We start from the raw sequence: 57,671 nt of genomic DNA, 5'->3' as shown, positions 1-57,671 counted from the left end.
AAGCGACGGTCGGGCTCGAGCTCGGCGTCGGCTCGACCACGGGCTCGCCGCCGTCGCCGCGGGTCAGCGCGTACGCCGTGCCGGCCACGACCGCGAGGGCCAGCACGACCACCGCGGCAACGACCCCCAGCCGCCGTCCGTGCCGGGGCGCCGCGACGGGAGCGGGCGCGTCCGGCAGGCGGGCGGCGGCCAGCAGGTCCTCGCGCATCGCGGCCGCCGTCGGGTAGCGGTCCTCGGGCCGCTTGGCCATCGCCGTGCGCAGCACCCGGTTGACCGCGGCGACCTGCGGGCTCGCCCCGTCCAGCTGCGGCACCGGCTGCTCGAGGTGGGCGCGCACGACCTCGTAGTCCGAGCTGCCGGCGTACGGCGTCCGCCCGCTCAGCGTCGCCCACAGCAGGCAGCCCAGCGAGTACACGTCGGAGGCGACCCCGGCGGTGCCGCCCGTGTGCAGCTCGGGCGCCATGTACGACGGGGTGCCGATCGTGCCGGTGCTCGTCGCGCCGCTCCCCAGCGGGCGGGCGATGCCGAAGTCGCAGAGATGGACGCGGAGCCGGGGGACGCGGCGGATCAGCACGTTCGCGGGCTTGATGTCGCGGTGCACCAGCCCGGCGGCGTGGGCGTCCGCGAGCCCGGACGCCACCTGCCCGATCAGGTCGAGCGCGACGGGGATCGGCGGGGCACCGTGCTCGCGCAGCAGCCGGCCGAGGTCGCCGTCCGGCACGAGCTGGGTGGCGATCCAGAGCTGGCCGGCGTCCTCGCCGTGCGCGTAGACGTGCACGACGTGCTCGGACGTCAGGGCGGCCTGGGCGCGCGCCTCCCGCGTGAACCGCTCACGGAAGACCGGGTCGTCGGCGAGCTGCGGCGAGATCACCTTGAGCGCGACCGGGCGCTCGAGGCCGGTGTCCCAGGCTTCGTGCACCACGCCCATGCCGCCGCTGCCGAGGCGGCGGACGATGCGGTACGGCCCGAGCGTGTCCACGCGCCCCTCCTACCCGGAGCACGCGCGCTTCACGCCGCCGCTCCGTAGGGTGGGGGTATGTCCTCGCTGCGCGTGGCCCTGGCGCTCGGCTCCGGCGGCGCCCGCGGCTACGCCCACATCGGCGCGGTCGAGGAGATCCGTGCCCGCGGCCACGAGATCGTCGCGGTCGCCGGCTCGTCGATGGGCGCGCTCGTGGGTGGCCTCATGTGCGCCGGCCACCTCGACGAGTACACGCAGTGGGCACGGTCCCTCAGCCAGCGCGACGTGATCCGGCTCCTCGACCCGAAGTGGTCGGCCCCGGGCGCCATCGGCGCGGGGCGGATCTTCGACGAGGTCGAGCGCCTCGTCGGCGGGCTGCAGATCGAGGACCTGCCGGTCGCGTTCACCGCGGTCGCGACCGACCTCCACGCGCGCCGCGAGGTGTGGTTCCAGCGGGGACCGCTCACCTCGGCGCTCCGGGCCTCGATCGCCATCCCGGGCGTGATCACCCCGGTCGTCATGAACGGCCGCCTGCTGGCCGACGGCGGGCTGATGAACCCGGTGCCGATCGAGCCGACGGCCGCCTCGGCCGCCGACCTCACCGTCGCGATCTCGCTGCAGGGCGCCCGCACCGCCCGCGAGCCGGCCACGCCGGCCCGTGAGCCCGCGCCCTCGACCTGGCGCGAGGAGCTCGTCGAGCGGGTACGCCGCACCGTCGGTCGCCCCGCCGAGCCCGACTCCGAGCCCACCCTCCTCGACCAGCTGCGCATCTCGGACGTCGTCGGCATGTCGATGGACGCGATGCAGGGCCTGATCACCCGCTACCGGATGGCCGGGCTGCCGCCGGACGTGCTGGTGACCGTGCCGGTCGGCGCGGCCCGCTCCCTCGACTTCCACCGCGCCGCCGAGATGATCGAGCTCGGCCGCACGCTCACGGCCGCGGCGCTCGACGCCGCGGGCCGCTGACCGGACCATTCGCGCCGATTTCCCGACGCCGCGAGGCGTCCGGGTCCTACCGTGTGCACGCGCCCGCTTCACCCGAGAGGATGGCTCGTGTCCCACCGTGACCTCACCGACGTCGAGCTGCGCGCGCTCGCGTTCGTCGACGAGCGCGAGCTGGTGCGCGACCTCGTCGACCTGATCGCCGTGCCCTCGGTGAGCGGCACCGACGCCGAGTGCGACGTGCAGCACCGGCTGTCCAAGCAGCTGCGCGAGCTGGACCTCGACGTCGACCTCTGGTCGCTGGACCTCCCGGCGCTCACCTCCGACCCCGCCTTCCCCGGCTGGGAGGCTCCCCGCGAGGAGGCCTGGGGCCTGGTCGCGACGAGCGGTCCGGGCGAGCCCGAGCTGGTGCTGCAGGGTCACGTCGACGTCGTCCCGGCGGGCGACCCGACGACCTGGCGCACGGACCCGTTCACGGCGACGCTCGAGGGCCGCCGCGTGCACGGACGCGGGAACAGTGCCGGACCTGCTGGTCGCCGAGGGTCGGCTGGGCGTCGCGCTCGGCGAGGACCCGGCCGACGCCCGCGCCGAGCTCGAGGAGGCGGTCGCGGAGGCCGCCACCGCAGATGCCTGGCTGCGGGAGCACCCGCCGGTCGTGGCGTGGACCGGCGGCCAGTTCGCCAGCGGGACCTACGTCGAGGACGACCGCACCCTCTTCGACCTCGTCTCCGCCGCGCACGCCGACGTGACGCGCGGGCCGCGGCCGCGCGAGCGCGGGGCGCCGTACGGGAGCGACCTGCGGCTGTACGCCGAGGCCGGCATCCCGACGCTGCACTACGGGCCCGGCGACGTCCGGCTCGCCCACGGACCGCACGAGGCGGTCGACGTGGACGAGCTGGTCGCCGTCACCGAGAGCCTGGTGCTGGCGCTGGTGCGCGCCTGCTCCTGACCCCCCTCAGTAGAGAAGTGCGGACGCGGGGTCCTCGAGCATCCCGGCCACGTCGGACAGGAAGCGCGAGCCCTTCTCGCCGTCGATGTGCCGGTGGTCGAACGACAGCGCCAACGTGGTGACCTGACGCACGGCGATCTCGTCGTCGACCACCCAGGGCGCCTTCTTGATCGCGCCGAAGCACAAGATCGCCGACTCCCCCGGGTTGATGATCGGGGTGCCGCCGTCGACGCCGAACGGACCGACGTTCGTGATGGTGAACGTGCCGCCGCTCATCTCCGCCGGCTGCGTCCTGCCCTCGCGCGCGGTGGCGGTCAGCGCGTTGAGCGCCTGCGCCAGCTCGAGCAGCGAGAGGTCCTGGGCGTCCTTGACGTTCGGGACGACCAGGCCGCGCGGGGTGGCCGCGGCGATGCCGAGGTTCACGTAGCTCTTGAACACGACCTCGCCGGCCGGCTCGTCCCAGACCGAGTTGATCTCCGGCGTGCGGCGCATCGCGAGCATCACGGCCCGCGACAGGACGAGCAGTGGCGAGACCTTCACGTCGCGGAACTCGCGACGGCCCTTGAGCCGCTCGACGAACTCCATCGTGCGGGTCACGTCGATGCTCACCCACTCGGTGACGTGCGGGATGGTGAACGCGGAGCTCACCATCGCCTGGCCCATCATCTTGCGGACGCCCTTGATCGGCTCGCGCGTCTCCCTCGCCTCGGTGGTTGAGGTGCGCGGCGCGCCAGCGCCGAGCCTCGAAACCTCCGAGGTGCCGACCGCGGCGTGCACGTCCTCGCGCGAGACGGTGCCGTCCTTGCCGGTCGGCGTCAGCGTCGACAGGTCGACCCCGAGGTCCTTCGCCAGCTTGCGCACCGGCGGCTTGGCCAGCGTGCGCAGGGCAGCGGGCGTCTCCGGCACCGCCGCGACCGCAGGTACCGCGGGCTCGAGCTCCTCGGCCTCCACCATCGGTGCCGCACCGGACTCGAAGGCCGCCTGCGCCTGCATGTGGGCGGCGGCCGCACCGGACGCGACCTTGCGGGCGCGTCGTACGGGACCGCGGTCGGCCTTGTTGCGGCCGACCAGGCTCTCGCCCTCGCCGCCGCCGGAGGCGGCCGGATTGGACAGGTCGATCTCCGCCGGCTGCTGGGCCGGGGCCTCGTCGGCGTCACCGATCGCGATGATCGGGGTGCCGACCGGCACCATCTCGCCCTCGGCGGCCATCAGGGCGGTGACCGTGCCGGCGAACGGCGACGGCAGCTCGACGACCGACTTCGCGGTCTCGATGTCGACGATGATGTCGTTGATCGCGACGACGTCGCCGACCTTGACCTTCCAGCTGACGATCTCGGCCTCGGTCAGGCCCTCGCCCACGTCGGGCAGCTTGAACTCAGACATCAGAACTCCTCGCCCTAGAACTCAAGGGAACGGTCGACGGCGTCCAGGACCCGGTCGAGGTCGGGGAGGTAGTCCTCCTCGATCCGCGACGGCGGGTAGGGCGTGTCGAACGCGCCGACCCGCAGCACCGGCGCCTCCAGCGAGTAGAAGCACTGCTCCATGATCCGTGCGGAGATCTCCGCCCCCATGCCGAGGTTGACGTGCGCCTCGTGGGTGATCACGGCGCGGCCGGTGCGGCGCACGGACTCGTAGACCGGGCCCATGTCGAGCGGCGAGAGCGTGCGCAGGTCGATGACCTCGAGCGACTTGCCCTCACCGGCAGCGGCCTCGGCGGCCTTCATCGCGGTCTTCACGGTGGGGCCGTAGGCGAGCACGGTGACGTCGGTGCCGCGGCGTACGACGCGCGAGGTGAAGAGCGGCTCGGGCGTCGCGGTGTCGTCGAGGTCGGCCTTGTCGGCGTGGTACTGCCGCTTCGGCTCGAGGAAGATCACCGGGTCGTCGCAGGCGATCGCCTGCTGGATCATCCAGTAGCCGTCCACCGGGTTGGAGCAGGCCACCACCTTGAGGCCGGGCGTGTGCGCGAACTGCGCCTCCGGCGACTCGCTGTGGTGCTCGACCGCACCGATGCCGCCACCGAACGGGATCCGGATGACCATCGGCATCTTGGACTTGCCCTGGCTGCGGAAGGTCATCTTCGCGACCTGGCAGACGATCTGGTCGTACGCCGGGTAGACGAACCCGTCGAACTGGATCTCCACGACCGGCCGGTAGCCGCGCAGCGCCAGGCCGACCGCCGTACCGACGATGCCGGACTCCGCGAGCGGGCTGTCGATGACGCGGTCCTCGCCGAAGTCCTTCTGCAGGCCGTCGGTGATCCGGAAGACGCCGCCGAGCTTGCCGACGTCCTCGCCCATGAGGAGGACCTTCGAGTCGTCCTCCATCGCCTTGCGCAGACCCATGTTGAGGCCCTTGGCGAGGGTGATCTTCTGCGTCTCGCTCATGCGCGGGCCCCCTCGAACGACGCGAGGTAGGCCTCGAAGCCGGCCCGCTGCTCCTCGAGCTCGTCGGTCAGCTCGGTGTAGACGTGGTCGAAGATGCTCAGCGGCGCCGGGTCGGGCAGCGCCTTGCACCCCTCGCGGAGCCGGACGCCGAGCTCGTCGGCCTCCTGCTGGACGGCGGCGATGAACTCGTCGTCGGCCAGGCCGTTGCGCCGCAGGTAGACCTCGATCCGGGCGATCGGGTCCTTGAGCTTCCAGCGCTCGAGGTCATCGGAGAGCCGGTAGCGGGTCGGGTCGTCGGTCGTGGTGTGGGCACCCATCCGGTAGGTGTAGGCCTCCACGAACGTCGGGCCCTGGCCGTCGCGGGCCCGCTGCAGGGCGGCCTGCGTGACGGCGTACGTCGCGAGGACGTCGTTGCCGTCGACACGGACGCCGGGGAAGCCGAAGCCGAGAGCCCTCTGGTAGAGCGGGATCCGCGTCTGGCGCTCGATCGGCTCGGAGATGGCCCACTGGTTGTTCTGGCAGAAGAACACGACCGGTGCGTTGTAGGACGCGGCGAAGATGAAGGCCTCGTTGACGTCGCCCTGGGAGGACGCGCCGTCGCCGAAGTGGGCGATCACCGCGGCGTCGCGGTCGGGGTCGCCGGTGCCGACGTCACCGTCGCGCTGGATGCCCATCGCGTAGCCGGTGGCGTGCAGCGTCTGGGCGCCGATCACGATCGTGTAGAGGCCGAAGTTGTTCTCGGCCGGGTCCCACGAGCCCTGGTCGACGCCACGGAAGAGCCCGAGCAGGTCGAGCGGGTCGACGCCCTTGCACCAGGCGACGCCGTGCTCGCGGTAGGTCGGGAAGACGTAGTCCTGGGGGCGCAGCGCGCGGCCGGCACCGATCTGCGCGGCCTCCTGGCCGAGCAGCTGGGCCCAGATGCCGAGCTCGCCGTGCCGCTGGAGGGCGGTGGCCTCGGTGTCGATCCGCCGGGTGAGCACCATGTCGCGGTAGAAGCCGCGGACCTGCTCGGCGGGGAAGTCGAGGTCGAACTCCGGGTGGTGGACCCGCTCACCCTCGGGGGTCAGGAGCTGGATCAGCTCCGGACCACCGTCCTGCTGCGAGGGTCCGAAGACCTCCGCGAGGTCCGGGCCGAAGCCTGGCTGCTGCGTCACGAGCACTCCTTCGAGTTCACCGGCGTCGGCGGGGTCTCCGCGTGCCGAGGTCATATCGGTCCGGGTCGTCGGGGCGCGGGGATGGTGCGCCCTGTGACCCGGAACACAATCGTGCCCCGCCAACCTACCTGCGTCATCCTCGGCGTCGCCAATCGTGCGGGCCCTCCGTAGGGTCGTGGCATGAGTGCCTCCGACGTCTCCGCCAGCACGACCGTCTCCGCTCCGCCGGACGTCGTGTTCGCGATCCTGGCCGATCCCCGCCAGCACGCCCGGATCGACGGCTCCGGGACCGTCCGCGACGCGGTCGACGGGCCCGAGCGGCTCGAGCTCGGGTCGACCTTCGGGATGAACATGAAGATCGGGGCGCCGTACCGCACCAAGAACCGGGTCGTGGAGTACGACGCCAACCGGCTGATCGCCTGGCGCCACTTCGGGACGCACCGCTGGCGCTACGAGCTGGAGCCGGTCGACGGCGGCACCCGCGTCACCGAGACGTGGGACCTGAGCCACTGCAACGCGCCGACCAAGCTGGTCTACGGCCTCCTCGGCTACCCGAAGCGGCACCAGAAGGGCATCGAGCAGACGCTGGTGAAGCTCAAGGCCGCGGCCGAGCAGGACGCGGCGAAGGCCTAGGTGCCGCAGAAGGTCCGGTAGTCGCCGAAGCTCTCGGGCGCCGGGGCCGCGTACTCCTCGAGACCCGGGCGCGCGTCGTACGGCGCGCCGACGGCCGCCACCAACCGCTCGAGCGGGGCGAGGTCTCCCCCGGTCGCCGCGGTGAGCGCGGCCTCGACCAGGTGGTTGCGCGGGATGTAGACCGGGTTGACCCGGTCCATCGCGTCGCCGTCCGGCCCGAGCGCGCGCCAGCGCTCGGCCCACGCGTCGAAGGCCGCGAGGTCGAGGAAGTGCCCGCGGGCCGGCTCGGCGTCGCCGCGGGCGGCCGACCCGAGCGCGCGGAAGAACGACGTGAGGTCGACGCGGCTCGCCTGCAGCAGCGGGAACAGCTCGTCGACCAGCGCCTTCTCGACGGCCTCGTCGAGGCCGTCGGGCAGCCCGAGCTTCGCCCGCATCCCGGTCGCCCAGGCGGCGCTGTAGTGCGGCCGGAACGTGCCGAGCGACTCGACGGCGACGGCGACCGCCTGGTCCTGGTCGTCGTGGATCAGCGGCAGCAGCGCCTCGGCGAGCCGGGCGAGGTTCCACTCCGCGATGACGGGCTGGTTGCCGTAGGCGTAGCGGCCCGTCTCGTCGATCGAGCTGAAGACGGTCGCCGGGTCGAAGGCCTCCATGAACGCGCACGGGCCGTAGTCGATCGTCTCGCCCGAGATCGTCATGTTGTCGGTGTTCATCACCCCGTGCACGAACCCGACGAGCATCCACCGGGCCACCAGCGACGCCTGGGCGCCGACGACGGCCTCGAACAGCGCGACGTACGGGTTCTCGGCCGAGGACGCCTCGGGGTGGTGGCGCGCGATCGCGTGGTCGGCGAGCCGGCGCGAGAGCTCGACGTCGCCCTGCGCCGCGGCGTACTGGAAGCTGCCGACGCGCAGGTGGCTGCTCGCCACCCGGGCCAGGACGGCGCCGGGCAGCACGGTCTCACGACGGACCGGGCGTCCGGTCGCGACCACGGCCAGCGCGCGGGTGGTGGGGATGCCGAGGGCGTGCATCGCCTCGCTGACGACGTACTCGCGCAGCATCGGGCCGACGGCGGCCAGCCCGTCGCCGCCGCGGGCGAAGGGTGTCCGGCCCGAGCCCTTCAGGTGCAGGTCGCGCAGGCGCCCGTCGGCGTCCGTGAGCTCGCCGAGCAGCAGGGCGCGACCGTCGCCCAGCCGGGGGCTGAACCCGCCGAACTGGTGCCCGGCGTAGACCTGGGCGACCGGGTTGGCGCCGGGCGGGACGAGGTTGCCGACCAGCATCCGGGAGCCGTCCGGGCTCCGCAGGGAGCCCGGGTCGAGCCCGAGCCCGGCCGCCAGCGGCTCGTTGAGCACGAGCAGCTGCGGGTCGGGTGCCTCGTCGGCCTGCCAGGGCAGGGCCAGCTCGGGCAGCTCCCGTGCGAAGCGGTCGTCGAGGCTGATGGTCGAGGGGAGAGCGAGACTCACGCTGTCGAGGCTACGTGGCGGGCGTGGCGAGCGCGTCCGCGAACTCGCAGAACGCGTCGTACGCGCGGGGCCCGTGGATGGTGGCGGGGCCGCCCTTCATCAGGAACGTGACGCCGATGGCCTCTGCGGCCTCCTGCTTGGTGGCACCGGCCCGGGCGGCCGCCTGGGCGTGGGAGGCGATGCAGCCGTCGCAGCCCTCGACGACGCCGATCGCGAGGGCGATCAGCTCCTTGGTGCGCTGGTCGAGCGCGCCCGGCGCGAAGGCGGCCTGGTGCAGCTCCCCGAACCCCTTGTAGACGTCGGGGACCGCGCGGCGCAGCTCGCGGTGGAGCGGGTTGAGCGCGTCGAGCACGTCCTTGCCGTGCGCGTGCTCGGTGGTCGTGGTCATGACCGGCCCCCGAACAGCCGTCCGAGGAGGCCGGACCCCTCGCCCTTCGGGTGGTCGCGGGGGCAGCGCGCGGCGCGCGGGACTCCGGCCAGGGCACGCTCGACGTGGCGACCGCACCCCGCCCAGCTCGGCTTGCCGCAGGTCCTGCAGGTGACTGCGTGACACATGGTGGTGGCTCCTTCTCGTCGTGGTGCTGGTCAGCTGTGGGAGAAGCGGATGGTGGGCAGGAGACGGGTGAGCCAGGCCGGTGCCCACCAGGCGGCGTGGCCGGTCAGGCGGAGCAGCACGGGCAGCAGGACCAGCCGGACCAGGAACGCGTCGAGCAGGACGGCGACGCCGAGCACGATCCCCATCTCCTTGGGCGGCAGCGGCCCGGAGAGCGCGAAGGTGAAGAACACCGCGACCATGACGGCTCCGGCCGCGAAGATGACGCGCCCCGAGTGGGCGAGGGAGCCGACCATGGCGTCCTTCGGGTCTCCCGAGTGCTCGTAGTGCTCCTTGGCCGAAGCCAGCAGGAACACGGTGTAGTCCATGGCGATCGCGAAGATCATCGCGAAGAAGAACACCGGCGCCCACGCGTCGAGGAAGCCCTGGTGCTCGAAGCCCAGGGAGCCCGAGCCCCACCCCTCCTGGAAGACCAGCCGCGCGACGCCGAAGGCCGCCGCCGTCGAGAGCAGGCTGGCGAGCGTGCCGAGCACCGCGATGAGCGGCGCCTGGAGCGCGATGAGGAGCAGCAGGAAACCGAGCACCAGGATCACGCCGATCACCAGCGGCGTGGAGTCGTCGAGCTGGGTCTTGAGGTCGAGGTTCTCGACCGCCGCTCCCCCCACGACCGCGGAGTCGGGCAGGTCGGCGCGGAGCCGGTCCACGGTCGCGGACAGCTCGGGGTCGGACGGGTCGACGGTGGGCACCGCCTGGATCAGCACGTACGACGAGCCGTCGGGCGCGGGGATGCCGGGCATCGTCCCAGCGATCCCCGGGTCGCTGCCGAGGACCTCGGAGGCGGCCTCGGCGTCTCCCTGGCGCACGACGACCTGCAGGGCCCCGGGCGCACCGGGCCCGAAGGACTCCTGCACCAGGTCGTAGCCGATGCGGGCGGACGCGCTCTCGGGGAGCACCTTGATCGACGGCATGGCCGTCTTGAGTCCCACGATCGGGGCTGCCAGCGCGAGGAGCACGACCAGCGAGGCGAGGCCCCACACGACCGGGCGCTTCCAGAGCCGCTCGCCCCAGGCGGCGAACTTCGGCGAGCGGTGCTCACCGGTGTGCACCCACGGCAGTGCGAACCGGTTGATCCGGTGGTCGAGCTTGGCGAGCACCACCGGGAGCAGGGTCAGGGTCGCCGCGAGCACGAAGAGGACCGCGAGCATGATCCCGCCCGCCATCGAGCGGAAGGACGGCGACGGCACCAGCATCACGGCCGACAGCGAGATCAGGACGGTCGCGCCGGAGAGCAGCACCGCCTTGCCCGCCGTGTCCATGGTCTCGGCGATCGCCTGCCGTGGGCTCTCGTGGTGGCCCAGGCGAGCGGCCCGGAAGCGCACCACGAGGAACAGCGCGTAGTCGATACCGAGAGCGAGCGCGAACATCATCGCGAAGTTCATCGCCCAGATGGAGACGGGCACGACGTGGCTGATCAGGACCAGGGAGCCCGCCGACGCGACCAGGCCGGCGAGCGTGAGGATCAGCGGCAGGCCCGCAGCGACCAGGGCACCGAAGGCCAGCACCAGGATGGCGAGGGTGACCGGCCAGGAGACCATCTCCGACTTCAGCATCGCGGACAGGTTGGCCTCGTTGAAGTCCGACCACAGCAGGGAGGCGCCGGTCGGGTTGACCTCGACACCCCCGCTCGAGAGGTCCTGCAGCGGGCCCTTGAGGTCGTCGGCGACGCGGACCATCTCATGGGGGTCCGCGGCGGCTCCGGCCAGCAGCACGGCGGTCGTGCCGTCCTCGCTCAGGGTCGCGCCGGGCTGCGGCTGGACCACATCAGCGATCCGCGGGTCCGCCTCGAGCATCGAGGTGGCCCGGGCCAGGACCTGCCGGCCGGCCCCGGCCGTGACCGGACCGTCGGTGGAGTGCACGACGACCTGGATCGCGGTGGAGGCGTTGCCGCCGAAGTGCTCCTGCGCGAGCTCGCGGGCCGCGACGGAGTCGGATCCGTCGGCCTGCCAGCCGGCGCCCGAGAGCTCCGACTCGACCCGTGGCGCGAAGATGCCGAGGCCGACGATCAGCAGGAGCCAGACGACGACCGTGAACCGGGAGTGGTCGACCACCCAGACACCGAGGCGGCCGAGAGGACCCGGGCGATAGCCGATCTCGGGATCGATCCCGGCGGAGTGACGATGGGCGTCCGTGGCGGTCATGTGAAATACCCTAGGCGGTATCCGTTACGATTTCCAAATACCCCCTGGGGTACCCGACGATCCGGAGAGATGATGACCACCTACACCCTGAGCACCACCGTGCCCCTGCCCTACGACGACGCCGTCGCGGCTACCCGGGCCGCCCTGGCCGAGCAGGGCTTCGGCGTCCTCACCGAGATCGACATCGCGGCCACGTTGAAGGCCAAGCTCGACGTCGACGTGCCCCCGCAGGTCATCCTCGGCGCCTGCCGGCCGCCGCTGGCGCACGCGGCGCTCCAGGTCGACCCGTCGGTCGCGGCGATGCTGCCGTGCAACGTCGTCGTACGATCCGTGGGCGCGGACACCTGTGTCGTCGAGGCGTTCGACCCGGCCGTGATGACGCAGATCGTCCCCGACCTGGCGCCGATCGCGGCCGAGGCCGGGCAGCGCCTGACCGCGGCCCTGGCCGCTCTCACCGAGGAGCACTGATGGAGCTGGACCCCACCGAGATGACCCCGGTCATCAACCGGATCAAGCGCGCTCGAGGCCAGCTGGACGGCGTCCTGCGCATGCTCGAGGCGGGGCAGGACTGCGAGGACGTCGTCACCCAGCTGGCCGCGGTCTCGAAGGCACTGGACCGGGCGGGCTTCGCCATCGTCGCGAGCGGCCTCCAGCAGTGCCTCACGAACGGCGACGGCCTCGACAGCGTCGACGTGAAGAAGATGGAGAAGCTCTTCCTCTCGCTGGCCTGACCGCCGCGGCAGACTCGGTCGACCGGGGCAGCCCGCAGCTCAGTGCACCTCTCCGAGGTCCTCGTGGTCCTGGTGGGAGACGGGCTCGACCTGGAAGGTCGAGTGGCGCAGGTCGAAGTGCTCGGCGGTGCACGCGCAGAGCCGGTCGAGGATGCCGCCGACACCCGCCTCGTCGAGCGCCTCCTGGGTGACGGTGACATGCGCGGAGAGGCTGGACATGCCGCTGGTGATGGTCCAGGCGTGCAGGTCGTGGACGTCGACGACGCCGGGCATCTCGAGGAGGTGCCGCCGCACGTCGTCGAGGTCGAGGCCGGTCGGCGCGACCTCGAGCAGCACCAGCGCCGAGTCCCGGATCAGGACGATCGACCGCGGCAGGATCAACGCGGCGATGAGCAGGGACGCGATCGAGTCGGCGCGGTGTGAGCCCCCCAGCAGGATCACGACACCGGCGGCCACGGCGAGGAGCGAGCCGAGCAGGTCGGCGAGGACCTCGTTGAAGGCGCCGCGCATGTTCAGCGAGCCCGTGTCGGAGCGGTGGAGGACCGCCAGCGAGACCGCGTTGGCGATCAGCCCGACGGCGGCGAACGCGATCATCGGTCCGGCGTCGACCTCGGCAGGATCGACGAGCCGGGAGATGCCGGCCCACGCGAGGTAGCCGCAGACCACCAGCAGCACGACGGCGTTGACGAGCGCGGCGAGGATCTCCAGGCGGTGCAGGCCGAACGTCGAGCGCGGGCCGCCGCCGCGCGAGGCGACGTACGACGCCCCGAGCGCCAGCACCACGGCCGCCGCGTCGGTCAGCATGTGGCCCGCGTCGGCGAGCAGCGCGAGCGAGCCGGTCAGCAGCGCGCCGACGACCTCGACGACCATCACGACCGCCGTCACGGCGAGCACGATCCTCAGCCGGGCGCGGTCCTCCGCGCGGCCGGTGGCGTGATCGTGGTCGTGACCCATGCGGTCATCATGGCAAGTCCCGGGTCAGCCGAGGTGCTCCCGCCCGTGCGGCGTCAGCCAGACCTCGGGCTCCGGGCCCTGCGGCACGATGCCGGACGGGTTGATGTCGCGGTGGACGACGTAGTAGTGCTTCTTGATCTGGTCGAAGTCGATCGTGTCGCCGAAGCCCGGTGTCTGGAAGAGGTCGCGCGCGTAGCCCCACAGCGCCGGCATCTCGGTCAGCTTGTTGCGGTTGCACTTGAAGTGGCCGTGGTAGACGGCGTCGAAGCGCACCAGCGTGGTGAAGAGGCGGACATCGGCCTCGGTGACCGCGTCGCCCATCAGGTAGCGGCGGTCGGTGAGCCGCTCCTCGAGCCAGTCCATCGCGGTCCACAACCGGTCGTAGGCACCGTCGTACGCCTCCTGCGAGCCGGCGAAGCCGCAGCGGTAGACGCCGTTGTTGACCTCGGTGAAGACCCGCTCCATGACCTCCTCCATCTCGTCGCGGAGGTCGTCGGGCCAGAGGTTCGGGGCGCCGTCCTTGTGGAAGTCGCGCCACTCGAAGAAGAGGTCGTGGGTGATCCACGGGAAGTCGTTGGTGACGACCTTGCCGCTGCTCTCCTCGACGATCGCCGGGACGGTGATCCCGCGCGGGTAGTCGGGGAACCGCGCGAAGTAGGCCTGCTGCAGCCGCTCGATGCCGAGCACCGGGTCGACGCCACCCGGGTCGAGGTCGAAGGTCCAGCTGCGCTGGTCGTGCGTCGGACCGGCCAGACCGAGCGAGATGACGTCCTCGAGGCCGAGCAGCTCGCGCACGATGATCGCGCGGTTCGCCCACGGACAGGCCGCCGCGGCGACCAGCCGGTAGCGGCCCGGCTCGACCGGCCACAGCTCACCCCCGACGGGGCCGTGCTCGGGGGTGCGGGCGTCCTGGGTGATCCGGTCCGGAATGTAGTTCATGTCCCGGTCGAAGCCCTTCCCCTTCTCGACGTACGACGTGTCCTGGCCCTCACCCGAGTCGCTCATGCCGCCAGCCTAGATGAGGGTTCAACGACGTCGTCGATCGAGCAGGTGCTGCTCACGAGGGCTCGGCGAGGGACGCGACGAACGCGAGCTTGTCGAGGACCGGCGGCGGGATGACGAACGGGTAGAGGTCCTCCTTGCCCATCGAGCGGTTGACCATGTTGAGCGCGATCGAGAGCGGCACCCACACCCCGTTGACCAGGTCGCGGAAGTCGGAGAAGACCGACACCGACGCGACCGAGGTCAGGCCGAACTCGGAAGCGGTCTCGACGGTGTCACAGATGTGCAGGTAGTGCGCCCAGGTCTCGGCGAAGTCCTCGAACGGGTGCATGGTGGCGTACGTCGAGATGTACGCCTCCTCCCACCCGGCCGGCGGACCCTCGGCGTAGTGCCGGTCGATCTCGGCCTGGTAGTCCTTCGACTCGTCACCGAAGAGCTCACGGCAGCGCGCGAAGCGCTCGTCGCCCCGCACCAGCTGCCACTCGTAGTAGTGGCCGACCTCGTGGCGGAAGTGGCCGAGCATCGTGCGGTACGGCTCGGCGAGCTGGGCGCGGACCTTCTCGCGGTACGCCGCGTCGCTCTCGGCCAGGTCGATGGTGATCAGGCCGTCCTCGTGCCCGATCACGACGTTCTCGTCGACGCTGGAGAGCAGGTCGAACGCCAGCCCGTTGTCCGGGTCGGTGTCCTTGCCGACGACCGGGAAGCCGAGCACGTCGAGCTCGCGGATCAGGTGCCGCTTCGCCTGCTCGGCGGCCGGGTAGTTCTCGAGACCGACCGGGTCGTCGTCCGCCGGGCGGGTGCGGGTCAGCTGGCAGGAGAAGCACCGGCCGCCCTCGACCGACGCCAGCCAGGTGCAGCCCGAGAGGTTGAGGTTGACGCAGATGTGCCAGATCAGCCCGGCCGCGTCGACGTACCTCCCGGTCTCGTCGACGGGCACGATCGCGCCCTCGGAGCGGGAGAACGCCAGCGCGGTCCCGCAGGAGACGCAGACGGAGTTCTCGAAGTAGAGCGGGTTGTCGCACACCCGGCAGCGGTAGGACTTCACGAGCCCGCCGTACCCACCGCGCCGGCGTCCGACTCGCCCAGCGCATCCACGTCGACGGAGACCAGGAGCGTGGACCGCTTGGCCTCGCTGAAGATGACGCCCTTCACGGGCGGTACGTCGCCGTAGTCGCGGCCCCACGCCACGGTGACGTAGCGGTCGCCGACCCACTGGTCGTTGGTCGGGTCGACCGCGAGCCACTGGTCGTCGCCGGCCCACACCGCGACCCAGGCGTGCGACGCGTCGGCGCCGACCACCCGCTCGCGGCCGGGCGGAGGCTCCGTGGCGAGGTAGCCGCTGACGTAGCGCGCGGCGAGGCCGTGCGAGCGCAGGCAGGCCAGGGTCAGGTGGGCGAAGTCCTGGCAGACGCCGGCCCGCTCGGCGAAGATCTCCGGCACCGTGGAGGTCACCGTCGTGGCGGCCTCGTCGTAACGGAACTCCGTGTGGATGCGGTGGACGAGGTCGGTGACGGCCTCGCCGAGAGGACGCCCGCGGGTGAGCGATCCGGCGCCGTACGCCCGCGCCTCGTCGGTGTGCTCGACGAGGGCGGACGCCAGCGCGAAGTCGGTCGCCAGCCACGCGCCGGGCTGCTCGGGCCGCACCAGCGGGCGCGCGTACTCCCACGGCCGGTACACCAGCGCCGCGTCGACGTACGGCGCCTCGACGCTCACCTCGCTGACGCCCTCCACCACGAGCGAGCGGTGCGGGGTGGTCACCTGGAAGTACGTCGCGGTGTTGCCGTAGAAGTCGATGTCGTGCGAGACGTCGCCGGGCGCGGGGTCGACATGCAGGGCGTACGACGAGACGGCCTGCCACGGCAGCTCGCGCGGCACCAGGTGGGCGACGCCGAGGCTGTCGGTGACGTCGTCGTCGTAGGAGTAGGTCGTGGTGTGCGAGACGCGGTACCTCACGACGGCCCCAGCTGCCGGGGAGCGGGCCCGCTCGCGAAGTGGACGTGCGCCATCGCGTCGGCCAGCCGGCCGAGCTGGAGCACGAAGCCGTCGAGGAACGCCGCGAGGTTGGGTCGGCCCACGCCGCCGATGGTGACCAGCGCGGCGACCTCGGTGCGGTCGAGGTCGGCGAGCAGGTCCTCGACCAGCCGCTCCGGCCGGCTCGACCCGGTCGACCCCGGCAGGCGGGTCAGGTGGTCGCGGGTCGCCTCGAGCGAGAACCGCACCGAGCGCGGGTTGTCGGCGTCCATCAGCAGGAGGTCGAGCACGCCGGCCGGGCGGACGTAGCCGCGGTAGCGCCGACGGTGGGTGACCGCGCTCTCGGTCGCCGCGAGCACGGCGTTGAGCACCTCGCGGTCGACGTCGATGCCGCGCCGGACCGTGGTCGTGGCGCGCAGCAGGTGAGCGACCTGCGCGGCCCGCTCCAGGGCGCGCCCGGCACCCAGGACGTGCCAGCCGGGGTCGCGGATCATGCTCGCGGTGACACCCTGCAGCGAGAGGATGCCGGTCAGCATCCGGCCCGCGCTCTCGGCGATCTGGTGGCTGTGGGGCGACGACCGGAGCGCCTCGGCGGCCCGGTCCGTGGCGCCGAACGCACGCCAGGTGTCGGGGGAGAGCTGGTCGCGGACACCCAGCAGCGAGTCGCGCAGCGCGGCCAGCCCGTGGGCGACCGAGCCGGTCCGGCCGGCGTCGAGCAGCAGCGATCGGAACTCCTCGTCGAGGTCGTCGTGCTGCCGCCCGGCGAGGCGGTGCAGGCCGTCCATCACCACGGCCAGGCTCTCGCCGCCGGTCGAGCGCGGGCGGGTGCGGTAGTCGTCGGCGAGCGCGTGCGCGGTGATCACCAGGCGGAGCAGGTCCTCGACCCGCTCGGCGTAGCGGCCGGACCAGAACATGTCCTCGAGCACGCGCGGCACCAGCACCGCCGTCGACCGCGCGGCCGTCATCGGCAGCACGCCGGACAGTCCCTGGTCGGGGTCGCCGGGCGCGGCCTTGAGCACCCACACGTCCTTGGCGCAGACCGGGCGGCCGCCGTCGGCGCCGTGCACGGTGGCGAGGCCGCCGACGAGCGGGCGGTACGCCGAGCCGTAGCGCAGCGTGAAGGTGCGCAGCGTCAGCGGGCGCGGCACCGGGCCGGCCGGCGTCCAGGTCGGCGACTGCGAGAGCGGCAGCCGCTCCTGCCCGACGTAGCGGTGCGGCTCGTCGAGCAGGCGCTCGCGGAGCCGGTCGGCGCCCAGCCCGTCGAGCGCGTCGGCGGCCCCGTCGATGGGGCGTACGGCGAGCCGGTCGAGGTGGTCGAGCACGTGGCCGAGGCCGTCGGGCTCGCCGCACCACCAGGTCGGCACGGACGCCAGCCGGAGCGGCTCGCCGAGCAGCGCCTCGCAGGCGGCGGGCAGGTAGGGCAGCAGGCCGGGGTTCTCGAGGACGCCGGCGCCGAGACCGTTGACGACCCGCACCCGGCCGCGGCGCACCGCCTCGACCAGCCCGGCCACGCCGAGCTGGGAGTCGCCGCGCAGCTCGAGCGGGTCGCTCCAGGCCGCGTCGACCCGGCGCAGGATCACGTCGACGCGCTCGAGCCGGCCGGCGCCGCCGGGCACCTTGAGGTCGACCCAGCCGTCGCGGACGACCAGGTCGCTGCCCTGGACCAGCGGGAAGCCGAGCGCCGAGGCCACGAAGGCCTGGTCGTAGGCCGTCTCCGAGTGCGTGCCGGGCGAGAGCACGACCACCCGCGGGTCCGCCAGGTCGCCCTGCGCGGACTGGATCAGCGCGGAGCGCAGCGCCCAGAAGTACGGCTCCATCCGGTGCAGGCCGGCCTCGCGGTAGAGCTCGGGCAGCACCCGCGAGATGACCCGCCGGTTCTCCATCGCGTAGCCGATGCCGGACGGCGCCTCGGCCCGGTCGCCCAGCACCCGCCACTCGCCGGTCGCGTCCCGGCCCAGGTCGGTGGCCGCGAGCACGAGGGGCCGCGGGTCGATCGCGGCGGGACGGGCGACGACCCGGGTGAAGCCGGCGTGCGCGAAGACCACCGCGGCCGGGATGACGCCGTCGGCGAGCAGCCGCTGCTCGCCGTACAGGTCGACGAGCAGCGCGTTGAGCAGCTCGGCACGCTGCGCGAGCCCGGTCTCCAGCGGCGTCCACGACGGGGCGTCGATGACCAGCGGCACCGGGTCGAGCCGCCACGCACCCTGGCCCTGGCCGGGCCGCGCATAGGTGACGCCGTCGTCGGCGAGGAAGCGCGCGATGTCGCCGTCGACGCGGTGCAGGTCGCCGGCCGTGATGCCGACGGCGACCTCGGCCAGGCCCTTCCACGCCGCCCGGAGGGAGCCGTCGGGACCGACGACCTCGTCGTAGCGGCCGCGCTCGCCCTCGTCGCCGAGCGTCGGCTGGGACAGCGCGACCGCGTAGTCCCGCAGTGCGCTCATCGGGGTCCCCGCGGCGTTGTCGGACGGAGGAGCGAAGCGGGGGAGGCCGAGAACGGCGTGGGGTGATTCATCGGCCCGGGACCCGGCGCAGGTCGAGCGTGTGCGGGTACTCCTCGCTGGCGGCGCGGCGGCCGGCCTCGCGCACGGCACCGACGTCGATCCGGCCGGCGGTGTGGCCGCGCGGCTCGAAGCGGCTGCGCCGGCGCGACTCCGCCTCGTGGGCGTTGACCGGCGGGTGGTCGTAGGAGCGGCCGCCCGGGTGGACGACGTGGTACGTCGCGCCGCCCATCGATGCCTCGGCGGAGACGTCGACGACGTCGACGTGGAGCGGCGCGTGCACCTCGATGGACGGGTGCAGCGCCGACCACGGCTGCCAGGCGCGGAAGCGGACGCCGGCGTAGTAGCTGCCGGGCACACCCGTCGACGTCAGCGGCACGGGGACACCCTGACAGGTCACGAGGTGCCGCGTCGGGTCGATCCCGCGGACGAGGACCTGCAGCCGCTCGACGGAGGAGTCGACGTAGCGAGCGGTGCCGCCGGCGGTCGTCTCCTCGCCGAGCACGTGCCACGGCTCGATGGCCTGCCTGAGCTCCAGCTCGACGTCACCGATCGTCGTCATCCCGATCCGCGGGAAGCGGAACTCCGTGAAGGGGTCCAGCCACGAGTCCTCGAAGGGGATCTGGGCCGCGCGCAGGTCGGCGGTCACCTCGGCCAGGTCGCGGGTCGCGCCCTGGGGCAGCAGGAAGTCCTCGTGCAGGGCGGTGCCCCACCGCACCAGCGGCGCGGTCAGCGGGCGCTCCCAGAACATCGCGACCAGGCTGCGCACCAGCAGCGCCTGGAGCAGCGCCATCTGCGGGTGCGGCGGCATCTCGAAGCCGCGCAGCTCGAGCAGGCCGAGTCGGCCGCGCGAGGAGTCCGGGCTGTAGAGCTTGTCGACGCAGAACTCGGCCCGGTGCGTGTTGCCGGTCAGGTCGGTGAGCAGGTGCCGCAGCGCGCGGTCGACCAGCCACGGTCGCGGCTCACCCCCGCCGCTGGCCTGCTCCGCGGTCAGCCGGGCGATCTCGGCGAACGCGATCTCCATCTCGTAGACCGCCTCCGGGCGGCCCTCGTCGAAGCGCGGCGCCTGGCTGGTCGGGCCGATGAAGCGGCCGGAGAAGAGGTACGACAGCGCCGGGTGCCGCTGCCAGTAGGTGATCAGGCTGACCAGCAGGTCCGGCCGGCGCAGCAACGGGGAGTCGGCCGGCTGGGTGCCACCGAGGGTGAGGTGGTTGCCGCCGCCGGTTCCGGTGTGCAGCCCGTCGAGGTCGAACTTCTCCGTGGTCAGCGCGCTGTGCCGCGCGGCGTCGTACAACGTCGTGGTGAGCTCGCGCTGCTCCGCCCAGCTGGCCGTCGGCTGGACGTTGACCTCGATGACGCCGGGGTCGGGCGTGACCACGAGCTGGGTCAGCCGCGGGTCCGGCGGCGGGCCGTAGCCCTCGAGCACGACCGGGCCGCCGACGCGGCGGACGGTCACCTCGACGAGGCGGAGCAGGTCGGCGTAGTCCTCGAGCCGCTCGGTCGGCGGCAGGAAGACGAAGACGTGACCGTCGCGCGCCTCGAACGTCAGCGCGGTGGTCGGGGCGCCCTCGGCGTCGGCGACCCGCACCGGCGGGACGATCGGGTGCAGCGGCGGGCCCGCCTCGAGGTAGGACGGCTCGCCGGTGAACTCCGGGTCCTCCCACGCGACCGCGTCGAGCGGCAGGCGCAGGCCGACCGGCGACGTGCCGGGCGTGAGCACCAGGCGGCCGCGGCGGAAGCGCCACGCGGGGCTGGTCCACCCGTCCTCGCCGGTGACGATCGGCAGCACCCAGCCGACGGGCGACTCCCGGCCGTCGAGGACGTCGAGGGCGTCCCGGTCGAGCCCGTCCGGGTCGCCCTGCAGGGGCTCTCCCTGCGGACGGCGCAGGTCGGCGGCCAGCGCCGCGAGCGGGTCGTCGTACGCCGCGAGCAGGTGGTCGCCCGGCAGGCCGAGGGTCTCGGTCACCCGGCGCGCGAGCGCCTCGGCGCGAGCCGGGGCATCCGGGTCGGGCTCGCCGTCCCACGGGTCGGCGAAGAGGCTCGGGTCCTCCCACAGCGAGACGCCGTCGGTGCGCCACTGGAGCGCGATGTTCCAGCGCGGCAGCGGCTCCCCGGGGTACCACTTGCCCTGGCCGCGGTGCACGACGCCGCCCGCGGCGTAGATCTCCTGGAGCCGCCCGGCGAGCTGGTTGGCGAGCGCCCGCTTCTCCGGGCCGTCGGCCTCGGTGCTCCACTGCGCGGTGGTCGCGTCGTCGCGCGAGACGAAGGTCGGCTCGCCGCCCATGGTCAGGCGCACGTCGCCGGCCCGCAGCCGCTCGTCGACGGCCTCGCCGAGCGCGTCGATGCGCGCCCACTGGTCCTCGGTGTACGGCTGGGTGACCCGTGGGTCCTCGTGGATCCGACGGACCTCGTTGTGGAAGGAGAAGGCCGTGTCGGCCGCGCCGGTGACGCCGCCCTCGATCGGCGCGGCCGCGCTCGGGTGCGGCGTGGCGGAGAGCGGGATGTGGCCCTCACCGGCGAAGAGCGCCGACGTCGGGTCCAGGCCGATCCAGCCGGCGCCGGGGACGAACACCTCCGCCCACGCGTGCAGGTCGGTGAAGTCGACGGCGGTCCCGGTCGGGCCGTCCAGGCCGATCATGCTGTCCTGGTCGGGGGCGAGCTGGACGAGGTAGCCGGAGACGAACCGGGCGGCCAGGCCGTACTGACGCAGCAGGCTGACCAGCAGCCAGGCGCTGTCGCGGCAGGAGCCGATCGCGAGCTGCAGGGTCTCGTCGGGCGACTGGACACCGGCCTCCATCCGCACGGAGTAGGCGACGTCGCGGTTGACCGCGGCGTTGAGGCCGGCCAGGAACAGCACCGTCGGCATGCCCTCGTCCGGGAGCTCGGGCCGCGCCTCGCGCCAGGCCTCGGCACCGTCGCTGCCGTCGACCGGGCGCAGGTACGGCGCGAGGTCGGCGGCCAGCGCCGGGGCGTAGGTGAAGGGGAACGTCTCGGCGTACTCCTCGACGAAGAAGTCGAGGGGGTTGATCACCATCAGGTCGGCGACCACGCCGACCGTGATCTCGAGCTTCGTCGCCTTCTCCGGGAAGACGATGCGGGCCAGCCAGTTGCCGAACGGGTCCTGCTGCCAGTTGAGGAAGTGGTTCTTCGGCGTGACGTCGAAGGAGTAGGCCTCGATCGGGGTCCGGCAGTGCGGCGCGGGCCGTAGCCGGACGACGTGGGGTCCGAGCTCGACCGGCTCGGAGTACTCGTACGTCGTCCGGTGTTCGAGCGCGACCTTGACCGACATGCGGCACAGCCTGCCCGGTTTCGTTGCCGGCACGTAACCGGACCGGATACCGGCCCACCCGAAGCGCTGACCCGTCGCGAGTGCACCGTCCCGGAACGCCGACCCGTCGCGAGTGCACCGTCCCGGAACGCCGACCCGTCGCGAGTGCACCGTCCCGGAACGCCGACCCGTCGCGAGCCCCCGACATGTTCCGGCCCCTCGGCGTGCCGAAGCGACGGGTGAGCGCCCCCACCACGTGCCGAAGCGACGGGTGAGCGCCCCCACCGCGTGCCGAAGCGACGGGTCAGCGCCCCCACCGCGTGCCCCGGCGATCAGAGCAGGTGGCGGTGCTGCTTGGCCGTGAGGACCCGCAGCGCGGCGGCGTCCACCTTCGCCCGGAAGGCCTCGTCGTGGCGCGCCCGGGCGAGCACCGCGGCGTACATCGCGGGGACCGGGTCGGGGTCGACGGTCAGGACGATGTCGCCGCCGGCGCCGATGAAGCGCAGCGCCCGGCCCGCGGGCGTGAACCGGGCGACCTGGGCCGCGCGGGCCAGGTCGTCGGAGACCACAACACCCTGGAAGCCGAGGTCGCCGCGGAGCATGGTGTCGACCACGAACGGCGAGAAGGCGGCCGGCCGGTCGGCGTCGAGGCGGGCGTAGTACGCCGTCGACATCATCACGAACGGCGCCCCGGCCTCGACGGCCGCCCGGAACGGCTTCAGGTAGGCGTCGTGGCGGGTGGTGACCCGGTCGGTGACGCCGGCCTTCGTGTCGGTGTTGGCGTTGACCCGGCCCAGGCCGGGGAAGTGCTTGACCGTGGGGACGACGCCGCCGTCCGTCATCCCGCGCAGGAACGCGAGGCCGTGCCGGGTCACGACGCGCGGCGTGTAGCCGAACTCGCGGTGGTACCTGCCGATCGGCGGGTTGTGCTTGGCGGCCTTCCGGCCCGGCACCGTGTCGAGGACCGGCGCGAGGTCGAGGTCGACCCCCGCCTTGCGCAGCTGGCGGGCCCAGGTCTTCGCGGCGGCGCGCAGCCGGGCCGGCGCCCAGGTGCCCTGCTCGAGGGCGGACGGCATCGCGGCGAAGCCCGGGCCCTGCAGCACCTGCACCTGCCCACCCTCCTGGTCGGTCGCGACGAGGAGACCCACGCCGTCCGTCGAGGCGGCGGACACCTGCGACCGCATCGCCCGGGAGACCCGGGCCGGCTTCTCGACGCCGTCGTAGCTGCGGCCGGTGAGGATCACGTTGCCGACGTGGAAGCGACTGATCTGTCGCTTCGTCGCGCGGTCCACCTCGTCGGCCGGCGTGCCGACCATGAAGAGCTGGCCGACCCGCTGCGCCAGCGTCATGTCGGTCAGCACCTGGTCGGCGGTGCGGACCTTCGGCGCGTGCGCCTGCGCCCGATCGGGAGCGTGCGCCGAGCCGGCCGACGGCACCAGCAGCGACACCCCGAGCGCTGCGGCGGAGACGGTCAGGACAACGCGGCGGGTCGGGAGCACGCGGGGACCGTACCGGGTCGAGGTGACGACAGAGAAGTGTTTGCAAATGAATCTTTGCAGTCTTACGGTGGCGCCCATGGACCTCACGTCGATCACCCCGTCGCCGCAGCAGATGAAGGCGCTCACCCATCCGGTCCGGGTGCGGATGCTCGGGATGCTGCGCATCGACGGGCCGGCGACGGCGACCACGCTCGCCGGCCGGCTCGGGCTCAACACCGGCGCGACGTCCTACCACCTGCGCCAGCTCGCCCAGGCCGGCTTCGTCGCCGAGGACACCGCGCTCGGCAACGCCCGTGACCGTTGGTGGAAGGCGGCTCACCAGTCGACCACCACCGACACCGCGGGCCCGGCCGACCCCGAGTCCCGCGACACCCTGGACGCCTACCTGCAGTCGGTCGTCGTCGTGATGACGGAGCGGCTGCAGCGCTCCGTCGAGGAGCTGCCGATGCTGCCCGAGGAGTGGCGCGACGCCACGACGTACAGCGACTGGGTCGTCACGCTCACCCCGCGCCGGGCGCGCGCCCTGATCGAGCAGCTGATGACGAGCATGCAGGAGATCGACGAGGAGGACGACGACGACGCCGCCCCGTTCGTCTTCCAGCTCAACGCCTACCCCTACCCGGGCAAGGTCGCCCCGGAGGACTCGTGATGGGCGCCCGGAGACCGCTCTACGGCTGGTTGACGGCCGAGGCGATCTCGCTGACCGGCACCCGGGTGTCGATGATCGCGCTGCCGTGGTTCGTGCTGACGACGACGGGCAGCGCCACGAAGACCGGCCTGGTCGCGCTCGCCGAGATGCTTCCGCTGGTGGTCCTCAAGGTGCTCGGCGGCCCGGTCATCGACCGGGTCGGCGCCCGGCGGGTGGCGATCACCTGCGACCTGCTGTCGGTGCTCGCGGTCGGCGCGATCCCGTTGCTCCACGAGTCCGGCTGGCTGCCGTTCCCGCTGTTCCTGCTGCTGGTCGCGCTCGCGGGCGCCCTGCGCGGCCCGGGCGACGCCGCCAAGGCCGCGCTGACCCCGGCGGTCGTGGCCGAGGCCGGGGTGCCCATGGAGCGGGCGACCGGCCTGCACTCCACGATCGAGCGGACCTCCGGGCTGCTCGGTGCGGCGATCGCCGGCGGGCTGGTCGCGGTCGTCGGCGCGGCCGACGCCCTGGTCGTCGACGCGGTCAGCTTCGGACTGTCCGCGGCCGTGCTCGCCTGGGCGACCACCTCTCTCCGGCGCCCGGTCGCCTCGGTGGGCGAGGAGCCCGAGGTGCCCTACCGGGCCCGGCTCCGTGAAGGCTGGACCTTCCTGCGCGGCGACCGGGTCCTCCTGGGGATCGCGGTCATGGTCGCCCTCACCAACCTGCTCGACCTGGCGTACGCCACGGTCCTCGTGCCGGTCTGGGCCGCGGAGACGACCGGCAGCGCCGCGACGGTGGGCCTGGTCTTCGCGACCTTCGGCGGCGCCGCGGCGATCGGCGCGATGTGCGCGGCAGCCTGGGCCGCCCGGCTGCCGCGCTACCAGACCTACCTCGTCGCGTTCCTGGTCTGCGGCGCGCCGCGCTTCGTGGTCTTCGCGGTCGACGCGCCGATGTGGGCGGTCCTCGCCGTCTGCGTCGCGGGCGGCTTCGCCTCCGGCTTCCTCAACCCGATCCTCGGCGCGGTCATCTACGAGCGGATCCCCGACCGGCTGATGGGCCGGGTCACCTCCCTCAACACGGCCCTGTGCTTCGCGCTGATGCCGTTCGGCGGCATCCTCGGCGGACTGCTCGTCGCCGGCTTCGGCCTATCGGCCGCGCTGCTGGTCGTCGGCGCGGCGTACTTCCTCGTCACGATGCTGCCCGCTGTCGACCCCCGCTGGCGCGAGCTCGACCGCCGCCCGGCCCCCGAGCCGGTCAGCGCCTGAACGCGGCCGCGACCGCGATCAGCCGGTCGTTCGCCTCGGTCTCGCCGATGGAGACCCGGGCACCCTCGCCGGCGAACGGCCGGACCACGATGCCGGCCTCGTCGGCGGCGAGCGCGAACTCGGCCGTCCGCTCGCCGAGCTCGAACCACACGAAGTTGCCCTGCGCGTCGGGGACGACCCACCCGACGTCCCGCAGCCCGGCGACCACGCGGGCCCGCTCGGCGACGAGAGCCTCCACGCGCTCCAAGAGCTCGTCCTGCCGCTCGAGCGACGCGATCGCCGCGGCCTGGGCGACCGTCGAGACGCCGAAGGGCAGCGACACCGCCCGCAGCGCGGCGGCGATCTCCGGCGGCGCCACGGCGTACCCGACCCGGAAGCCGGCCAGCCCGTAGGCCTTGGAGAAGGTGCGGGTGAGCACGACGTTGTCGTGGCGGCGGTACGTCGCGACACCGTCGACCGCGTCGTCCATCCGCACGAACTCGACGTACGCCTCGTCGACCACGACCACGACGTGCGACGGCACCTTCGCGAGGAAGGCGTCGAGCTCGGTCTGCGTCACGGCCGGGCCGGTCGGGTTGTTGGGCGTGCAGACCAGCACCACCTTGGTGCGGTCCGTGACCGCGGCGGCCATCGCGTCGAGGTCGTGCCGGCCGTCGGCGAGCACCGGCACCTTCACCGTGAACGCGCCGGCGGCGGTGACCGCGATCGGGTAGGCCTCGAAGGAGCGCCACGCGCAGACGACCTCGTCGCCGGGGTCGCAGAACGCCTGCACCAGCTGGTAGATCAGCCCCACCGAGCCGGTGGCGACCGACAGGTCGTCGACCGGTACGCCGAACTTCTCCGACAGCGCGGCGTAGAGCGCGCTGCTCCCCATGTCGGGGTAGCGGTTCATCGTCGCCACCCCCGCCTGCACGGCCTCGACCACGCCCGGCAGCGGCGGGTAGGGGTTCTCGTTCGAGGACAGCTTGTAGGACGTCATCCCGGGCCGGACGGTCGGCGGCTTCCCCGCGACGTACGGCGGGATGTCCGCGATGGTGGCGCGCGGCCGGGGCTTCGACATGCCCGTCAGGCTAACCGCCGCGGTCGGCGGTACCTCCACGGGCGGAGCAGCACCGCCAGCACGATCCCGATGCCGACCCCGAAGACCGCGCCGGTCACGTTGTCGATCACGTCGGTGACGTCGCAGGCCCGGTCGAGCCGGGCGAGCTCGAGCTGGGTCGCCTCGATCGCGACCGAGTACGCCGCGAGCAGCGCCAGCCCGGCCGGCACCAGCACCCGGGCCGCCCGCCAGCGGGCCACGGCGACGACCAGGAGCGCACCCGACGGGATGAACACCACGACGTTGAGCAGCCGCTGACCGCCGGGGACGATCCAGAACCCCTCCGGCGCCGGACCGCCGATGTCCCAGGAGCAGGTGGTCTGGCGGCCCTCGGCCGCCACGATGCCGGGGGCGCCGTCCGCCGGGAGCAGGGTGATGGTCCCGAGCACCGCCAGCGACCAGACGAAGCCGGCGATCGCGATCGCCGACACCCAGCCGAGGCGTGGCCGCAGCGCGGCGGCGAGCAGGCCGCAGAGCAGGCCCGAGGCCGCGACGAGCAGCAGCATCACCCCCACGCCGCCGACTGGAAACACGCCGCCGACGGTAGCGGGCGCACCGAGGGGCCCGAGGAATCGGACCTCGGGGCTCGCCACGGTCGGCCCGGGCGACCTCGGCCCGGTGACCGGCGGCCGCCCACTCCACGATCACACCGGCGGGAGGACGACCTCACCACCAGGGACGGACGGGAGGTCCCGGCCGATCCGGACGTCGACGGGGTTGGTGAGGCAGCGGATCGAGCCGCCGCCCTTGTGGAACTCCGACACGTCCACGATCACCACGGTGAAGCCCCACTCCTCGAGCTGGGCACGGACCCGGTCGGGGCAGGCCGGCATCACGACGGTGCGGCCGATGACGATCGAGTTGGCGCAGAACGTCGTCAGCGCCTCCTCCTCGGTCAGCACCAGCGGCTCGGGCACCAGCGCGAGCACCGCGGCGGCCGAGGCCTCGTCGAGGGCCGCGGGACAGACGATCGCGCGCCGGTCGTCGAGCGGGCAGAAGGCCAGGTCGAGGTGGTACATCCCCGGGTGCGTGATCCGCAGGCCGCGGACCCGGATGCCCAGGTCGCTCGCGAGGTGCTTGAGCGCCAGCTCCTCGGTGCGCGGGCCGTAGCCGACGACCAGGGCGTCGCCGAACGCGAAGGCGTCGCCCGCCTCGAGGTGGGCGCCGACGCCGTCGCGACCGACGTACGACGTGGCGAAGCCGCGCTCGGCGAACCAGGGGTGGGCCGAGCCGGTCTCCATCCGGCGCTCGGCGTAGCGCATGTGTGACAGCACGACGTGCTCGGCGCCGTCCGCGCGGACCAGGCCGAGGCCGAGGTTCATCGCGTAGACCATGTCGGGCGCGTCCGGGCGCTGCGGCAGCGCCTCGACGGTGCCGCCGAGCCGCTCGATGGTGGCGACCAGGTCGCGCCACTGCGCCAGCGCGAGCTGGGGATCGGGCTGGTCGGCGGGGTCCATGAAGGGGTTGATGACGTACTCGACGCGGAAGTGCGTCGGCTCGACCATGACGTACCGGCGACCCCAGCTGAGCTCCACGAACCCTCCTCATTTCTCGGAATGCCAGATTGTCGGACAATCTGACAGTTCGCCCAGTGTGGCGCACGGAGGGGTCCGGGGGCAAACTCCGGCAGACTGTGGCCATGACCGAGTCGCCGGGGCAGTTCGCGTCCCTGCACCTGGAGCTCTCCTCCACCGTCGACCGGGTGGCGGCGGAGCTGCGGCGGGCGATCTTCGACGGCGAGCTCGAGTCCGGCACCCCGTTGCGCGAGGTCGCGCTGGCCGCCTCGCTCGGCGTCTCGCGCCCGACCGTCCGCGAGGCCCTCACCGTCCTGGTCGCCGAGGGGCTGGCCACCCGCGAGCCCAACCGCGGCGTCGCGGTCTCCACCCCCGACCCCGGCTCGGTGCGCGACATCTGCCGGGCCCGGCTGGTGCTCGAGGGCGCCGGCGTACGCCGGTGGCGCGACGCCGACGAGCAGCACAAGGACGCGGTCCGGAGCGCATTGGTCCGCTACACGACCGCGGTCCGGTCGGGCGGGTCCTACCAGGAGCTCAACGAGCGGCACCTCGCGTTCCACGTCTCGCTGGTCGGGCTCAACGACTCCCCGCGCCTGACCGCCATGACCGAGAGCCTGATGGTCGAGCTGAAGCTCGCGCTCGCGCAGGTCGACCGGCTCCGCCGCAACGCCCACGACCAGGCCGACAGCCACACCGCGCTGGTGATGCTGCTCGAGCGTGGCGACATCGACGGCGCCTCGGAGTTCCTGCGTCGCCACCTCGAGGACGCGGAGAACTCGATCATCCAGGCCCTGGGACTGGGCTGAGCCGGGCCCCTAGGGTGGGGCCGTGGGATTCCTCAGGTTCATCGGGTGGCTGCTGACCAACGCCGTGGCGCTCGCCGTGGCCGCTCAGCTCTTCGACGGGATCGGCTTCGGCGGGTCCGACGACTGGCAGGACAAGATCTGGCCGCTGCTCTTCGTGGCGCTGATCCTGGGCATCGTGAACTCGTTCGTCAGCCCGATCCTGAAGTTCCTCTCCATCCCGTTCATCATCATCACGCTGGGGCTCTTCCTGCTCCTGATCAACGCGCTGATGCTGCTGTTCACCGAGTGGCTCGCGGGCCTGTTCGACATCGACTTCTACGTCAACGGGTTCTGGACCGCGGTGGGCGGCGCGATCGTGATCACCGTCGTCACCTGGATCGTGGGCCTGATCGTCGGCGACACCCAGGAGGCGTAGTGCCGCCCGCGCTGCCCCCGGCGCGGGTCCCCGGTCGCTACCGGATCGAGCTCGTCTGCCTCGGCAACATCTGCCGCTCCCCGATGGCGCACGTCGCCCTGGAGGCGCGACTGGACGACGCCGGCCTCGGGGACCGGGTCGGCGTCACGAGTTCGGGCACCGGGGACTGGCACGTCGGCAACCCCATGGACCGGCGCGCGGCCGCGACCCTGACCGCCGCCGGGTACGACGCGACCCGCCACCGCGCCCACCAGTGGGCAGGAAATGACGCCGACCTGGTGCTGACCATGGACACCCAGAACCTCGCCGACGTCGGTGGCCCGAGCGACCGCGTGCTGCTCTTCCGCGACTTCGACCCGCTCGAACCCGGGAGCGACGTACCGGACCCGTACTACGGTGGTGACTCCGGATTCGAGGAGGTGCTCGCGATGGTCGAGCGCACTGCCACGGCGATCGCCACCAGGCTCGCCGAGCAGCGACCCTGGGGCAACCACTCGTGACCCGCCAGCCGCTGGTCGCGCGCCGTGCCGAGGAGCTCCTCGGCTCGGCGGTGGTGGCCACGGCACCGGTCGCGGGGGGTGACGTCGCGACCGCCACCCGGCTGCGCCTCAGCGACGGGACCACCGCGCTGATGAAGACGCTGCCGCACGCCCCCGAGGACTTCTTCACCGACGAGGCGGCGGGCCTGCGCTGGCTGGCCGAGGTCACGCCCGACGGCGGCGCGCACGTGCCCGAGGTGCTCGGCGTCGACCACGAGTGCCTGATCATCCGCTGGGTCGAGCCCGGCAAGAACTCCGTCGACGTCGCCGCCGCGCTGGGCCGCGAGTTGGCCGCCACGCATGCGGCCGGCGCACCGTCGTACGGGCTCGACCGGGACGGCTTCATCGGCCGGCTGCCGCTGCCCAACCGCCCGGCCGACACGTGGGCCGAGTTCTACGCCGTCCGGCGGGTGCTGCCCTACCTCAAGCTGGCCCGCGACCGCGGCGCCGTGACCGACTCCCAGGCCGCGACCATCGAGGCGATCGTGCCCCGGCTCGCCGACCTGGTGCCCGAGGAGCCGCCGGCCCGCCTGCACGGCGACCTCTGGAACGGCAACGTCCTGTGGGGTCTCGACGGACACGCGTGGCTGATCGACCCGGCGGCGTACGGCGGCCACCGCGAGGCCGACCTGGCGATGCTCGCGCTCTTCGGGCTGCCGCACCTGCCGCGCGTGCTCGACGCCTACGACGAGGCCGCGCCGCTGGCCGACGGCTGGCAGGACCGGGTGTCGGTGCACCAGATCTTCCCGCTGCTCGTGCACGCCTGCCACTTCGGCGGCGGGTACGGCGAACGCGCCGCCGACGCGGCCGCGAAGTACGTCTGATGGCTCTCAGTTCGGGCTCAGGCTCGGCTGGCACAGTAGGAGCGTGACCACGACCCCCGTGCCGAAGCCGCGCGTCCTCGTCGTCGACGACGACCGGGCCGTGCGCGAGTCCCTGCGGCGGTCGCTGGAGTTCAACGGCTACGACGTGTCGCTGGCCGCCGACGGCGCCGAGGCCCTGGCCGGCATCGCCGTGGCCGCCCCCGACGTGGTCGTGATGGACGTGATGATGCCGCGTCTCGACGGGCTCGAGACGACCCGGGCGCTGCGCACCGCCGGCAACGACCTGCCGATCCTCGTGCTCACCGCCCGCGATGCCGTGGGCGACCGGGTCGAGGGACTCGACGCCGGCGCCGACGACTACCTCACCAAGCCGTTCGCCCTGCAGGAGCTGCTCGCCCGGCTCCGCGCGTTGCTGCGCCGCGTGGTCCCGCGCGAGGACACGCCCGACGAGACGCTGACCTTCTCCGACCTGTCGATGGACATCGCGACCCGCGAGGTCCGTCGCGGCGACCGCAGGATCGAGCTGACCCGCACCGAGTTCACCCTCCTCGAGATGTTCCTGCGCCGGCCGCGCCGGGTGCTGGAGCGGTCGTTCATCCTGGAGGAGGTCTGGGGCTACGACTTCCCGACCACCGCCAACTCGCTCGAGGTCTACGTCGGCTACCTGCGCCGCAAGACCGAGGCCGAGGGCGAGACGCGCCTGATCCACACCGTGCGCGGGGTCGGCTACGTGCTGAAGGAATCGTGACCGCGACCGAGCCCGATGCATCCCCCGATCTGGCCCCGGAGATGATCGAGGGTCGCTGGCACTACCGCCGATCCCTGGCGAGTCGGGTCACCCTGCTCACGACGATCGCGGTCGGGCTGGCGGTCGCCTTCGTGGCTGCCGGCGCCTACTTCACCGTCCGGATGCAGCTCCAGACCACGCTCGACGACTCGCTGGTCGACCGGGCCCGGGCGGCCCAGGCCGACGAGATCTGCAACTCCCGGTCCGCGCCCGTCGCGCTCCTCGAGGCCGCCAACGTCTGGGTCGCCTGCTTCGAAGGCAGCCCTCTCGGCGTCGCGTCGGACCCCAACGTCCCGTTCAAGCTCGGCGAGCCGGAGGCCGACGTGGTCCGCGGCGTGGACAGCAAGTCCCTCCGGACCGTCGTCGGCACCGACCACACCCGCTGGCGCGTGGTCGCCGTCCACCGCAGCGGCGGCCAGACCCTGGTGCTCGCGGAGTCGCTGGACTCCGAGGAGACCGTGCTGCGCAAGCTCGGCATCGTGATGTTCCTCTTCGGCCTGGCCGGCGTGATCGCCGCCGGGATGGCCGGCTGGGGTGTGGCCCGCAACGGCCTGCGCCCGGTGCGCCGGCTGACCGCCGACGTGGAGCGGATCGCCCGCACCGAGGACCTGCGCCCGCTGCCGGTCGAGGGCGACGACGAGATCGCCCGGCTCGCGACCGCGTTCAACCAGATGCTCGCCGCGCTGGCGGCCTCGCGCGACCGGCAGCGCCAGCTGGTCGCCGACGCCGGCCACGAGCTGCGCACCCCGCTCACCTCGCTGCGCACCAACCTCGACCTGCTCAGCCAGGCCGACGGCCAGGCCGGCGCCGGCCTCCCCCCGGAGGCGCGCGCCGAGCTGCTCGACGACGTCCGCGCCCAGATCGAGGAGCTGACCACGCTGATCGGCGACCTGATCGAGCTGGCCCGCGACGAGCCGCTGACCCACGTCGTCGAGTCGGTCGACGTGCCCGAGCTGGTCGACCGGGCCGTGGCGCGGGTACGACGACGGGTGCCCGGCATCACCTTCGACGTCGAGACCGGCCCGTGGTTCTGCATCGGCGAGCACGCCGGCCTCGAGCGCGCGGTCACCAACCTGCTCGACAACGCCGCCAAGTGGAGCCCGCCGGGCGGCACCGTGACCGTCCGCCTCGCGGACGGCACCCTCACCGTGGACGACGAGGGGCCCGGCATCGCGGCGGAGGACCTCCCCCACGTCTTCGACCGGTTCTACCGCTCCCAGGAGTCGCGCACGATGTCGGGCTCGGGCCTCGGCCTCTCGATCGTGCGCCAGGTCGCCGAGCGGCACTCCGGCACCGTCGAGGCGGGCAGGTCGCCGGCCGGAGGCGCCCGGCTGACCCTGGCGCTGCCCGGCTCCACGCTCCCCGTGCCCGACTGGATCCCGACCACGTGAGGGCCCACGCGATCGTCGTCGCCGTGCTCGCGGCGGTGGCGCTGGCCGGCTGCTCGTCGTCCGACGACATCCCCGCCGCGGACCCGTCGCAGGCCGCGTCCCCGGCGGACGTCGGCTGGAGTCCCTGCGACGGGCTCGACGCCGCGACCGTCAGCAGGTTCATCGGCGAGGAGATGAACGAGGACACCGGCACCGCCGACCAGCCGCGGTGCACCTTCACGCCGGTCGTCGAGGGCGGGCCGGCGTTCGACGTCAACTACCTGTGGTTCGACGGCGGGCTCACCGAGGCCCTGGACTCGATGGGCACGGTGCCCGGCACGGTCACCGACATCGACGTCCGCGGCGCCGACGCCGCGCGGCTCGTCGTGCACGCCCGGCGCCCGGCGATCTTGGTCACCGGCTTCGTGCAGTCCGGCGGGCTGGTGCAGAGCGTCAACACCGTGCAGCTACGGCCGTACGACGAGCGGACGGTCGTCGCGGCCACGAGGAGGCTGCTCGAGACCCTGGTTCGCGAGGCGCCGGCGGACTCCTCGGCACCCTGAACCACAATGGCGCCGTGACCGACCAGATCTCCTTCTTCACCCACGACGGCGACGACCTCGTGCCCACCGCGCTGGCCTGCAGCATGTGGAGCGACGACCAGATGCACGGCGTCGCCCTCAGCGGCGCGCTGGCCCGGGCGGCCGAGGCCACCGTCGTGGCGGCCGGTCGCGACGACCTGCGACCGGCCCGCTTCGTCGTCGACCTGTTCAAGCCCGCCCGGATGGTGCCGTGCACCTTCGCCACCGAGGTCGTGCGTGAAGGGTCTCGGATCTGCCTGGTCGACGTGACCATGTCGCAGGAGGGTCAGCGGGTCGCGCGCGCGTCGGCGACGTTCCTCAAGCCCACCGCCGCCGCGCCGGGCGAGGTGTGGAGCCCCGAGACCCACCCGGAGCCGCCGCCGCTCGACGTCGCCCCGGTGACGACCGAGCCACGGGTGCCGTTCTTCCACTCGTCGGTCGGCTGGTCGCAGAACTTCACCGAGCACCAGAACGCCGACCGCAAGGCGTCGTGGAGCAGCGCCATCCCGGTCGTCCCCGACGAGCCGCTCACCGGCTTCCAGGCCGCGGCGGCCACCGCCGACGGCGCCAGCATGGTCACCAACTGGGGGAGCAACGGCGTCGAGTACATCAACACCGACATCGCGATGACCCTGGCCCGCGCGCCCGAGGGCACCGAGATCGGCCTGCTCGCCACCGACCGGGTCGAGGTCGACGGCATCGCGGTCGGCACCGCCGCGATGTTCGACCGCTGCGGCCCGCTCGGCACGGTGATGGTGGCCGCGCTCGCGAACGCCCGGCGGACCGTGGACTTCGCGCAGGTCGAGTACACCGACGACGGCCGGCGGCGTACGACGTCGGCCTGATTGGGCGGGCCCGGCGCGGGGCAGCATCCCGCCCATGAAGCCCGCCCTCGCCGCCCTGGTCGCCGTCCTGCTGCTCGGCGCCGGGTGCAGCGGAAGCGACGACGGGCCGGAGGCGTCCAAGGACCCCACGGATGCGGCGATGTCGGCACTCGAGTCGTCGATGGCGTCGGCGGAGGCGCCGATCGAGACCGACCTCCCCCACCCCTGCGACCAGGTCACGAAGGCCGACGCGGAGGACCTGGTCGGCGGCCAGGTCACGGTCAGCCGGATCCCCGAGAGCGGCGCGGCGACGGTGATGACGTGCAGCTACACGTCCGTCGACCTCGACCACCCGTCGGTGACGCTGCAGACCACGGTCGACGGCGGCTCCCTGAAGCTCTTCGTGCAGCTGACCACGGCGACCGGCGGCAAGGCCTACGCCCTCGACGTGCCGGGCACCGACGAGGCCGCCCTGATCCGCGACGAGGACCCCGACTTCCCCACCACCACCGCGGTCACCGAGCTCGACGGCACCATCCACACGGTGATCGTCATCGACGGCACCGAGGAGCAGCAGGCCGACCTCGCCCGGAGCGCGCTGATCGCCCTGATCAGCTAGGGCGCGTAGGGGTTCGACTCGCGCCAGGAGCGCTCGAACGGCAGTCGCCAGGCGTGCGGGGCGATCAGCTGGTGGATGGCGTTCGGGCCCCAGCTGCCCGGCGCGTAGACCCGCACCGGGGGCGGGTTGGTGATCAGCGGGGTGGACTTCTCCCACAGCGTCTCGATGCCCTCGGCCGTCGTGAAGAGCGTGTGGTCGCCGCGGATCGCGTCGTGGATCAGTCGCTCGTAGGCCTCGAGCACGCCCCCGGACGACGAGGTCTCGTGGGTCGCGAACTGCATCGACAGCTTCTCGAGCTTCATGCCCGGGCCGGGGCGCTTGCCGTAGAAGGACAGGGACATCTTCGACTGGTCGGCGAGGTCGAAGGTCAGGTGGTCCGGGCCCTGCGTGCCGGCGTTGGAGCCCGCCGGGAACATCGTGAGCGGCGGCTCCTTGAACGCGATCGAGATGATCCGCGCGCCCTCGGCGAGCTTCTTGCCGGTGCGCAGGAAGAACGGGACGCCGGCCCACCGCCAGTTGTCGATCTCGACCTTGAGCGCCACGAACGTCTCGGTGTCGGAGTCGTCGGCGGTGTCGCGGTGCTCGCGGTAGCCGGCGTACTGGCCGCGGACCACGTGGTGCGGCTCGATGGGCCGCATCGAGCGGAAGACCTTGAGCTTCTCGTCGCTGATCGGCCCGGGTGCCAGCGAGGTCGGCGGCTCCATCGCCATGAACGCCAGCACCTGCATCAGGTGGGTGACGACCATGTCGCGGTAGGCGCCGGTCGACTCGTAGAACTTCGTGCGCCCCTCGAGGCCGAGGGTCTCCGGCACGTCGATCTGCACGTGGTCGATGAAGTTGCGGTTCCAGATCGGCTCGAAGAGCCCGTTGGCGAAGCGGAACGCCAGGATGTTCTGGGCCGCCTCCTTGCCGAGGAAGTGGTCGATCCGGAAGATCTGGCTCTCGTCGAAGACCTCGTGCAGGCGGGCGTTGAGCTTCTTCGCGGACTCGAGGTCGGTGCCGAACGGCTTCTCCATGATGATGCGCGACCGCGCGACCAGCCCGGCCTCGTCGAGCTGGCGCACGACGTCGAGCGCGGCCTTCGGCGGCACGCTCAGGTAGTGGAGGAAGTGCACGTCGCGGTCGTCGGCGCCGAGCAGGCCCTCGGTCCGGCGTACCTCCTCGGCGAGCGCAGCCGGCCCGGCGGACTGGGGCACGTAGCTCAGCAGCTCGGCGAACGGCTCCCACCGGGCTTCGTCGACAGGCCCGTGACCGAACTCGTCGCAGGACGTGCGGGCGATCTTCACGAACGTCTCGGTGTCGATGTCCTCGAGCGAGGTGCCGACGATGCGGGAGTCCTCGAGCAGACCCGCCTCCCAGAGGCGCAGCATGCCCGGCAGCAGCTTGCGGCGAGCCAGGTCGCCCGTCGCACCGAAGAGCACGACGACATGCGGGTGTTCCATGCCTTCCACGGTAGCCACCCTGTGTTGCCGGGTCATGACGTCATGATGCCGACACCGGTCCGGCCACACCCAGGGCCTGCAGCACCCGGGCGGCCTTCACCTCGGACTCGGCGTACTCGTCGGCGAGGTCGGAGCGCACCGTGATGCCGCCGCCGGTGCCGATCAGGTAGCGGCCGTCGCCGGCGGTCATCAGGCTCCGGATGACCACGCCCAGGTCGGCGCGGCCGTCGGCGGAGATCCAGCCGAAGGCACCGGCGTACGGGCCGCGGGGCGTGTCCTCGACGTCCTCGACGATCTCCATGGTCCGCAGCTTCGGCGCTCCGGTCATCGAGCCGGCCGGGAAGAGCGCGCGCAACGCCTGCACCGTGGTGACGTCGGCGCGAAGGTGGCCGCGGACCGTGCTCACCAGCTGGTGCACGGTCTCGTAGGACTCGACGTCCATCAGCACCGGGACCGTGACCGTGCCGGGCTCGCAGACCATCGACAGGTCGTTGCGGAGCAGGTCGACGATCATCAGGTTCTCGGCCCGGGTCTTAGGATCGGTCGCGAGCGTCGTGCGGAGCTCGTCGTCCTCCGCCGGCGTGCGCCCGCGCCTGGTGGTGCCCTTGATCGGCTTGGTCTCCAGGGTGCGGTCGGCGGTCACCAGCGCGTAGCGCTCCGGGCTCGAGCTCAGCAGCCACGCCGCGGCGCCGGGCACGTCGTGCTGGAGGAACCCGGCGTACGGCGCGGGGTTGAGCTCGCGCAACCGCAGGTACGCCGACACCGGGTCGACGTCGCTCTCCGCCACCATCCGGTACGTCAGGTTCACCTCGTAGGAGTTGCCCGCGTGCAGCTGCTCCTGGACCCGGGTGAAGGCGGTGGCGTAGCTGGCGGGGACGGAGTCCCCGCTCGGCCCGGGAACCCGGACGTCGCCGAGGGAGACGTCCCCCGCCGGCGTCCGGTGCTGCCCGTCGACCGCGTGGTCGAAGAAGCGCACGTTCCGCGACCGCATCCACACCGCGTCCGGCAGGCCGCCACCGACGAGGGCCGGGAGGTCGGGCCGGCACGCGTAGCCGAAGTAGCCGAACCACTGGTCGCCCGGGTCGCCGGCCGCGAGCTCTGCTTCCAGGACGACGAACACGTCGTCGCCGACGACCTCCGCCGCGCCGCCGACGTGCCGGGTGACGCTGCGGGCGGCGGCGTCGTAGGTCAGCGAGACCTCGTCGTCCTCCAGCCAGCCGACCAGCGAGCGGCGGCCCGACCACGCGCGGGCCCCGCCGCCGTCGAGCCAGAAGCAGCGCGCGTGGCGGGCGGCGACGTCGCGGAAGAACCGGACCGGATCCGTCATGCCCGGCCCAGGAAGTTGGCGACCAGGACAGCGCCGTGCTCCGAGAGGATCGACTCCGGGTGGAACTGCACGCCCTCCAGCGGGAGCGACCGGTGCCGCACCCCCATCACGACGCCGTCGGACGTGGCCGAGACCTCGAGAGCCGCAGGCACGTCGGTCGCCGCGAGCGAGTGGTAGCGCACCGCCGCGAACGACGCCGGCAGCCCGGTGAACACGCCCCGACCGTCGTGCTCGATCATCGCGACCTCGCCGTGGGCGGGCGGCACCCGCTCGACGGACCCGCCGTACGCCGTCACCAGGCCCTGCATGCCCAGGCAGACGCCGAGGACCGGGCGGGTGGCCCGGCGCAGCACCTCGCGACCGACCGCGAAGTCGCGCTCGTCGTCGGGTCGACCCGGCCCGGGCGACAGCACGACGTGGCTGTGCGCGAGGACCGTGTCGGCGTCGACCTCGTCGTGCTGGACGACGGTGGGCAGCACCCCCGTGACCTCGGCCAGGAGGTGCACGAGGTTCCAGGTGTAGGAGTCGTGGTGGTCGACCACGACCACGTCCGGCACGGCCACGGGCTCAACCTACTGAGATCTCGACACAGGTCGCAGGTCCCGCGCTGACGCGCGACCCCCGCCGACCCACTCGATCTCCTCGCAGCATCGAGGTGACCTGGCTTCGCCAGGGCGCCACGGCTCGGGAGACAGCGGAGGGCCCGATGAAGCTGGGGGGCAGTCTTCACCGGGCCCACGAGGGTTCCGCTGTCGTACGAGCAAAGCGTAGCCGGGTCAGGGCCCGGTTGTCGCCGGATCGACGAGAAGCTCGGTCACGAATTGGTGGAGCAGGTCGTAGCCGTTCTCGGTGAGGATCGACTCCGCGTGGAACTGGATGCCGCGGTAGTGCGGACCGCGCACGACGTGGATGTCACCGGTCCGGACGTCGGCCTCGACCTCGACGCCCTCCGGGACCGTCCCGGCGGCACCGACCCGGCCCACGAACGTGTTGTAGAAACCGACCCGCTCGGTCCGCCCGGCGATGGACACCGGGGACTGGGTGCCCTGGAAGACGATGTCCTTGTAGGTCAGGTCGAGACCGAGGTGGTGGCACAGCGCCTGGTGCCCGAGGCAGACCGCGAGGAAGGGCCGCCCGGCCGCCATCAGCTCGGCGACCGCGGCCCGCAGCTGCGCCATCTTCGGGTCGTCGCCGTCGCGCGGGTCGCCCGGCCCCGGCCCGACGATCACCAGGTCGAAGCCGTCGAGCACGCCCGGGGCGTAGTCCTCGTGGCGGACCACCGTGCTGCTCATGCCGAGCACGCCGAGGACGTGGCGCAGCATGTTCACGAAGTCGTCCTCGCCGTCGAGGATCACCACGCTCTTGCCGGCCAGCTGCGGGTTCGGCGTCGCGCCGCCCTGGTCGGTGAGCCAGAACCGCGAGAGCCGCTGGTTGCGCACGTTGAGCGCGAGCAGGACGTCCTCGTCGCTGACCAGCTCGGCGACGTTCGTGTCCGGCGCCGGCGCCGCGGGCACCAGCCCGAAGGCACTGAGGATCCCGCCCGCCTTCGCGTGCGTCTCGGCGACCTCGTACGCCGGCTCCGAGTCGCGCACGAGCGTCGCACCGGCGGTGACCTTGAGCCGGCCCTCGAGGTCGACGTCGGCCGAACGGATCACGATCGGGCTGTCGACCACCGGCCCACCGCCCTCGTCGCGGCCGAGGATCGCCAGCGCGGCGCCGTAGTAGCCACGACCCTCGGGCTCGTACTGCTTGATCAGCCGGCACGCGTTCTCGACCGGCGAGCCGGTGACGGTCGCGGCGTACATCGTGTCGCGCAGCACCTCGCGCGGGTCGCGGCTGGTGCGGCCGGCGAGGAGGTACTCGGTGTGCACGAGATGGCTCATCGGCTTGAGGAACGGGCCGAGCACCTGGCCGCCCTCGTTGCAGATGTCGCACATCATCTTCAGCTCCTCGTCCACGACCATGAAGAGCTCGTAGATCTCCTTCTCGTCGCGGAGGAAGTCGAGGAGCCTGCCCTTGACGTCGCCCTCGCGCGGGATCCGGAAGGTGCCGCTGATCGGGTTCATCCGCACGTCGCCACCGTGGATGGTGACGTGTCGCTCCGGGCTGGCGCCGATCAGGTAGCGGTCGCCGGTGAAGAAGACGTAGGTCCAGTACGCCCCGCGCTCGCGCTGGAGCAGCCGGCGGAAGACCGTCAGCGCCTTGTCGGCGCCCCAGTCGGCGACCTGGGCGCGGTAGTGGCGCCCGATGACGAGGTTGGCGCCTTCGCCCTGGCCGATCTCGTCGGTGATGATCGCCTCGACGAGCTTGGCGTACTCCTCGTCGTCGGTCTCGAAGCCGCCCCGGTCGTCGAACTCGATGCCGGTGTCGTCGATCGCCTCGACGACCTCGGCGACCGAGAACTCCAGCTCGGTCTCGACGTCGACCACGACCAGGGGCGTGCCGTCGTCGTGGGCCTCGAAGCCGCGCTCGGCCACCTGGCGGAACGGGATCGCGAGCAGCCGGTCGGCGATGTGGCCGTCGGCGGGCGTGCCCTCCTCGAGCGGTACGTCGAGGAGCGACTCGACCACGCGCCGGGTGCCGCCCACGAGGCCGACCGTGTCGCGGTCGCCGGCCCGCGTCGAGCGCCGGATGATCGCCCACGCCTCGTGCCCCTGGAGCGCGTCGATCGCGGCCCGGGCATCAGGTGTGGCAGTCATGGCCGAAGCCTAGTTCTCGGCCCGCCCCTGCCGACCCGGACGTCCGGTGGTTGAGGCGCAGCGACCGGTCAGCCCAGGGTGGTGAGGAGCTGCGTCGCGCGGGTCAGCACGACGTACAGCGTCGCCTTGCCGGTGGCGGACTCGTCCTCGATCTCCTGCGGGCGGACGACCACGATGCCGTCGAACTCCAGGCCCTTGGTGTCGAGGCCGGTGAGCACGACGATCCGGTCCTCGCCCGACGGTGCGACCGACGAGTCGACCGCGGCCCGGGCGCCCACCGCGTCGTCGGCGAACTCCGGCCACGACGCCAGCCAGGCATTCACCTCCGAGCGGCGGGCGACCGGCACCACGATGCCCACCGTCCCGCCGACCTGGTCGGCGATCTCGGCGACGGCCTCCCGGGTGGCGGACTCCAGGTCGCTCACGCCGGTGACGACCTTCGGCTCGACCCCGGTCGACCGCACGGCGGTCGGCAGGTCGGCGTCCAGGCCGACCCGCTGGGCGTACGCCGCGGCGTACTCGTAGATCTCGGAGGAGTTGCGGTAGTTGGTCGAGAGGTGGAACGCGTGCAGCTCCTTGCCCTCGGTCGCGGCGGCCCGGGCGGACGCCGACTCGGCGGGCACCGGCCACGACGACTGGGCCGGGTCGCCGACGATCGTCCAGGACGCGGCCCGACCGCGACGACCGACCATCCGCCACTGCATCGGCGTCAGGTCCTGCGCCTCGTCGACGAGCACGTGCGCGAAGCCGTCGTCCTCGATGCGGTGGGTCGGCGGCGCCCAGGCGCGGCCGGACGGCGCGTACTCGCGGTCGGCCGCGGTCAGCAGCTCCTGCATGTCGACGCCGCCCTCCAGCAGGGAGGTGTCGTCGAGGTCGCGCTCGTCCTCGGTCTTGGCCGGCACGTCGCCGAGCGCGTAGCGCAGCTCGTCGAGCAGCGGGATGTCCTCGATCGACAGCGAGGTGTCCTCGCCCCACGACTTCGACAGCAGCCGCTGCTCCTCGGCCGACAGCACGCCGTCGGCGACGCGCGCCAGGAACTCGGGGTCGCGCATCCAGCCGAGCACCTCGGGGGCGTCGAGCGGGGGCCACCAGGAGACGGCGAAGTCGACGAACCGCTGGTCCGAGAGCATCTCGTCGTCGAACGCCTCGCGGCCCCGGTCGCGGCCGCGCTCGCCGCGGACCTGGCGCCACATCACGTCGAGCAGGGCGTGGGCGACCCGCGGGAGCTGGCGGTTGCGCCGGCCCTGCGACATCAGCTGGCGGCGCAGCGTGCCGAGCTGGCCGGCGGTGAGCACGATCGTGTCGTCCCGCCAGAAGATGCGGAACCCGTTCGGGCTGCCGGGCGCCTGCTGGCGCGACGTACGGCGCATCACCTCGGCCATCCGCTCCGAGCCCTTCACATCGGCGACGGCGGGCTCGTCGTGGCGGGTGGCGCGGACCCCGTCGATCACCTCGCCGAGCGACCGCAGCGCGATGGCCGTCTCGCCGAGGCTCGGCAGCACCCGCTCGATGTAGCGCATGAAGACGCCGCTGGGTCCGATGATCAGGACGCCGCCGCCCTCGTAGCGGCGCCGGTCGGTGTAGAGCAGGTAGGCGGCGCGGTGCAGCGCGACGACCGTCTTGCCGGTGCCGGGGCCGCCGGAGATCGCGACCACGCCCTTGCCGGGCGCCCGGATGGCCTTGTCCTGCTCGGCCTGGATGGTGGCGACGATCGAGTGCATCGAGCGGTCCCGGGCCCGGGACAGCTGGGCGATGAGCGCGCCCTCGCCGACGATCGGCAGGTCGGTCTCGGCCTCGGCGTCGAGCAGCTCGTCCTCGACCCCGACGACCCGCGGCCCGGTGCAGCGCAGCACCCGACGGCGTACGACGTCGTGCGGCTCGGCCGCCGTGGCCTGGTAGAACACGGCGGCTGCGGGTGCCCGCCAGTCGATCAGCAGCGAGTCGCGGTTGGCGTCGCGCAGTCCGATCCGGCCGATGTAGCGCGGCTCGGGGTCGAGCTCGGGCAGCAGGTCGAGGCGCCCGAAGACGAGCCCCTCGTGGGCGGCGTCGAGCTGGGCGATCCGCTTCGCGGCCTGGAACACCATGGCGTCGCGCTCCACCAGGCCACCCTCGTGGCCCAGCCGGCCCCGGCTGTGGCCCTCGCGGGCCAGCTCCTGGGCGGCCCGGGCCGAGTTGGCCAGCTGGACGTACACCCGGTCCACGACTTCCTGCTCGTGCGCGATCTCTCGCTCGACCAGCTCATCCGACAACGGTCTTTCCCCTCACCCGAAACTCGTCCCCCACCCGCAACCGACGGGCGACCCGATCGATTCCGGCAAGTGGACAAGCCTACCCAATGCGGTCGGGCTCGGGTGCCGGTTCTCGACACGTCCGACGACGCTACTTCGTGCGGGACAGGAACGCCGTCATCGCCTCGCGGGCGGCGTCGGAGGCGAAGAGGTTGGCGCTGAACGCCGCGAGCTCCTCGCCGTCGGAGTCGAGCTGGGCGAGCAGCTGGCGGTTCAGGATCCGCTTCGACTCGCGCAGCCCCTGGGGTGCCCCGGTGGCGAGGGCGGCGCAGACCCGCTCCACCTCCGCGTCGACGCCGTCGGCCGCGACGACCGTCGTGACCAGGCCGTACGCCGCCGCCTCGGCACCGCCGAACACCTCGCCGGTCAACGTCACCAGGGAGGCCGCGCGAGGGCTCATCCGGTGGAAGACCGGGATCGAGATGATCGCGGCCGCCAGGCCGAGCTTGACCTCGGTGAGCGCGAAGTTCGCGTCCTCCGAGGCGATCACGATGTCGGAGGAGGCCACGATCCCGATGCCCCCGGCCCGGACCGGGCCGATCAGGCGGGTGACGACCGGCTTGCCCAGCGCCACGATCGCCCGCTGGACGGCGACCATCCGGCGCCCGCCCTCCTCCATGCCGACGCTGGTGGCCTCCGACAGGTCGGCGCCGGAGCAGAAGACCCGGTCCGCCGACTGCAGCCGGACGACCAGCACGGCGTCGTCGCCGTCCGCCTCCTCGAGCCGCTCGAGCAGCTCGGTGACCAGCTGCTGCGACAGGGCGTTGCGGTTGTGGGGCGAGTCGAGGGTGATCGTCGCGACGGCACCGTCGACGACGTAGTGCACGAGCTCAGGCAGGGGTTCGGGCATGCGGCTCATCCTGCCGCATGCCCGACGCCCCCATGCCGTCCCGGGTCGGCGCCCGGGGTCAGTGCCTGATGCGCACCGTCTTGGTGACCCCGCCCACGGTCAGCGACGCCTTCTTGATGCTGGACGAGGCGAGGGCCTTGCGGCCCGGCCCGGTCTTCGTGAGCTGCAGCGTCACCTTCTTGCCCGACTTGATCTTGTACGTCGCCCGGGCCAGGAGGGTGCCCTTCTTGACCACCGTGCCGCTCACCTTCTGGGTGGACGACGCGACCAGGGTGGCCACTCCCTTGCAGGAGCCGCCGCCCGCGCCGCACTTGACCGTCGCCGCCACCTTCGACTGCGTCACCGTCACCAGCGGCGCCACCGGTGTGACCACCGGCGAGTCGTCGACCTGGATCGAGACGCTGTCGCTGTTGTCGGACGACGAGGTCTCCGGCGTCGTCGTCGTCACCGTGGCGGTGTTGACGATGTTGCCGCCCTGGTCGGCGCCGCGCTCCGTGCGGTTCGCGAGGCAGAGCAGGTAGAGGTCGGCGCTGAGCGGACCGTTCGTCGGGTTGTAGAACTTGAACACCCGGATGATCGGCCGGGGGTCGTTGCCGAGCACGACCAGGCCCGGGTCGATGTCGTAGCCCGCCACGATGCCCTTGGCATCACCGGCGCACGAGAGCGTGAACTCCGCGCTCTGCCCGGCCGGCACGGTCACGGTCTGGCGCACCTCGTCGAGGCCCAGCGCGTGGGTGTGCCCGTTCGCGGTGCTGACCAGGTTGTCGAGGCAGCGGATCGAGAACGTCCCCTGGGTCGCGGCGTCGCCGCCCGGGGCGGTCACCACGCCGAACGTCCAGCCGTTGTCACCGGAGGGGTACGTCGTGAGCACCGGCGCGATGCCGTCGAGCTGGTAGCCCGGCTGCACCGGGGTCTGGCCCGGAGCACAGTTCAGGGTCACGTCGGTCCGACCGGTCGGCAGCGCGTGGGTCTCGCTGATCACGTTGCCCACCACCAGGTTGTGGCTGTGGCCGTTGACGGTCTCGCTCTGCGTCTGGATGCAGACCGCGAACACCTTGGCCTGGGCCCGGCCGGTCGCGTCGTTGACGAAGGACGCCGTCCAGCTGCCGTTGCCGACGGCGTGGTTCTCCGTCATGTGGACGTCGGCGAGAGTGCCGGTGTCCTGGTCGACGTGGTCGATCCGGCCGGAGCCGTCGGACACGACGTAGCCGGGCATGCAGCTCGCCGTACCGGTCGCCCGGTCGCCGGGCTCGATGTCCACGTGGACCTCGGTCTTCTGCACGTCGAACAGGTGCTGGTGGTCAGCGCCGATCTCGGGCAGCGGGTCGACCTCGACCCTGACGTCGACGCTGCGCGTCGCGCCGGCGGGCACCGTCCCGAGCTCACACCGGACGGTGGAGCCGGAGCGGGTGCAGGCGGCGTCGGCGGACACGAACGTCACCCCGGTCGGGAGCGCGTCGACCACGACGACGTCGCGGGCGTCCGCGGCACCGGTGTTGGTGACCGTCAGCGTGTAGGTGACGACGTCACCCACCCGGGGCGTCGCGTCGTCGACCGTCTTGCGGACCTTGACGTTGGTGGAGCTCGGCTGCACCGGCGTCGTCGTCGAGTCGGTGTCCGTCACCGGGGTGCCGTTCGGCGGCGTGCCGCTGGCGGTCGCGGTGTTGTCCACCTTGCCGGCGTTCACGTCGGCCTGGGTGATCGTGTAGGTCACGTCGTTGCAGGCGAACGACTCGTCGGGCTCGAGACCGCCGGTCGGGCAGGTGACCGGGCCGACCTTCGGGTCGGTGACGGTGATCGGGTCCAGCTTCACGTTGCCGGTGTTGGTGACCCGGAACGAGTAGGTGATGGTGTCGCCCGCGTCGGGACCGTTGCCGTCGAGGTCGACGACGCTGCCCGCCGTCTTGACCAGCTGGATCGCGCCGGTGGCCGGCAGGTCGACCGTGCGGCTGTCGTCGTCGGTGACGGTGCCACCGGTCGGCGTCGTGCCGTGCACCTCGGCGGTGTTGTCCACCGAGCCGTGGTCGATGTCGGTCTGGACGAGCGTGTAGGTGCGCGGGTCGCAGTTGAGCGAGGCGCCCGGCGCCAGCGTGACGTTCGGGCAGGTCACCGGGCCGACCTTCGGGTCGGTCACGGTGATGTTGCTGAGCGTCACGTTGCCGGTGTTGGTCACCTTGAACGTGTAGGTGATCGTGTCACCGTCGTCGAGGCCGTTGCCGTTCACGTCGTTGACACCGCTGGCGGTCTTCACCAGCTCGATGCCGGCAGCCGGGGTGACCGGCGTGCTGGTCGAGTCGGTGTCGGTCACCGGGCTGCCGGTCGGCGGCGTGCCACTGGCGGTCGCGGTGTTGTCGACCCGGCCGAGGTTCACGTCGGCCTGGGTCAGCGGGTACGCCTTCGGCGTGCAGGTGACGGCGGCGCCCGGCGCGAGCGCACCGCCCGGGCAGGTGATCGCGCCCAGCTTCGGGTCCGAGACCGTGACCGGGTTGAGCGTCACGTTGCCGGTGTTGGTGACCTCGAAGCCGTAGGTGATCGTGTCACCGGCGTCCGGGCCGTTGCCGTCGAGGTCGGAGATCGCCCCTGCGGTCTTGTCGAGGTGGATCGACGGTGCGGCCGGGACCGGCGTGGTGGTCGAGTCGGTGTCGGTCACCGGGCTGCCGGTCGGCGGCGTGCCGTTGGCGGTCGCGGTGTTGTCGACCCGGCCGGCGTTCACGTCGGCCTGGGTCAGCGGGTAGGTCTTCGGGGTGCAGGTGACCGAGTCGCCGGGCGCGAGCGCACCGCTCGGGCAGGTGATCGCCCCGCCGAACTTCGGGTCGTTGACCGTGACCGGGTTGAGCGTCACGTTGCCGGTGTTGGTGACCTTGAAGCCGTAGGTGATCGTGTCACCGGCGTCCGGGCCGTTGCCGTCCACGTCGGTCAGGGCACCGGCCGTCTTGTCCAGCTCGATCGAGGGGTTCGCCCCGACCGGGGTGCTGGTCGAGTCGGTGTCGGTGACCGGGCTGCCGCTCGGCGGCGTGCCGGTCGCGGTCGCGGTGTTCTCGACGCGACCCGAGTCCACGTCCGCCTGCGTCAGCGTGTAGGTCTTCGGCGTGCAGGTGACGTTCGCGCCGGGCGCGAGCGCGCCGCCCGGGCACGTGACCGGGCCGACCTTCGGGTCGGCGACGACGACCGGGTTCAGCGTCACGGTGCCGATGTTGGTCACCTTGAAGCCGTACGTGATCGTGTCGCCCTTGTCGGGGCCGTTGCCGTCGAGGTCGGCGATCGAGCCTGCGGTCTTGTCCAGCTCGATGGCCGGCGTCCCCTGGAGGACGGTCGTCGTCGAGTCGGAGTCGGTGACCGGCGAGCCGGTCGGCGGCGTGCCGGTCACGGTGGCGGTGTTGTCCACGCGGCCGGCGTTCACGTCGGCCTGGGTCAGCGTGTAGGTCTTCGAGGTGCAGGTGATGCTCGCGCCGGGCAGGAGCGCGCCGGTCGGGCAGGTGATGGCACCCCCGAGCTTCGGGTCGTTCACGGTGACGGGGTTGAGCGTCACGTTGCCGGTGTTGGTGACCTTGAAGCCGTAGGTGATCGTGTCACCGGCGTCCGGGCCGTTGCCGTCGAGATCGGTGATCGCGCCGGCGGTCTTGTCGATCCCGACCGCCGGGGTCGCCGGGACGGTGACCGTGACCGCGTCGGTCGCGGTGACCGGCGCGCCGGTCGGCGGGGTGCCCGAGGCGGTCGCGGTGTTGTCGACCTTGCCGGTGTTCACGTCGGCCTGGGTCAGCGTGTACGTCTTCGGCGTGCAGCTGACGTCGGCGCCGGGCGCGAGCGCTCCGGCCGGGCAGGTGACCGGGCCGACCTTCGGGTCGCTCACGGTGACCGGGTTGAGCGGCACGTTGCCGGTGTTGGTGACCTTGAACGTGTAGGTGACCGTGTCGCCGGCGTCGGGGCCGTTGCCGTCGAGGTCGGTGATCGAGCCGGCAGCCTTGTCGAGGGCGATGGACGGAGCGGCCGGGACGACGACCGTGGCCGAGTCGGTGGCCGTCACCTGCACGCCGTTGGAGGCGGTGCCGGTGGCCGTCGCGGTGTTGTCGACCTTGCCGGCGTTCACGTCGGCCTGGGTCAGCGTGTACGACTTCGGCGTGCAGTTCACCGAGGCGCCGGCGGCCAGTGAGCCGCTCGGGCAGGTGACCGGGCCGACCTTGGGGTCGGCGACGGTGACCGGGTTCAGCGCGACGTTGCCGGTGTTGGTGACCTGGAACGTGTAGGTGATCGTGTCGCCGGCGTCCGGGCCGTTGCCGTCCACGTCGGCGATCGCGCCGGCCACCTTGTCCAGCGCGATCGCGGGGACCAGCGGCAGGTTGGTGAACGTGCAGATGACCGTGTTGCCCGAGGTCGCCGGCGTCGTGAAGGTGCCGGTCTGGCCGGTGCCGTTGGCGAGCGTGGCGCCGGTCGCCGAGAGCACGCACTTCCAGGTGGTCGTGTAGTCGTTCAGGTCGGTGCCGCCCGCTGCGGTCTGGGTGACCGTGTACGTCGTGCTCGGCAGCACGACGACCGGGCCGGCGACCTCGTCGTCGAGGCCCTGCACGCCGGAGTCGGTGCCGGCGGTCACGCCGGTGTTGCCGGCGCTCACCCCGCCACCGGTGATCTTGGTGCCGAACTGGTCGGCGTCGTCGTGCCGGCCCGAGGGCAGGTCGACGCGCACGGAGGCGGTGCTCGGGGCCGAGCAGGACGCCATGTCGGAGAGGCTCAGCGACACGGTCTTGGTGCTGAGCAGGGCACCGCTGGACGGGTTGACCCGCAGCACCTTGCCGGTGCCCGTGCCGATCACCAGGACGCCGGAGCCGTCGAAGGCCATCGAGGCGTACTGACCGGAGTCGCCCGGCAGGGACGCGAGCACGGTCGAGGCGAAGGCGGTGGAGCCGGCGGTCGTCGGCAGCGGGCCGTTCACGCGGGCCAGGGTGCCGGCCGCGGAGGCGCTCGCGTTGGACACGACGTACAGGTTGCCGACGGAGTCGAAGGCCATGTCACCGTTGACGGAGAGCCCGGCGATGGTGCCGACCTGGCCGATCGAGGTGTTCGTGCTGGTGTTGAACGCGTAGAGCTTCCAGGGGGAGCCGCCCGCCGCGTAGTAGTAGATGCCGTTCGCCGGGTTGATCGCGCCGGCGATGACGCTGCTCGCGCTGGCGTTCGTCGGGGCGCTGTAGCTGTCCTCGTCGTTCGTCGTCGCGTCGAAGCGGACGATGTCGTTCTCGGAGCGGTTGAACGCGTAGATGTAGCGGCCGCCTCCGGCGGGCAGGGCGAGCGCGTTGATCGCGTCGCTGGAGCCCGGCAGGATCCGGCCGTTCGACGACGTCGCCGCCGTGCTCGGGTTGATCCTGCTGATCGTGTGCTCGCCCTGGTCGATGCTGTAGACGGTGTCCGAGGCACACACGAAGCTCGGCGACGAGGACGAGAACGAGCCCCCGGTGGCCTGAGCGGGCGCGGCCGGCACCAGCGCGAGCGCGGCTCCGGTCAGCGCCAGCGAGAGAAGAGCGACGCCACCACGGCGTCCCCGGACCGAGACGGTCCTCGAATTTGCGCGCGACAACAGCATGATCGCCGGCCCCCCAGCCGTGTGCTCGTCTACGAGCGTGTGGTGTGCCTCCCGCCGTCTGCGCGAGGCCCTGCACCAGATCTGCGTGCACCAGGCACGTCACATCAAGCAATCTCCCGAAGAGTAGGGCCGCGAGCTCCCGATCGGTGTCGTCTTGAGGGAAAACGGAGGTTTCGGAGCGGAGCCGGGCCATCCGCCGGACGGTCGGCTCCGAACAACCTCCTATGCGGACCCGACTCACGTACGCCGGCCTCGGCGTGCTGTCCACGCTCGTGGGCGTCGCCGCCGGCCACCTCGTCGCGTCGCTGACGACTCCGTCCTCCTCCCCGGTCCTCGCGGTCGGCTCGGCGGTCGTCGGCCTGGTGCCGACCCCGCTCGCGGAGTGGGCGATCGCGCAGTTCGGCACCCACGACAAGACGGTGCTGGTCGGCTCGGTGCTCGTGGGCGTGCTGCTGCTCGCCGCCGTGGCGGGACTGCTCGCGCGGCGCCGGTTCGCGTACGGCGCGGGCCTGCTGGTCGTCCTCGTCGCGATCCCGGCGGCCGCGGCCCTGACCCGCCGGTCCGCCGGCATCGGCGACGTCCTCCCCAGCCTGGTCGCCGGCGCGGCCGGCGTGGCCGCGCTGGCCTGGCTGACCGGCGCCCGCCCGGCGCCCGCCACCGGCGACGAGGGGGACGCGCCCACGCGCAGGGGCGTGCTGGTCGCCGCCGGCGCACTCGCCTTGTCGGCCGCCGCGATGGGCGGCGCCGGCCGCTGGATCACGGCGTACCGCACCCGCACCACCCGCGTGGACATCCCCGCCGCGGCCGACGCCGCGGCGCCGACGTCCGGGAGCCTCGACGAGCGGGTCCCCGGCATCAGCCCCTTCCGGACCCCGACGGACCGGTTCTACCGGATCGACACCCGACTGTCGCTGCCCGTGGTGCACCTCGACGACTGGACGCTCACCATCGACGGCGACGTCGAGCGCGAGGTGAGGCTGAGCTTCGACGACCTGGCGGCGATGCCGCTCATCGAGCGCGACATCCTGCTCACCTGCGTCTCCAACGAGGTCGGGGGCTCGTACGTCGGCGCCGCCCGCTGGCGCGGCGTCCGGCTGACCGACGTGCTGGCCGAGGCCGGGATCGGCGCGACCGGAGCCGACCAGATCCTCAGCACGGACCTGGACGGGATGACGATCAGCACCCCGCTCGAGCTCGCGACCGACGGCCGCGACGCGATGATCGCGATCGGGATGAACGGCCGCTCGCTGCCGCAGGAGCACGGCTTCCCGGCCCGGATGATCGTGCCCGGGCTCTACGGCTTCATCAGCGCGTGCAAGTGGATCAGCCGGATGACGCTCACGACCTACGCCGAACAGGACGCGTACTGGACCCAGCGGGGCTGGGCGACCGACGCTCCGATCAAGACGTCGAGCCGGATCGACACGCCCCCGTCGTTCGCCACCATGCAGCCCGGCCGGACCGTGATCGGCGGCGTCGCCTGGGCCCCGCACCGCGGTGGCGTCCAGCGGGTCGAGGTCCGCATCGACGGCGGCGGCTGGCAGCCGGCCCGGCTCGGGCCGGCCGGCGGCAACGACTACTGGCGCCAGTGGTACCTGCCGTGGACCGCCGAGTCCGGCGAGCACTCGCTCGCCGTACGTGCCGTCGACGGGCAGGGGGTCGTGCAGTCACCGGCCCGCGTGGCGCCGTTCCCGGACGGTGCCAGCGGCTTCCACGAGATCAGCGTGATCGTGGCCTGAGGGAAAATGACCCGACCTGCTCCAATCCGGCCGCGGGGTCGCTCCGAAGACCTCTTCAGAAGCGGCACACCAGGAGCACGACGACCAACGGTAGGAGAGCATTCACCTCATGGACCATCTCCGGCCCGTACCCTCCGAGGACCCGGCCCCCGTGGACCGGTCCGCGGAGGCTGCGCCCGATCTCGCCGACCTGTTGCGCCGCTCGGGCCGCGCCGACGAGGCCGCCTTCGCCCAGCTCTACGACGCCACCTCCCGGCGGGTCTTCGGACTCGCGCTCCGGGTGGTGCGTGACCCGGCGCAGGCCGAGGAGGTCACCCAGGAGGCGTTCCTGGAGATCTGGCGCACCGCGGGGCGCTTCGACGCGGACCGGGGCAGCCCGCTGTCCTGGCTGATGACGATCACCCACCGCAAGGCGGTCGACCGGGTCCGGTCGGCGGAGGCGTCCACCCGCCGCGACACGACGTACCACCACGAGAACCAACCGGTCGACCACGACTCGACGGCCGAGGCCGCCCATGCCTCGCTCGAGGCGCACCGCGTCCGCGGCGCGCTGGCGACGCTGACCGAGGTGCAGCGCGAGGCCATCAACCTCGCCTACTTCGGCGGCTACACCCACACCGAGGTGGCAACCATGCTCGACCTACCGGTCGGCACCGCCAAGACACGAATCCGAGACGGACTGATCCGGCTGCGCGACGCGATGGGAGTGGGGCAATGAGCGACATCCACGCGCTCTCCGGGGCGTACGCCATGGACGCGGTCGACGACATCGAGCGCGCCCGCTTCGAGAAGCACCTCGCGGTCTGCGCGGAGTGCCAGGCCGAGGTGGCCAGCCTCCGCGAGGCCACCGGCGTGCTGTCCGAGACGACCGCCGCCGAGCCGCCCGCCGCGCTCCGCGACCGCGTGCTGGCCGATATCGCCACCGTGCGCCCACTCCCGCCGCTCACCACGCCCGGCGCCACGCCGGAGGAGGCCCGGCGCCGGCCCGGCCGATTTCGCCTGGTGGCGCTCGCGGCCGCCGCGGCCGTCCTCGCGGCCGTCGGGGTCGGGGTGGCGACCCAGCCGTGGGCCGACGAGACCTCGCAGGCACCGTCCGCCGCGGAGCTGGTGCTGAGCGCCGCCGACGCGAAGAGCACCTCGCTCGACTTCGACGACGGCGCGAAGGCCACCGTCGTGCACTCCGACTCGGTGGGCAAGGCGGTCATCGTGACCGAGAAGATGCCGCCGCCGCCGAAGGGCATGGTCTACCAGCTGTGGCTCGACCAGCCCGCCAGCGGCATGGTCTCGGCCGGCCTGATGCCGATCGAGGCCGACCAGACGATGGTGCTGGAGGGCGACGCCGCGACCGCCAAGGCCGCGGGCATCACGATCGAGCCCGCGGGTGGGTCCGACCACCCCACCTCCAAGCCGATCGCGCTGTTCGACTTCGGGGAGAGTGCATGACGCACGCCACCGCCCGCCGGGTCGCCGTCATCGGCTCCGGCGTGGCGGGGCTGACGGCCGCGTACGTCGCCTCACGCTCCGCCGACGTCACGATCTACGAGGCCGACGACCGGCTCGGCGGTCACGCCGACACCCACCTGGTCGACGACGGCGGCCGCGAGCTGGCGATCGACACCGGCTTCATCGTGCACAACGAGAAGACCTACCCGACCCTGCTCCGGATGTTCGCCGAGCTCGGTGTCGCGACCCAGGAGTCGGAGATGTCGCTCTCGGTGCGCGACGACCAGTCGGGCCTCGAGTACGCCGGCGCCCTCGGCGCGAGCGGGCTCTTCCCCGGCGGCCGGAACCTGACCCGGCCGGCCTACCTGCGGATGCTGGTGGAGATCCCGCTCTTCCACCGCCGGGCCCGGACCCTGCTGGCGTCGAGCGGCGACGACGTCACCCTGCGCGAGTTCCTCCGCGCGGGCCGCTTCTCGGCCTACTTCACCCGCCACTTCATGGAGCCGCTGGTCGCCGCCGTCTGGTCCACCGACCCCGACGTCGCGCTCGACTACCCGGCCCGCTACCTCTTCACGTTCCTCGACCACCACGGGATGCTCGGCATCTTCGGGTCGCCGCAGTGGCGCACCGTGACGGGCGGCTCGCGCGAGTACGTCCGCCGGGTGGGCGACCGGATCGGCGACGTCCGCACCGGCACCAAGGTCACGTCGGTCCTCGAGACCCCGACCGGTGTCGAGGTCACCGACGGCAACGGCACCGTGACGGCGTACGACGCCGTGGTGATCGCCACCCACCCCGGGCAGGCGCTCGCGATGCTGGCCGACCCGACGCCCGCCCAGCGCGAGGTCCTCGGCGCGCTGCCGTACTCCCCCAACGTCGCGCTGCTGCACACCGACGTCTCGCTGCTGCCCGAGGCCGACGGTGCCCGGGCGTCGTGGAACTTCCGCCGACCGGTCGAGTCGCTCGGCCACGTGACCGTGACCTACGACCTGACCCGGCTGCAGCGGCTGCCCACCGAGACGCACTACCTGGTCACCCTCGGTGGCGAGCACCTCGTCGACCCCGCGACCGTGATCGACCGGATGGAGTACGAGCACCCGCTCTACACCCCGGAGTCCGTCGCCGCCCAGGCCCGGCTGCCCGAGCTCGACACCGACCGGGTCGCCTTCGCCGGCGCCTACCACGGCTGGGGCTTCCACGAGGACGGCTCCCGCTCGGGGCTGAAGGCCGCCGAACGGCTCGGGTTCAGCTGGGGTGGTTTCGAGGCCTCAACCACCGAATCGGTCGTTGGGGTGCGACGAGCGCTAGCGGCCAGCCCCGAAACCACCACGACCCCCGCGATCTACGAGACCACCATCCGGCACACCCGGCGCCGGCCGTTCAGGCGCACGTTCACCCACCACTCGCACACCTGGCTGGTCGACCTCGACGACCTGCCCGACCACGGACTGCTCGGCCGCTTCGAGGCGCGCGACCACCTCGGTGAGCCGGACTGGTCGATCCGCGACAACCTGGCGACCTTCCTCGCCGACCACGGCGTCAGGCTCGGCCGTGGCCGGGTGCTGATGGCCGCCAACGCCCGGGCGTTCGGCTACTGCTTCAACCCGATCAGCGTCTTCTGGTGCAGCACCGAGTCCGGCGAGCCGCTCTGCACGGTCGTCGAGGTGCACAACACCTACGGCGACCGGCACGCCTACCTCGTCCACCCCGACGAGCAGGGCCGGGCCCGCACGCCCAAGGAGATGTACGTGTCGCCGTTCCACGGCACCGACGGCACCTACGAGCTCGCCGTCCCGCGGCCGGGCGACGACCTGCACATCGCCGTCACGCTCACGACCGATGCCGGCGCCACGTTCAGCGCGTCCCTCGCGGGACGCCGGTCGACCCGCGGCGCCTGGCGCGCCGCCCCCGCTGCTCTCGGAGGATCGCTGCTGATCCGCGCCCACGGCATCTGGCTGTGGGCCCGGCGCCTGCCGATCCAGCCCCGCCCCCACCACCACCAGGAGGGAGTCCGATGACCCTCACCCCCGTCCGCCCCGCCCCGGAGACCTGGCCCGGCCTCGACGCCGTGCCCGCCGGGCTCCACACGACCGTGTCCGCACACGTGGCCCGCAAGCTCTTCCTGGCCGCCGTCCGACGACTGCCGGTGACCGTGGACCTGGACGGAGAGGTCCACGGCCTCGGCGGCCCGTCGATGACGGTCCACCGGCCCGACGAGTTCTTCGCCCGACTCGGCCGCGACAAGCTGATCGGCTTCGGCGAGGGCTACCTCACCGGCGCCTGGGACTCCGACGAGCTGGCCGGCTTCCTCACCGTGCTGGCCGCCGACGTGGCCGACCTGGTGCCGCGCAGCCTGCAGACCCTGCGCGGCCTGGTGGTCGCCCGGCCGCCGCGGCTGCACCGCAACAGCAAGCGCCGCACGCGCGACAACATCGCGCACCACTACGACCTGTCCAACGACCTCTTCTCGCTCTTCCTCGACCCGTCGCTGAGCTACTCGTCGGCGCTCTTCGAGGGCAACCCGTCCGGTGACCTCCACGCGGCCCAGCTGCGCAAGATCGACCGGCTGCTCGACGAGACCCACGTCGGACCGGGCACCCGGGTGCTGGAGATCGGCACCGGGTGGGGCGAGCTCGCGATCCGCGCCGCCGCGCGCGGCGCCACGGTCCACTCGGTCACGCTCTCCACCGAGCAGCAGGCGCTGGCCCGCCAACGGATCGAGGCCGCCGGTTTCTCCGACCGGGTGCACGTCGAGCTCGCCGACTACCGCGACGTCGCCGGCGAGTACGACGCCGTGCTGTCGGTCGAGATGATCGAGGCGGTCGGCCACGAGTACTGGCCGACGTACTTCCGCACCATCGACCGGGTCCTGGCCCCGGGTGGACGGGTCGGCATCCAGGCGATCTTGATGCCGCACGACCGGATGCTCGCCACCCGGCGCACCTACACGTGGATCAACAAGTACATCTTCCCCGGCGGCTTCCTGCCGTCGGCGCAGGTGATCGACGAGGTCAACGAGCAGCACACCAGCCTGCGCGTGACCAACCGGCTGGCCTTCGGCGCCGACTACGCCGAGACGCTGCAGCGCTGGGACACCGCGTTCCTCGCCGCGGCCGACCGGGTCAAGCAGCTGGGCTTCGACGAGACGTTCCTGCGGATGTGGCACTTCTACCTCGAGTACTCCCGCGCCGGCTTCGCCTCGGGCTACCTCGACGTCCAGCAGCTCACCCTCACCCGGGAGACCTGATGGCGGGCACGGCCGTCGCGCCCGCCCTCGCCCGGGCGGTGGCGCCCTTCGTCGGCGGCGAGCTCCCCGTGCGGCTGCGCGCCTGGGACGGCTCCGAGGCCGGCCCGGTCGACGCACCGCTCGTCGAGCTGCGCTCGCCGGACGCCGTCCGGCGCATGCTTTGGCGCCCGGGCGAGCTCGGTGCCGCCCAGGCCTACGTGGCCGGTGAGCTGGAGGTCCCCGGCGACCTGGACACCGCTCTCACCCACGCCTTCGCCGTCGCCCGCGAGCGCGGCCTCGACGGGGTGCGCGCCACGCCGGCCGCCGTCGCCCGCGCCGTGCGCGCCGCCCTCGGCGTCGGCGCGATCGGCCGCCCACCCACCGCTCCCCGCACCCAGGCGCGGCTGCGCGGTCGGCTGCACACGGCGCTGCGGGACCGCCGCGCGATCAGCCACCACTACGACCTCTCGAACGAGTTCTACGCCGCGATCCTGGACCCGGCGATGGCCTACTCCTGCGCCTACTACACGACCGACGACATGACGCTGGCGGACGCGCAGGCCGCGAAGCTCGACCTGGTCTGCCGCAAGCTCGGCCTCGAGCCCGGCATGCGGATGCTGGACGTCGGCTGCGGGTGGGGCTCCCTGTCGCTGCACGCGGCCGAGCACTTCGGCGCCCAGGTCGTCGGCGTGACGATCTCCGCCGAGCAGAAGGCGTTCATCGAGCAGCGGATCGCCGACCGCGGCCTCGCCGACCGGGTCGAGGTGCGGCTCCAGGACTACCGGGAGGTGCCCGACGACGGCTTCGACGCGGTCGGGTCGCTCGAGATGGGCGAGCACGTCGGCGAGCGCAACTACCCGACGTACGTCGAGGTGCTGCGACGCGCCGTACGGCCCGGTGGCCGGGTGCTGGTCCAGCAGATGTCGCGCCCCGGGCCGAAGGGTGGGCGGCACCCGGGGGGTGGCCCGTTCATCGAGTCGTTCATCGCGCCCGACATGCACATGCGGCCGGTGGGCGAGACGATCGCGCACCTCGAGCGCGGGGGCCTCGAGGTGCGCGACGTGCACGCGTTGCGCGAGCACTACGTGCGCACGGTGGCCGGCTGGCTGGAGCGGTTCGAGGGCAACCGGGAGTGGCTGACCGCGCTCGTCGGCGAGGAGGTCGTCCGCGTGTGGCGGCTCTACCTCGTGGGTGGGGCGATGGCGTTCCGGGACGGCAGGATGGGGGTCGACCAGATCCTGATGGTGCGCCCGGACGGGTCGCACTCGCTGCCGTGGAGGAGAACCTGGTGAGTGACTTCCTGCTCGTCGCCGGCCTGTCGTTGGCGGCGGCGGTCCTCGTCATGGTCGCGACCGCCCTGGCGGCGAAGCGGACGGGGCGCGTCTCGGTCGTCGACGTCGCCTGGGGCATCGCCCTGGTCGCGGTGTCGATCGTCTGCGCGCTGCTGGCCGGCACCTGGCAGTCCTGGCTGCTCGTCGCGCTGGTCGGCGTCTGGGGCGCACGGCTGTCCTCCCACATCTTCACGCGCTCGCGCGGGCATGGCGAGGACCCGCGCTACACCGCCCTCCTCGGCGGCTCCCTCGACGAGGTCGGCATCGGTGTCGCGGTCCGCAAGGTGTTCCTCGTGCAGGGTGCGGCCGTCTGGCTGGTCTCGCTGCCGCTGCAGGCCGCCGCCCTCTCCGACGACCTCGACTGGCCCGCGGTCGTCTGGGCCGGCATCGCCGTCTGGGTGGTGGGCGTGCTCTTCGAGACCGTCGGCGACCGCCAGCTCGCGGCGTACAAGGCGGACCCCAACCGCGGGCCGGTCATGGACCGCGGGCTGTGGTCGTGGACCCGGCACCCCAACTACTTCGGCGACGCCTGCGTCTGGTGGGGCATCTGGCTCACCGGTGGCCTCGCCTCCGGCTGGCTCGCCGGCCTGCTCAGCCTGGTCGCCCCGCTCACGATGACCTTCTGGCTCGTCTGGGTCACCGGCGCCAAGCTGCTCGAGCGGTCGATGATGAAGCGCCCCGGCTATCCCGAGTACGCCGCCCGCACGTCGATGTTCGTCCCGCGCCCGCCCAAGCGCTGAACCACCACCTCGGTGGTTGAGAACGGACGAAGTCCTGTCGCCCCCGGTGGTTGAGGACGGACGAAGCCTGTCGTCCCCGGTGGTTGAGGACGGACGAAGCCTGTCGTCCCCGGTGGTTGAGGAAGGACGAAGCCTGTCGTCCCGGTGGTTGAGGAAGGCGCGCAGCGCCTGTCTCGAAACCCCCGCAGCCGACCCGCCCACCTGTCCTCGGCTTGCGGGCCGCTGCTAGGGATTTACAGAGTGATGTGGTCACCGTCCGCTTCGGTTGAGGCGGCGACTTCCAGCCGTCGTCTGGCTTGCGGGTCCGCTCGGGTCGACCGTCGTGGTCACCGTTCAAAGATTTTACTTTCGAGATCGTCAGGACCCTGTGGAGAACAGGGTTTTCGGGGTCTGACTGTCGGTGGCGGGTGCTTGATTGAACCATGGCAGCCACCACCGAACTCGACACCGCGACCGCGGTGCTGGTTGCCGCCCGCGAACGTCGAGCGGTCGCCGATCAGGCCGAGTCCGAGCAGTTCCAGCTGGCCGCCCAGTGGGCCGCCATGCACTCGGTCGACTCGATCGGTCCCGCCGCGGTGTGGGAGGGCGAGCT

The 57,671-nt window shown here is 72.6% G+C and carries 47 protein-coding genes (1 of these 47 running past the window's edge); 23 read left to right on the top strand and 24 right to left on the bottom strand.

All coding sequences use genetic code 11. The features are described from left to right. Positions 1 to 979: the 5' portion of a serine/threonine-protein kinase gene (locus PD653B2_RS21020; protein ID WP_085874365.1), read on the bottom strand. It extends 248 nt beyond the left edge of the window; only the first 979 of its 1,227 coding nucleotides appear in the window; its start codon is at positions 977 to 979; its stop codon lies off the left edge, out of view. A gap of 57 nt (positions 980 to 1,036) precedes the next feature. On the opposite strand from PD653B2_RS21020, the gene PD653B2_RS21015 reads away from it, so the two are divergent. Both PD653B2_RS21015 and PD653B2_RS25775 read left to right on the top strand, forming a co-directional pair. Continuing rightward, entirely contained in the window at positions 1,037 to 1,924 is an 888-nt protein-coding gene (locus tag PD653B2_RS21015) for a patatin-like phospholipase family protein (protein WP_085874364.1), read from the top strand. A 493-nt stretch (positions 1,925 to 2,417) separates the two neighbouring features. Beyond that, positions 2,418 to 2,849, top strand: coding sequence for a M20/M25/M40 family metallo-hydrolase (locus PD653B2_RS25775; protein WP_242665385.1), 432 nt, complete (start codon positions 2,418 to 2,420; stop codon positions 2,847 to 2,849). A 6-nt stretch (positions 2,850 to 2,855) separates the two neighbouring features. Here the strand turns inward: PD653B2_RS25775 and PD653B2_RS21005 are convergent, their stop codons facing one another. Genes PD653B2_RS21005 through pdhA form a run of 3 tightly spaced genes read right to left on the bottom strand, consistent with a single transcriptional unit; the run spans position 2,856 to position 6,387 of the window. Further along, positions 2,856 to 4,232, bottom strand: a complete 1,377-nt coding sequence (locus PD653B2_RS21005; RefSeq protein WP_085874363.1) for a dihydrolipoamide acetyltransferase family protein — start codon at positions 4,230 to 4,232, stop codon at positions 2,856 to 2,858. Positions 4,233 to 4,246: 14 nt separating this feature from the next. Next, the gene (locus PD653B2_RS21000) at positions 4,247 to 5,233 is read right to left on the bottom strand and encodes an alpha-ketoacid dehydrogenase subunit beta (protein ID WP_085874362.1); all 987 of its coding nucleotides are present in this window, start codon (positions 5,231 to 5,233) and stop codon (positions 4,247 to 4,249) included. After that, on the bottom strand, positions 5,230 to 6,387 hold the full coding sequence (pdhA, locus tag PD653B2_RS20995) for a pyruvate dehydrogenase (acetyl-transferring) E1 component subunit alpha (protein ID WP_414689175.1): 1,158 nt from the start codon (positions 6,385 to 6,387) through the stop codon (positions 5,230 to 5,232). Before pdhA ends, PD653B2_RS21000 begins: the two co-directional genes overlap by 4 nt. Positions 6,388 to 6,567: 180 nt before the next feature. On the opposite strand from pdhA, the gene PD653B2_RS20990 reads away from it, so the two are divergent. Then, positions 6,568 to 7,020: an SRPBCC family protein gene (locus PD653B2_RS20990; protein WP_085874360.1), complete on the top strand. Its 453-nt coding sequence runs from the start codon at positions 6,568 to 6,570 to the stop codon at positions 7,018 to 7,020. Here the strand turns inward: PD653B2_RS20990 and PD653B2_RS20985 are convergent. From PD653B2_RS20985 to PD653B2_RS20975, 3 genes are all read right to left on the bottom strand, one after another. Beyond that, positions 7,017 to 8,480, bottom strand: a complete 1,464-nt coding sequence (locus tag PD653B2_RS20985; RefSeq protein ID WP_085874359.1) for a protein adenylyltransferase SelO — start codon at positions 8,478 to 8,480, stop codon at positions 7,017 to 7,019. The genes PD653B2_RS20990 and PD653B2_RS20985 overlap by 4 nt on opposite strands. Before the next feature lie 10 nt (positions 8,481 to 8,490). Continuing rightward, positions 8,491 to 8,868, bottom strand: a complete 378-nt coding sequence (locus tag PD653B2_RS20980; protein ID WP_085874358.1) for a carboxymuconolactone decarboxylase family protein — start codon at positions 8,866 to 8,868, stop codon at positions 8,491 to 8,493. Positions 8,869 to 9,065: 197 nt separating this feature from the next. After that, positions 9,066 to 11,231: an MMPL family transporter gene (locus tag PD653B2_RS20975; RefSeq protein WP_085874357.1), complete on the bottom strand. Its 2,166-nt coding sequence runs from the start codon at positions 11,229 to 11,231 to the stop codon at positions 9,066 to 9,068. Between the two features lie 69 nt (positions 11,232 to 11,300). Between PD653B2_RS20975 and PD653B2_RS20970 the strand changes: the two genes are divergently transcribed. After that, positions 11,301 to 11,699, top strand: a complete 399-nt coding sequence (locus PD653B2_RS20970) for a DUF302 domain-containing protein (RefSeq protein WP_242665384.1) — start codon at positions 11,301 to 11,303, stop codon at positions 11,697 to 11,699. Continuing rightward, positions 11,699 to 11,962 (top strand): metal-sensitive transcriptional regulator, encoded by a 264-nt coding sequence (locus PD653B2_RS20965; protein WP_085874356.1) that lies wholly within the window; start codon positions 11,699 to 11,701, stop codon positions 11,960 to 11,962. The genes PD653B2_RS20970 and PD653B2_RS20965 overlap by 1 nt, the downstream gene beginning before the upstream one ends. A 39-nt stretch (positions 11,963 to 12,001) precedes the next feature. Here PD653B2_RS20965 and PD653B2_RS20960 read toward each other — a convergent pair whose 3' ends face one another. The 7 genes from PD653B2_RS20960 to PD653B2_RS20930 all read right to left on the bottom strand — a co-directional run bounded on the left by PD653B2_RS20960 (position 12,002) and on the right by PD653B2_RS20930 (position 23,154). After that, positions 12,002 to 12,916: a cation diffusion facilitator family transporter gene (locus PD653B2_RS20960; RefSeq protein WP_085874355.1), complete on the bottom strand. Its 915-nt coding sequence runs from the start codon at positions 12,914 to 12,916 to the stop codon at positions 12,002 to 12,004. A gap of 24 nt (positions 12,917 to 12,940) precedes the next feature. After that, positions 12,941 to 13,921 (bottom strand): glutathione S-transferase family protein, encoded by a 981-nt coding sequence (locus PD653B2_RS20955; protein ID WP_085874354.1) that lies wholly within the window; start codon positions 13,919 to 13,921, stop codon positions 12,941 to 12,943. 52 nt (positions 13,922 to 13,973) lie between these two features. Beyond that, entirely contained in the window at positions 13,974 to 14,963 is a 990-nt protein-coding gene (locus tag PD653B2_RS20950; protein WP_085874353.1) for a zinc-binding metallopeptidase family protein, read from the bottom strand. After that, complete coding sequence (locus PD653B2_RS20945) at positions 14,960 to 15,871, bottom strand: transglutaminase family protein (RefSeq protein ID WP_085874352.1); 912 nt, start codon at positions 15,869 to 15,871, stop codon at positions 14,960 to 14,962. The genes PD653B2_RS20950 and PD653B2_RS20945 overlap by 4 nt, the downstream gene beginning before the upstream one ends. Further along, positions 15,868 to 18,330 (bottom strand): circularly permuted type 2 ATP-grasp protein, encoded by a 2,463-nt coding sequence (locus PD653B2_RS20940; RefSeq protein WP_085874351.1) that lies wholly within the window; start codon positions 18,328 to 18,330, stop codon positions 15,868 to 15,870. The genes PD653B2_RS20945 and PD653B2_RS20940 overlap by 4 nt, the downstream gene beginning before the upstream one ends. Positions 18,331 to 18,397: 67 nt before the next feature. After that, the gene (locus PD653B2_RS20935; protein ID WP_085874350.1) at positions 18,398 to 21,676 is read right to left on the bottom strand and encodes a DUF2126 domain-containing protein; all 3,279 of its coding nucleotides are present in this window, start codon (positions 21,674 to 21,676) and stop codon (positions 18,398 to 18,400) included. A 311-nt stretch (positions 21,677 to 21,987) separates the two neighbouring features. Continuing rightward, a complete protein-coding gene (locus PD653B2_RS20930; protein WP_207559469.1) occupies positions 21,988 to 23,154 on the bottom strand; it encodes a glycoside hydrolase family 3 N-terminal domain-containing protein in 1,167 nt (388 codons plus the stop codon). Positions 23,155 to 23,230: 76 nt separating this feature from the next. Between PD653B2_RS20930 and PD653B2_RS20925 the strand changes: the two genes are divergently transcribed. Next, on the top strand, positions 23,231 to 23,803 hold the full coding sequence (locus PD653B2_RS20925; RefSeq protein WP_207559470.1) for an ArsR/SmtB family transcription factor: 573 nt from the start codon (positions 23,231 to 23,233) through the stop codon (positions 23,801 to 23,803). Next, positions 23,803 to 25,044, top strand: coding sequence for an MFS transporter (locus PD653B2_RS20920; RefSeq protein WP_085874349.1), 1,242 nt, complete (start codon positions 23,803 to 23,805; stop codon positions 25,042 to 25,044). The genes PD653B2_RS20925 and PD653B2_RS20920 overlap by 1 nt, the downstream gene beginning before the upstream one ends. Here PD653B2_RS20920 and hisC read toward each other — a convergent pair. The 3 genes from hisC to PD653B2_RS20905 form a co-directional block, all read right to left on the bottom strand. Then, positions 25,034 to 26,104: a histidinol-phosphate transaminase gene (gene hisC / locus PD653B2_RS20915; RefSeq protein ID WP_085874348.1), complete on the bottom strand. Its 1,071-nt coding sequence runs from the start codon at positions 26,102 to 26,104 to the stop codon at positions 25,034 to 25,036. The genes PD653B2_RS20920 and hisC overlap by 11 nt on opposite strands. Positions 26,105 to 26,109: 5 nt before the next feature. Then, positions 26,110 to 26,676, bottom strand: a complete 567-nt coding sequence (locus PD653B2_RS20910; RefSeq protein ID WP_133059055.1) for a VanZ family protein — start codon at positions 26,674 to 26,676, stop codon at positions 26,110 to 26,112. A gap of 111 nt (positions 26,677 to 26,787) precedes the next feature. Further along, entirely contained in the window at positions 26,788 to 27,678 is an 891-nt protein-coding gene (locus tag PD653B2_RS20905) for a dimethylarginine dimethylaminohydrolase family protein (RefSeq protein ID WP_242665383.1), read from the bottom strand. 104 nt (positions 27,679 to 27,782) lie between these two features. On the opposite strand from PD653B2_RS20905, the gene PD653B2_RS20900 reads away from it, so the two are divergent. The 9 genes from PD653B2_RS20900 to PD653B2_RS20860 are packed head-to-tail and all read left to right on the top strand — an operon-like array spanning position 27,783 to position 34,422. Further along, positions 27,783 to 28,463, top strand: coding sequence for a GntR family transcriptional regulator (locus tag PD653B2_RS20900; protein ID WP_085874346.1), 681 nt, complete (start codon positions 27,783 to 27,785; stop codon positions 28,461 to 28,463). Between the two features lie 22 nt (positions 28,464 to 28,485). Continuing rightward, positions 28,486 to 28,878 carry a phage holin family protein gene (locus PD653B2_RS20895; RefSeq protein WP_085874345.1) on the top strand — a complete coding sequence of 131 codons (393 nt, stop codon included), beginning with the start codon at positions 28,486 to 28,488 and terminating at the stop codon, positions 28,876 to 28,878. Then, on the top strand, positions 28,878 to 29,378 hold the full coding sequence (locus PD653B2_RS20890) for a low molecular weight protein-tyrosine-phosphatase (RefSeq protein ID WP_242665382.1): 501 nt from the start codon (positions 28,878 to 28,880) through the stop codon (positions 29,376 to 29,378). The genes PD653B2_RS20895 and PD653B2_RS20890 overlap by 1 nt, the downstream gene beginning before the upstream one ends. After that, positions 29,375 to 30,241, top strand: a complete 867-nt coding sequence (locus PD653B2_RS20885; protein WP_085874344.1) for a fructosamine kinase family protein — start codon at positions 29,375 to 29,377, stop codon at positions 30,239 to 30,241. The genes PD653B2_RS20890 and PD653B2_RS20885 overlap by 4 nt, the downstream gene beginning before the upstream one ends. 43 nt (positions 30,242 to 30,284) lie before the next feature. Then, on the top strand, positions 30,285 to 30,989 hold the full coding sequence (locus PD653B2_RS20880; RefSeq protein ID WP_089504034.1) for a response regulator transcription factor: 705 nt from the start codon (positions 30,285 to 30,287) through the stop codon (positions 30,987 to 30,989). Beyond that, positions 30,986 to 32,419, top strand: a complete 1,434-nt coding sequence (locus tag PD653B2_RS20875) for a sensor histidine kinase (protein WP_242665381.1) — start codon at positions 30,986 to 30,988, stop codon at positions 32,417 to 32,419. Before PD653B2_RS20880 ends, PD653B2_RS20875 begins: the two co-directional genes overlap by 4 nt. Continuing rightward, positions 32,416 to 32,961 carry a DUF3558 domain-containing protein gene (locus PD653B2_RS20870; RefSeq protein WP_085874343.1) on the top strand — a complete coding sequence of 182 codons (546 nt, stop codon included), beginning with the start codon at positions 32,416 to 32,418 and terminating at the stop codon, positions 32,959 to 32,961. Before PD653B2_RS20875 ends, PD653B2_RS20870 begins: the two co-directional genes overlap by 4 nt. Before the next feature lie 14 nt (positions 32,962 to 32,975). Then, positions 32,976 to 33,824, top strand: coding sequence for an acyl-CoA thioesterase domain-containing protein (locus tag PD653B2_RS20865; RefSeq protein WP_242665380.1), 849 nt, complete (start codon positions 32,976 to 32,978; stop codon positions 33,822 to 33,824). A 34-nt stretch (positions 33,825 to 33,858) separates the two neighbouring features. Next, positions 33,859 to 34,422, top strand: a complete 564-nt coding sequence (locus PD653B2_RS20860; RefSeq protein WP_085874342.1) for a DUF3558 domain-containing protein — start codon at positions 33,859 to 33,861, stop codon at positions 34,420 to 34,422. Here PD653B2_RS20860 and zwf read toward each other — a convergent pair. The 7 genes from zwf to PD653B2_RS20825 form a co-directional block, all read right to left on the bottom strand. Further along, on the bottom strand, positions 34,419 to 35,864 hold the full coding sequence (zwf, locus tag PD653B2_RS20855; protein WP_085874341.1) for a glucose-6-phosphate dehydrogenase: 1,446 nt from the start codon (positions 35,862 to 35,864) through the stop codon (positions 34,419 to 34,421). The genes PD653B2_RS20860 and zwf overlap by 4 nt on opposite strands. 40 nt (positions 35,865 to 35,904) lie before the next feature. Continuing rightward, positions 35,905 to 37,191 (bottom strand): anthranilate synthase component I family protein, encoded by a 1,287-nt coding sequence (locus PD653B2_RS20850; RefSeq protein ID WP_085874340.1) that lies wholly within the window; start codon positions 37,189 to 37,191, stop codon positions 35,905 to 35,907. Next, a complete protein-coding gene (locus tag PD653B2_RS20845; protein ID WP_242665379.1) occupies positions 37,188 to 37,754 on the bottom strand; it encodes an anthranilate synthase component II in 567 nt (188 codons plus the stop codon). The genes PD653B2_RS20850 and PD653B2_RS20845 overlap by 4 nt, the downstream gene beginning before the upstream one ends. 213 nt (positions 37,755 to 37,967) lie before the next feature. Further along, positions 37,968 to 39,890, bottom strand: coding sequence for an anthranilate synthase family protein (locus PD653B2_RS20840; protein ID WP_085874339.1), 1,923 nt, complete (start codon positions 39,888 to 39,890; stop codon positions 37,968 to 37,970). Positions 39,891 to 39,958: 68 nt separating this feature from the next. Continuing rightward, positions 39,959 to 42,139, bottom strand: coding sequence for a HelD family protein (locus PD653B2_RS20835; RefSeq protein WP_085874338.1), 2,181 nt, complete (start codon positions 42,137 to 42,139; stop codon positions 39,959 to 39,961). 130 nt (positions 42,140 to 42,269) lie between these two features. After that, positions 42,270 to 43,028 carry an enoyl-CoA hydratase-related protein gene (locus PD653B2_RS20830; RefSeq protein ID WP_345775757.1) on the bottom strand — a complete coding sequence of 253 codons (759 nt, stop codon included), beginning with the start codon at positions 43,026 to 43,028 and terminating at the stop codon, positions 42,270 to 42,272. A gap of 58 nt (positions 43,029 to 43,086) precedes the next feature. Next, the gene (locus PD653B2_RS20825) at positions 43,087 to 48,600 is read right to left on the bottom strand and encodes a beta strand repeat-containing protein (protein WP_085874336.1); all 5,514 of its coding nucleotides are present in this window, start codon (positions 48,598 to 48,600) and stop codon (positions 43,087 to 43,089) included. Positions 48,601 to 48,824: 224 nt separating this feature from the next. Here PD653B2_RS20825 and PD653B2_RS20820 point away from each other — a divergent pair, with 224 nt between their 5' ends. The 7 genes from PD653B2_RS20820 to PD653B2_RS20790 all read left to right on the top strand — a co-directional run bounded on the left by PD653B2_RS20820 (position 48,825) and on the right by PD653B2_RS20790 (position 57,079). Then, on the top strand, positions 48,825 to 50,339 hold the full coding sequence (locus tag PD653B2_RS20820; protein WP_085874335.1) for a molybdopterin-dependent oxidoreductase: 1,515 nt from the start codon (positions 48,825 to 48,827) through the stop codon (positions 50,337 to 50,339). Between the two features lie 109 nt (positions 50,340 to 50,448). Then, entirely contained in the window at positions 50,449 to 51,057 is a 609-nt protein-coding gene (gene sigK / locus PD653B2_RS20815; protein ID WP_085874334.1) for an ECF RNA polymerase sigma factor SigK, read from the top strand. Beyond that, complete coding sequence (locus tag PD653B2_RS20810; protein WP_085874333.1) at positions 51,054 to 51,782, top strand: anti-sigma factor; 729 nt, start codon at positions 51,054 to 51,056, stop codon at positions 51,780 to 51,782. The genes sigK and PD653B2_RS20810 overlap by 4 nt, the downstream gene beginning before the upstream one ends. Then, positions 51,779 to 53,800: an FAD-dependent oxidoreductase gene (locus PD653B2_RS20805; RefSeq protein WP_085874332.1), complete on the top strand. Its 2,022-nt coding sequence runs from the start codon at positions 51,779 to 51,781 to the stop codon at positions 53,798 to 53,800. The genes PD653B2_RS20810 and PD653B2_RS20805 overlap by 4 nt, the downstream gene beginning before the upstream one ends. Next, positions 53,797 to 55,029 carry an SAM-dependent methyltransferase gene (locus PD653B2_RS20800; protein WP_085874331.1) on the top strand — a complete coding sequence of 411 codons (1,233 nt, stop codon included), beginning with the start codon at positions 53,797 to 53,799 and terminating at the stop codon, positions 55,027 to 55,029. Before PD653B2_RS20805 ends, PD653B2_RS20800 begins: the two co-directional genes overlap by 4 nt. Continuing rightward, entirely contained in the window at positions 55,029 to 56,300 is a 1,272-nt protein-coding gene (locus PD653B2_RS20795) for an SAM-dependent methyltransferase (protein ID WP_085874330.1), read from the top strand. Before PD653B2_RS20800 ends, PD653B2_RS20795 begins: the two co-directional genes overlap by 1 nt. Next, positions 56,297 to 57,079 (top strand): DUF1295 domain-containing protein, encoded by a 783-nt coding sequence (locus PD653B2_RS20790; RefSeq protein ID WP_207559471.1) that lies wholly within the window; start codon positions 56,297 to 56,299, stop codon positions 57,077 to 57,079. The genes PD653B2_RS20795 and PD653B2_RS20790 overlap by 4 nt, the downstream gene beginning before the upstream one ends. Positions 57,080 to 57,671 lie beyond the last annotated feature (592 nt).

The sequence above is a fragment of the Nocardioides sp. PD653-B2 genome (genome assembly GCF_002117935.1).
GTDB lineage: Bacteria > Actinomycetota > Actinomycetes > Propionibacteriales > Nocardioidaceae > Nocardioides.
This window is presented reverse-complemented; position numbering and strand designations above follow the sequence as displayed.

What these genes read in the sequence shown, in the direction of transcription:
- PD653B2_RS21015 (WP_085874364.1), top strand. Translation starts at nt 1,037, where the DNA reads ATGTCCTCGCTGCGCGTGGCCCTGGCGCTCGGCTCCGGCGGCGCCCGC.
- PD653B2_RS21005 (WP_085874363.1), bottom strand. Translation starts at nt 4,232, where the DNA reads ATGTCTGAGTTCAAGCTGCCCGACGTGGGCGAGGGCCTGACCGAGGCC.
- PD653B2_RS21000 (WP_085874362.1), bottom strand. Translation starts at nt 5,233, where the DNA reads ATGAGCGAGACGCAGAAGATCACCCTCGCCAAGGGCCTCAACATGGGT.
- PD653B2_RS20990 (WP_085874360.1), top strand. Translation starts at nt 6,568, where the DNA reads ATGAGTGCCTCCGACGTCTCCGCCAGCACGACCGTCTCCGCTCCGCCG.
- PD653B2_RS20980 (WP_085874358.1), bottom strand. Translation starts at nt 8,868, where the DNA reads ATGACCACGACCACCGAGCACGCGCACGGCAAGGACGTGCTCGACGCG.
- PD653B2_RS20975 (WP_085874357.1), bottom strand. Translation starts at nt 11,231, where the DNA reads ATGACCGCCACGGACGCCCATCGTCACTCCGCCGGGATCGATCCCGAG.
- PD653B2_RS20970 (WP_242665384.1), top strand. Translation starts at nt 11,301, where the DNA reads ATGATGACCACCTACACCCTGAGCACCACCGTGCCCCTGCCCTACGAC.
- PD653B2_RS20965 (WP_085874356.1), top strand. Translation starts at nt 11,699, where the DNA reads ATGGAGCTGGACCCCACCGAGATGACCCCGGTCATCAACCGGATCAAG.
- PD653B2_RS20960 (WP_085874355.1), bottom strand. Translation starts at nt 12,916, where the DNA reads ATGGGTCACGACCACGATCACGCCACCGGCCGCGCGGAGGACCGCGCC.
- PD653B2_RS20955 (WP_085874354.1), bottom strand. Translation starts at nt 13,921, where the DNA reads ATGAGCGACTCGGGTGAGGGCCAGGACACGTCGTACGTCGAGAAGGGG.
- PD653B2_RS20940 (WP_085874351.1), bottom strand. Translation starts at nt 18,330, where the DNA reads ATGAGCGCACTGCGGGACTACGCGGTCGCGCTGTCCCAGCCGACGCTC.
- PD653B2_RS20935 (WP_085874350.1), bottom strand. Translation starts at nt 21,676, where the DNA reads ATGTCGGTCAAGGTCGCGCTCGAACACCGGACGACGTACGAGTACTCC.
- PD653B2_RS20925 (WP_207559470.1), top strand. Translation starts at nt 23,231, where the DNA reads ATGGACCTCACGTCGATCACCCCGTCGCCGCAGCAGATGAAGGCGCTC.
- PD653B2_RS20920 (WP_085874349.1), top strand. Translation starts at nt 23,803, where the DNA reads ATGGGCGCCCGGAGACCGCTCTACGGCTGGTTGACGGCCGAGGCGATC.
- hisC (WP_085874348.1), bottom strand. Translation starts at nt 26,104, where the DNA reads ATGTCGAAGCCCCGGCCGCGCGCCACCATCGCGGACATCCCGCCGTAC.
- PD653B2_RS20900 (WP_085874346.1), top strand. Translation starts at nt 27,783, where the DNA reads ATGACCGAGTCGCCGGGGCAGTTCGCGTCCCTGCACCTGGAGCTCTCC.
- PD653B2_RS20860 (WP_085874342.1), top strand. Translation starts at nt 33,859, where the DNA reads ATGAAGCCCGCCCTCGCCGCCCTGGTCGCCGTCCTGCTGCTCGGCGCC.
- zwf (WP_085874341.1), bottom strand. Translation starts at nt 35,864, where the DNA reads ATGGAACACCCGCATGTCGTCGTGCTCTTCGGTGCGACGGGCGACCTG.
- PD653B2_RS20850 (WP_085874340.1), bottom strand. Translation starts at nt 37,191, where the DNA reads ATGACGGATCCGGTCCGGTTCTTCCGCGACGTCGCCGCCCGCCACGCG.
- PD653B2_RS20840 (WP_085874339.1), bottom strand. Translation starts at nt 39,890, where the DNA reads ATGACTGCCACACCTGATGCCCGGGCCGCGATCGACGCGCTCCAGGGG.
- PD653B2_RS20830 (WP_345775757.1), bottom strand. Translation starts at nt 43,028, where the DNA reads ATGCCCGAACCCCTGCCTGAGCTCGTGCACTACGTCGTCGACGGTGCC.
- PD653B2_RS20825 (WP_085874336.1), bottom strand. Translation starts at nt 48,600, where the DNA reads ATGCTGTTGTCGCGCGCAAATTCGAGGACCGTCTCGGTCCGGGGACGC.
- PD653B2_RS20820 (WP_085874335.1), top strand. Translation starts at nt 48,825, where the DNA reads ATGCGGACCCGACTCACGTACGCCGGCCTCGGCGTGCTGTCCACGCTC.
- sigK (WP_085874334.1), top strand. Translation starts at nt 50,449, where the DNA reads ATGGACCATCTCCGGCCCGTACCCTCCGAGGACCCGGCCCCCGTGGAC.
- PD653B2_RS20810 (WP_085874333.1), top strand. Translation starts at nt 51,054, where the DNA reads ATGAGCGACATCCACGCGCTCTCCGGGGCGTACGCCATGGACGCGGTC.
- PD653B2_RS20805 (WP_085874332.1), top strand. Translation starts at nt 51,779, where the DNA reads ATGACGCACGCCACCGCCCGCCGGGTCGCCGTCATCGGCTCCGGCGTG.
- PD653B2_RS20800 (WP_085874331.1), top strand. Translation starts at nt 53,797, where the DNA reads ATGACCCTCACCCCCGTCCGCCCCGCCCCGGAGACCTGGCCCGGCCTC.
- PD653B2_RS20795 (WP_085874330.1), top strand. Translation starts at nt 55,029, where the DNA reads ATGGCGGGCACGGCCGTCGCGCCCGCCCTCGCCCGGGCGGTGGCGCCC.